At 68.8% G+C, this 57149-nt stretch carries 49 protein-coding genes (1 of these 49 running past the window's edge); 25 read left to right on the forward strand and 24 right to left on the reverse strand.

What is annotated here, in order from left to right:
• The first annotated feature begins 156 nt into the window (after positions 1-156).
• From FOZ70_RS27365 to FOZ70_RS27385, 5 genes are all read left to right on the forward strand, one after another.
• On the forward strand, positions 157-1314 hold the full coding sequence (locus FOZ70_RS27365) for an efflux RND transporter periplasmic adaptor subunit (protein ID WP_059676135.1): 1158 nt from the start codon (positions 157-159) through the stop codon (positions 1312-1314).
• A gap of 20 nt (positions 1315-1334) precedes the next feature.
• Positions 1335-4478 carry an efflux RND transporter permease subunit gene (locus tag FOZ70_RS27370; RefSeq protein WP_175895232.1) on the forward strand — a complete coding sequence of 1048 codons (3144 nt, stop codon included), beginning with the start codon at positions 1335-1337 and terminating at the stop codon, positions 4476-4478.
• A 4-nt stretch (positions 4479-4482) separates the two neighbouring features.
• Positions 4483-5925 (forward strand): efflux transporter outer membrane subunit, encoded by a 1443-nt coding sequence (locus FOZ70_RS27375; RefSeq protein WP_219707231.1) that lies wholly within the window; start codon positions 4483-4485, stop codon positions 5923-5925.
• 113 nt (positions 5926-6038) lie between these two features.
• Entirely contained in the window at positions 6039-6728 is a 690-nt protein-coding gene (locus tag FOZ70_RS27380; protein WP_059585629.1) for a response regulator, read from the forward strand.
• Positions 6725-6976 carry a hypothetical protein gene (locus FOZ70_RS27385; protein WP_219707232.1) on the forward strand — a complete coding sequence of 84 codons (252 nt, stop codon included), beginning with the start codon at positions 6725-6727 and terminating at the stop codon, positions 6974-6976. The genes FOZ70_RS27380 and FOZ70_RS27385 overlap by 4 nt, the downstream gene beginning before the upstream one ends.
• A 9-nt stretch (positions 6977-6985) precedes the next feature.
• Here FOZ70_RS27385 and FOZ70_RS27390 read toward each other — a convergent pair whose 3' ends face one another.
• Both FOZ70_RS27390 and FOZ70_RS27395 read right to left on the reverse strand, forming a co-directional pair.
• On the reverse strand, positions 6986-8140 hold the full coding sequence (locus FOZ70_RS27390) for an AraC family transcriptional regulator (RefSeq protein ID WP_219707233.1): 1155 nt from the start codon (positions 8138-8140) through the stop codon (positions 6986-6988).
• Complete coding sequence (locus tag FOZ70_RS27395; RefSeq protein WP_059554984.1) at positions 8140-9774, reverse strand: AMP-binding protein; 1635 nt, start codon at positions 9772-9774, stop codon at positions 8140-8142. Before FOZ70_RS27395 ends, FOZ70_RS27390 begins: the two co-directional genes overlap by 1 nt.
• Positions 9775-10075: 301 nt before the next feature.
• Here FOZ70_RS27395 and FOZ70_RS27400 point away from each other — a divergent pair, with 301 nt between their 5' ends.
• Together FOZ70_RS27400 and FOZ70_RS27405 are read left to right on the forward strand one after the other, a co-directional pair.
• Positions 10076-10864 carry an HAD-IIB family hydrolase gene (locus FOZ70_RS27400; protein ID WP_219707234.1) on the forward strand — a complete coding sequence of 263 codons (789 nt, stop codon included), beginning with the start codon at positions 10076-10078 and terminating at the stop codon, positions 10862-10864.
• Between the two features lie 124 nt (positions 10865-10988).
• Positions 10989-12092, forward strand: coding sequence for an AraC family transcriptional regulator (locus FOZ70_RS27405; protein ID WP_042977091.1), 1104 nt, complete (start codon positions 10989-10991; stop codon positions 12090-12092).
• Positions 12093-12111: 19 nt separating this feature from the next.
• Here FOZ70_RS27405 and FOZ70_RS27410 read toward each other — a convergent pair whose 3' ends face one another.
• From FOZ70_RS27410 to FOZ70_RS27430, 5 genes are all read right to left on the reverse strand, one after another.
• A complete protein-coding gene (locus FOZ70_RS27410) occupies positions 12112-13617 on the reverse strand; it encodes a HAMP domain-containing sensor histidine kinase (RefSeq protein WP_219707306.1) in 1506 nt (501 codons plus the stop codon).
• The gene (locus tag FOZ70_RS27415; protein WP_039353478.1) at positions 13617-14336 is read right to left on the reverse strand and encodes a response regulator transcription factor; all 720 of its coding nucleotides are present in this window, start codon (positions 14334-14336) and stop codon (positions 13617-13619) included. The genes FOZ70_RS27410 and FOZ70_RS27415 overlap by 1 nt, the downstream gene beginning before the upstream one ends.
• A 419-nt stretch (positions 14337-14755) precedes the next feature.
• Entirely contained in the window at positions 14756-15358 is a 603-nt protein-coding gene (locus FOZ70_RS27420) for a TetR/AcrR family transcriptional regulator (RefSeq protein ID WP_219707235.1), read from the reverse strand.
• 149 nt (positions 15359-15507) lie between these two features.
• Positions 15508-16455, reverse strand: coding sequence for a hypothetical protein (locus FOZ70_RS27425; RefSeq protein ID WP_258025740.1), 948 nt, complete (start codon positions 16453-16455; stop codon positions 15508-15510).
• A gap of 46 nt (positions 16456-16501) precedes the next feature.
• Positions 16502-16834: a hypothetical protein gene (locus tag FOZ70_RS27430; RefSeq protein WP_219707236.1), complete on the reverse strand. Its 333-nt coding sequence runs from the start codon at positions 16832-16834 to the stop codon at positions 16502-16504.
• A 334-nt stretch (positions 16835-17168) separates the two neighbouring features.
• Here FOZ70_RS27430 and FOZ70_RS27435 point away from each other — a divergent pair, with 334 nt between their 5' ends.
• Both FOZ70_RS27435 and FOZ70_RS27440 read left to right on the forward strand, forming a co-directional pair.
• Entirely contained in the window at positions 17169-18035 is an 867-nt protein-coding gene (locus FOZ70_RS27435) for a hypothetical protein (protein ID WP_219707237.1), read from the forward strand.
• Between the two features lie 56 nt (positions 18036-18091).
• Positions 18092-18859, forward strand: coding sequence for a hypothetical protein (locus FOZ70_RS27440; RefSeq protein ID WP_219707238.1), 768 nt, complete (start codon positions 18092-18094; stop codon positions 18857-18859).
• Positions 18860-19202: 343 nt separating this feature from the next.
• Here FOZ70_RS27440 and FOZ70_RS27445 read toward each other — a convergent pair whose 3' ends face one another.
• Positions 19203-20312, reverse strand: a complete 1110-nt coding sequence (locus FOZ70_RS27445; RefSeq protein ID WP_219707239.1) for a DNA alkylation repair protein — start codon at positions 20310-20312, stop codon at positions 19203-19205.
• A 163-nt stretch (positions 20313-20475) separates the two neighbouring features.
• Positions 20476-21450: a hypothetical protein gene (locus FOZ70_RS27450; protein ID WP_346656415.1), complete on the reverse strand. Its 975-nt coding sequence runs from the start codon at positions 21448-21450 to the stop codon at positions 20476-20478.
• A gap of 224 nt (positions 21451-21674) precedes the next feature.
• On the opposite strand from FOZ70_RS27450, the gene FOZ70_RS38230 reads away from it, so the two are divergent.
• Positions 21675-21803, forward strand: coding sequence for a hypothetical protein (locus FOZ70_RS38230; RefSeq protein WP_021162513.1), 129 nt, complete (start codon positions 21675-21677; stop codon positions 21801-21803).
• 783 nt (positions 21804-22586) lie between these two features.
• Here the strand turns inward: FOZ70_RS38230 and FOZ70_RS38235 are convergent.
• A complete protein-coding gene (locus FOZ70_RS38235) occupies positions 22587-23687 on the reverse strand; it encodes a hypothetical protein (protein WP_258025741.1) in 1101 nt (366 codons plus the stop codon).
• Between the two features lie 29 nt (positions 23688-23716).
• Between FOZ70_RS38235 and FOZ70_RS27460 the strand changes: the two genes are divergently transcribed.
• Positions 23717-24400 carry a hypothetical protein gene (locus tag FOZ70_RS27460; protein ID WP_224051807.1) on the forward strand — a complete coding sequence of 228 codons (684 nt, stop codon included), beginning with the start codon at positions 23717-23719 and terminating at the stop codon, positions 24398-24400.
• A gap of 29 nt (positions 24401-24429) precedes the next feature.
• A complete protein-coding gene (locus FOZ70_RS27465) occupies positions 24430-25638 on the forward strand; it encodes a zinc ribbon domain-containing protein (protein WP_219707241.1) in 1209 nt (402 codons plus the stop codon).
• Positions 25639-25725: 87 nt separating this feature from the next.
• Here FOZ70_RS27465 and FOZ70_RS27470 read toward each other — a convergent pair whose 3' ends face one another.
• From FOZ70_RS27470 to FOZ70_RS27485, 4 genes are all read right to left on the reverse strand, one after another.
• On the reverse strand, positions 25726-26859 hold the full coding sequence (locus FOZ70_RS27470; RefSeq protein WP_346656416.1) for a TIGR03364 family FAD-dependent oxidoreductase: 1134 nt from the start codon (positions 26857-26859) through the stop codon (positions 25726-25728).
• A 278-nt stretch (positions 26860-27137) separates the two neighbouring features.
• A complete protein-coding gene (locus FOZ70_RS27475) occupies positions 27138-29711 on the reverse strand; it encodes an exo-beta-N-acetylmuramidase NamZ domain-containing protein (protein ID WP_258025742.1) in 2574 nt (857 codons plus the stop codon).
• Positions 29657-30877, reverse strand: coding sequence for a putative glycoside hydrolase (locus FOZ70_RS27480; RefSeq protein ID WP_060322801.1), 1221 nt, complete (start codon positions 30875-30877; stop codon positions 29657-29659). Before FOZ70_RS27480 ends, FOZ70_RS27475 begins: the two co-directional genes overlap by 55 nt.
• Before the next feature lie 210 nt (positions 30878-31087).
• The gene (locus tag FOZ70_RS27485; protein ID WP_059491922.1) at positions 31088-31555 is read right to left on the reverse strand and encodes a hypothetical protein; all 468 of its coding nucleotides are present in this window, start codon (positions 31553-31555) and stop codon (positions 31088-31090) included.
• 458 nt (positions 31556-32013) lie between these two features.
• Between FOZ70_RS27485 and FOZ70_RS27490 the strand changes: the two genes are divergently transcribed.
• Entirely contained in the window at positions 32014-32514 is a 501-nt protein-coding gene (locus tag FOZ70_RS27490) for a lecithin retinol acyltransferase family protein (RefSeq protein ID WP_059709030.1), read from the forward strand.
• Positions 32515-32546: 32 nt separating this feature from the next.
• On the opposite strand, the gene FOZ70_RS27495 is transcribed toward FOZ70_RS27490, so the two are convergent.
• The 3 genes from FOZ70_RS27495 to FOZ70_RS27505 all read right to left on the reverse strand — a co-directional run bounded on the left by FOZ70_RS27495 (position 32547) and on the right by FOZ70_RS27505 (position 34664).
• Positions 32547-32735: a hypothetical protein gene (locus FOZ70_RS27495; protein WP_021163500.1), complete on the reverse strand. Its 189-nt coding sequence runs from the start codon at positions 32733-32735 to the stop codon at positions 32547-32549.
• Positions 32736-32913: 178 nt separating this feature from the next.
• The gene (locus tag FOZ70_RS27500; RefSeq protein ID WP_219707243.1) at positions 32914-33705 is read right to left on the reverse strand and encodes a polysaccharide deacetylase family protein; all 792 of its coding nucleotides are present in this window, start codon (positions 33703-33705) and stop codon (positions 32914-32916) included.
• The gene (locus FOZ70_RS27505; RefSeq protein ID WP_219707244.1) at positions 33702-34664 is read right to left on the reverse strand and encodes a 1-phosphofructokinase family hexose kinase; all 963 of its coding nucleotides are present in this window, start codon (positions 34662-34664) and stop codon (positions 33702-33704) included. The genes FOZ70_RS27500 and FOZ70_RS27505 overlap by 4 nt, the downstream gene beginning before the upstream one ends.
• 230 nt (positions 34665-34894) lie before the next feature.
• On the opposite strand from FOZ70_RS27505, the gene FOZ70_RS27510 reads away from it, so the two are divergent.
• Positions 34895-36688, forward strand: a complete 1794-nt coding sequence (locus FOZ70_RS27510; protein ID WP_219707245.1) for an adenosylcobalamin-dependent ribonucleoside-diphosphate reductase — start codon at positions 34895-34897, stop codon at positions 36686-36688.
• Between the two features lie 23 nt (positions 36689-36711).
• Here the strand turns inward: FOZ70_RS27510 and ftsH are convergent, their stop codons facing one another.
• Genes ftsH through FOZ70_RS27525 form a run of 3 tightly spaced genes read right to left on the reverse strand, consistent with a single transcriptional unit; the run spans position 36712 to position 39854 of the window.
• On the reverse strand, positions 36712-38625 hold the full coding sequence (gene ftsH / locus FOZ70_RS27515; RefSeq protein WP_219707246.1) for an ATP-dependent zinc metalloprotease FtsH: 1914 nt from the start codon (positions 38623-38625) through the stop codon (positions 36712-36714).
• Positions 38626-38658: 33 nt separating this feature from the next.
• Positions 38659-39168 (reverse strand): BCAM0308 family protein, encoded by a 510-nt coding sequence (locus tag FOZ70_RS27520; protein WP_059484443.1) that lies wholly within the window; start codon positions 39166-39168, stop codon positions 38659-38661.
• A 38-nt stretch (positions 39169-39206) separates the two neighbouring features.
• Positions 39207-39854: a BON domain-containing protein gene (locus tag FOZ70_RS27525; protein WP_219707247.1), complete on the reverse strand. Its 648-nt coding sequence runs from the start codon at positions 39852-39854 to the stop codon at positions 39207-39209.
• Positions 39855-40135: 281 nt separating this feature from the next.
• On the opposite strand from FOZ70_RS27525, the gene FOZ70_RS27530 reads away from it, so the two are divergent.
• The 10 genes from FOZ70_RS27530 to FOZ70_RS27575 all read left to right on the forward strand — a co-directional run bounded on the left by FOZ70_RS27530 (position 40136) and on the right by FOZ70_RS27575 (position 51816).
• On the forward strand, positions 40136-40324 hold the full coding sequence (locus FOZ70_RS27530) for a DUF2964 family protein (RefSeq protein ID WP_042977964.1): 189 nt from the start codon (positions 40136-40138) through the stop codon (positions 40322-40324).
• A 209-nt stretch (positions 40325-40533) separates the two neighbouring features.
• Positions 40534-42042: an efflux transporter outer membrane subunit gene (locus tag FOZ70_RS27535; protein WP_219707248.1), complete on the forward strand. Its 1509-nt coding sequence runs from the start codon at positions 40534-40536 to the stop codon at positions 42040-42042.
• On the forward strand, positions 42039-43112 hold the full coding sequence (locus FOZ70_RS27540; RefSeq protein WP_021163492.1) for an efflux RND transporter periplasmic adaptor subunit: 1074 nt from the start codon (positions 42039-42041) through the stop codon (positions 43110-43112). Before FOZ70_RS27535 ends, FOZ70_RS27540 begins: the two co-directional genes overlap by 4 nt.
• The gene (rbbA, locus tag FOZ70_RS27545; RefSeq protein WP_219707249.1) at positions 43109-45916 is read left to right on the forward strand and encodes a ribosome-associated ATPase/putative transporter RbbA; all 2808 of its coding nucleotides are present in this window, start codon (positions 43109-43111) and stop codon (positions 45914-45916) included. Before FOZ70_RS27540 ends, rbbA begins: the two co-directional genes overlap by 4 nt.
• A 2-nt stretch (positions 45917-45918) precedes the next feature.
• Positions 45919-47043 carry an ABC transporter permease gene (locus FOZ70_RS27550; protein WP_059621620.1) on the forward strand — a complete coding sequence of 375 codons (1125 nt, stop codon included), beginning with the start codon at positions 45919-45921 and terminating at the stop codon, positions 47041-47043.
• Between the two features lie 183 nt (positions 47044-47226).
• The gene (locus FOZ70_RS27555; RefSeq protein ID WP_021163489.1) at positions 47227-47415 is read left to right on the forward strand and encodes a DUF2964 family protein; all 189 of its coding nucleotides are present in this window, start codon (positions 47227-47229) and stop codon (positions 47413-47415) included.
• Between the two features lie 28 nt (positions 47416-47443).
• Positions 47444-48580 carry an ABC transporter permease gene (locus FOZ70_RS27560; RefSeq protein ID WP_021163488.1) on the forward strand — a complete coding sequence of 379 codons (1137 nt, stop codon included), beginning with the start codon at positions 47444-47446 and terminating at the stop codon, positions 48578-48580.
• On the forward strand, positions 48577-49281 hold the full coding sequence (locus FOZ70_RS27565; protein WP_175851021.1) for an ABC transporter ATP-binding protein: 705 nt from the start codon (positions 48577-48579) through the stop codon (positions 49279-49281). The genes FOZ70_RS27560 and FOZ70_RS27565 overlap by 4 nt, the downstream gene beginning before the upstream one ends.
• Positions 49278-50363: a biotin/lipoyl-binding protein gene (locus FOZ70_RS27570; protein ID WP_219707250.1), complete on the forward strand. Its 1086-nt coding sequence runs from the start codon at positions 49278-49280 to the stop codon at positions 50361-50363. The genes FOZ70_RS27565 and FOZ70_RS27570 overlap by 4 nt, the downstream gene beginning before the upstream one ends.
• Positions 50341-51816 carry an efflux transporter outer membrane subunit gene (locus FOZ70_RS27575; protein WP_219707251.1) on the forward strand — a complete coding sequence of 492 codons (1476 nt, stop codon included), beginning with the start codon at positions 50341-50343 and terminating at the stop codon, positions 51814-51816. Before FOZ70_RS27570 ends, FOZ70_RS27575 begins: the two co-directional genes overlap by 23 nt.
• Before the next feature lie 34 nt (positions 51817-51850).
• On the opposite strand, the gene FOZ70_RS27580 is transcribed toward FOZ70_RS27575, so the two are convergent.
• Positions 51851-52297: a hypothetical protein gene (locus FOZ70_RS27580; protein WP_060154497.1), complete on the reverse strand. Its 447-nt coding sequence runs from the start codon at positions 52295-52297 to the stop codon at positions 51851-51853.
• Positions 52298-52583: 286 nt separating this feature from the next.
• Here FOZ70_RS27580 and FOZ70_RS27585 point away from each other — a divergent pair, with 286 nt between their 5' ends.
• Positions 52584-53987, forward strand: coding sequence for an MBL fold metallo-hydrolase (locus FOZ70_RS27585; RefSeq protein ID WP_219707252.1), 1404 nt, complete (start codon positions 52584-52586; stop codon positions 53985-53987).
• Between the two features lie 147 nt (positions 53988-54134).
• Here FOZ70_RS27585 and FOZ70_RS27590 read toward each other — a convergent pair whose 3' ends face one another.
• The 3 genes in view from FOZ70_RS27590 to FOZ70_RS27600 are tightly spaced (at most 41 nt apart) and all read right to left on the reverse strand, a layout consistent with a single transcriptional unit that may run on beyond the window.
• Positions 54135-55175, reverse strand: coding sequence for a zinc-dependent alcohol dehydrogenase family protein (locus FOZ70_RS27590; protein WP_021159387.1), 1041 nt, complete (start codon positions 55173-55175; stop codon positions 54135-54137).
• A 41-nt stretch (positions 55176-55216) separates the two neighbouring features.
• A complete protein-coding gene (locus tag FOZ70_RS27595; protein WP_219707253.1) occupies positions 55217-56209 on the reverse strand; it encodes a bifunctional enoyl-CoA hydratase/phosphate acetyltransferase in 993 nt (330 codons plus the stop codon).
• Positions 56206-57149, reverse strand: partial view of an alpha/beta fold hydrolase gene (locus tag FOZ70_RS27600; RefSeq protein WP_219707254.1) — the 3' portion only. 877 nt of this gene lie beyond the right edge of the window; only the last 944 of its 1821 coding nucleotides appear in the window; its start codon lies off the right edge, out of view; it ends in the stop codon at positions 56206-56208. Before FOZ70_RS27600 ends, FOZ70_RS27595 begins: the two co-directional genes overlap by 4 nt.

Genomic DNA, 57149 nt, shown 5'->3' on the forward strand with positions numbered 1-57149 from the left:
CCTCCGAGCCCGCCACCGCCGCCGCATCGCCGTTACGCGATTCTTTCGCCTCCTCCATCAAACCTCCATCTTTCCGCACAAAAAACTCCATCGGGCATACGCACACTGCGAACCGAAAATGCGGGCCATCGGGTGCCTGCGTCCCATGGAGTCCACATGAAGAATCAGAAACGAGCCTGCTACGGCGCCGTGTGCGCGCTGGTGGCAGCGATGCTGGCGGGCTGCGGGCCCTCCGAACAGCAGGCCGCCGCGCCGGCCATTCCGGTTGCAGCGATGACGCTCGCGGCCGCGCCCCTCGACGTGAGCGAAGACCTGCCGGGCCGCGTCGCGGCCCACCGGATCGCCGAGATCCGGCCGCAGGTCAGCGGCATCGTGCAGCGACGGCTGTTCGAGCAAGGCTCGGAAGTGCGCGCGGGCGAGCCGCTGTTCCAGATCAACCCGGCACCGTTCAAGGCCGACATGGACACGGCCGCGGCGGCCCTGCAACGTGCGCAAGCCGCGCTCGAACGGGCCAAGGTGCAGACCACCCGCCTCAAGCCGCTGGTGGAAGCCGACGCGATCAGCCGGCAGGTCTACGACGACTCGGTGTCGCAACGCGACCAGGCCGCCGCCGACGTCGCGCAGGCCCGCGCGACGCTCGCACGACGCCAGCTCGACCTCAAGTTCGCAACCGTCGAAGCGCCGATCACGGGCCGCATCGACCAGGCCCTCGTGACCGAGGGTGCGCTCGTCGCGAGCAGCGACAGCCAGCCGATGGCACGCATCCAGCAGATCGACCAGGTCTATGTGGACGTCCGCCAGCCGGCCGCGTCGCTCGAATCGCTGCGCGGCGCGCTCGCCGGGCAGCCGGACACCACGGCAAACGGGCTGCCGGTCGACGTGCTGCGCGACGACGACTCGCGCTACGACGTGAAGGGCCGCATGCTGTTCTCGGGCGTCAACGTCGATCCGGGCACCGGCGACGTGCTGCTGCGCGTGCTGGTCGACAACCCGAAGCGCGAGCTGCTGCCGGGCATGTACGTGCGCGCCCGCATCCCGCGCGCGCACTACGCCGACGCGCTGACCGTGCCGCAACAGGCGATCGTCCGCGCCGGCGGCAAACCGCAGGTCTGGGTGATCGACGCGAAGAATCAGGCGCACCTGAAGGGTGTCGAAGTGGGCGAGCTGACGCATCGCAGCTACCGCATCAAGTCGGGTCTGCAGGCGGGGCAGAAGGTCGTCGTCGAAGGCATGGAGCGCCTGAGCGACGGCGCGGCCGTCACGGCGACCGCATGGAAGTCGCCTGAAGCGGTCAAGACCGCTGCCGCGCACTGAGTCACGGGGAGCCTCCAGTCATGTCCCAATTCTTCATCCGGCGCCCGGTATTCGCGTGGGTGATCGCCCTCTTCATCATCCTGCTGGGCCTGATCGCCATCCCCGAACTGCCGGTTGCGCGCTATCCGTCGGTCGCGCCGCCGACCGTCACCATTACCGCCACCTACCCGGGCGCCACGCCGCAAACGATGAGCGACAGCGTGCTGAGCCTCATCGAGCGCGAGCTGTCCGGCGTGCGTAACCTGCTGTACTTCGAATCGTCGGCAGATACCTCCGGCCAGGCGACCATCACCGCGACCTTCAAGCCCGGCACCGATTCGGCGATGGCGCAGGTCGAAGTCCAGAACAAGCTCAAGTCGGTCGAACCGCGCCTGCCCCCCGTCGTACGGCAAAACGGCGTGATCGTGCAGTCGGCCTCATCGGGCTTCCTGTTGTTTGTCGGCCTGAAGTCGGAAAGCGGCCGCTACGACGAAAACGCGCTTGCCGACTACATGGCGCGCAACGTCGTCGAGGACTTGCGACGTGTCGAAGGCGTCGGCAAGGTGCAGCTGTTCGGCTCCGAACAGGCGATGCGCATCTGGGTCGATCCGCAGAAGCTGATCACCTACGGCCTGTCGATGAACGACCTGACGACGGCCGTCAGCCAGCAGAACGTGCAGATCGCCCCGGGCAGCCTCGGCGCGGCGCCCGCACTGCCGGGCCAACGCGTGACCGTGCCGCTTACCGCGCAAGGCCAGCTTACGTCGCCGGAGCAGTTCGCGAAGATCGTGCTGCGCGCGAATGCGAACGGCTCGAAGGTCGTGCTCGGCGACGTCGCGCGGGTCGAACTCGGCCCTCAGGCGTTCACCTTCGTCAACAGCGAGAACGGCAAACCCGCCACCTTCGCCGGCGTGCAGCTGGCGCCGGGCGCCAACGCGGTGAAGACCGCGGAGGCCGTGCGCGAGCAACTCGACATGATCGCCAAGACCATGCCTTCCGGCATGACCTACTCGATCCCGTTCGATACCGCACCGTTCGTGAAGATCTCGATCGAGAAGGTGATTCACACGCTGCTCGAAGCGATGGTGCTCGTATTCCTGGTGATGTACCTGTTCCTGCAGAACGTGCGCTACACGCTGATCCCGGCGATCGTCGCGCCGGTGGCGATGCTCGGCACGTTCACGGTCATGCTGATGACAGGCTTCTCGATCAACGTGCTGACGATGTTCGGCATGGTGCTCGCGATCGGCATCATCGTCGACGATGCGATCGTCGTCGTGGAGAACGTCGAACGCCTGATGATGGAAGAAGGCCTGTCGCCGAAGGACGCGACGATCAAGGCCATGAAGGAAATCACCGGCGCCATCATCGGCATCACGCTGGTGCTGACGGCCGTGTTCCTCCCGATGGCGATGTCGAGCGGCTCGGTTGGCGTGATCTATCAGCAGTTCACGCTGTCGATGGCCGTGTCGATCATGTTCTCGGCCCTGCTTGCGCTCACGCTGACGCCGGCCCTGTGCGCGACGATGCTCAAGCCGGTCGACCACAGCCATCACCAGAAGCGCGGCTTCTTCGGCTGGTTCAACCGTCGCTTCGACCGCCTCACGGACTGGTACGAAACGCGCGTCGGCCGCCTGGTCGGCCGCACGGGCCGCGTGATGCTGCTGTTCGTCGCGATCGCTGTCGCGCTGGTGTTCGGCTTCCGCGTGCTGCCGTCGTCGTTCCTGCCCGAGGAAGACCAGGGCTACTTCATGACCGGCTTCCTGCTCCCGGCGGATTCGACCGTCGAGCGCACGGGCGACGTGGTCAAGACCCTCGAGAAGCATCTCGCGTCGCGTCCGGCGATCCAGTCGAGCATCTCCATCATCGGTTACGGCTTCTCCGGCCTCGGCTCGAACGCGGCACTGAATTACGCGGTGCTCAAGGACTGGGACAAGCGCGAAGGTTCGTCCACGATTGAAGAAGCGATGCGCGCGCAGGCCGCGACGGGCGGTGTAACCGAAGGTACGGTCATGAGCCTGTTGCCGCCGGCAATCGACGGGCTGGGCACGAGCTCGGGCTTCACGATGCGCCTGCAGGATCGCGCCAACCAGGGCTTCGCGGCGCTCAAGGCGGCTGAAACCAGGCTGCTCGAACTGGCTGCGCAAAGCAAGGTGGTGACCGGCGTCTATCCGGACAGCCTGCCGGCCGGCACGAGCGTGCGGCTGGACATCGACCGCGAGAAGGCCGAAGCGCTCGGCGTGTCGTTCACGACCATCAGCGACACGCTGTCGGCCGCGATGGGCTCGACCTACGTGAACGACTTCCCGAACGCAGGCCGCATGCAGCAGGTGATCATCCAGGCGGATGCCCCGGCACGCATGCAGATCGACAACGTGATGAAACTCTACGTGCGCAACGCGACCGGCGGCATGGTACCGCTGTCCGAAGTGGTGCATCCGGTCTGGTCGGAAGCCCCGCTCCAGATGGTGCGCTTCCAGGGTTATCCGGCCGCGCGTATCTCCGGCAGTCCGGCACCCGGCTACTCCAGCGGCGCGGCGATGGCCGAGATGGAGCGCCTGGCAACCCAGTTGCCGCCTGGCTTCACGGTGGCCTGGACCGGCCAGTCGCTGCAGGAGCGTGAATCGGCATCGCAGGCACCGATGCTGATGGCGCTGTCGATGATCGTCGTGTTCCTGGTGCTCGCGGCGCTCTACGAGAGCTGGGCGATTCCGTTGTCGGTGATGCTGGTGGTGCCGCTCGGCCTGATCGGCGCACTCGGCGCGGTGATGCTCCGCGGGCTGCCGAACGACGTTTTCTTCAAGGTCGGGATGATTACCGTGATCGGCCTGTCGGCGAAGAACGCGATCCTGATCGTGGAGTTCGCGAAGCAGTTGCGCGAGGAAGGCAAGGGGCTCATCGAAGCGGCCGTGCAGGCATCGAAGCTGCGCCTGCGTCCGATCCTGATGACGTCGCTCGCGTTCGGGCTCGGCGTGGTGCCGCTCGTCATCGCCTCCGGCGCCAGCTCCGAGACGCAGCACGCGATCGGTACCGGCGTGCTGGGCGGCATGATCACCGCCACCGTGCTGGCCATTTTCTTCGTTCCGGTTTTCTACGTGTTCGTGATGAGCATCCAGGAACGCATCTCGGCATGGCGCGCATCCGGCAAGAAGCCCGCCACCGTGACCCACGAACATGAAGGTTGATGCCATGCGATCGCTCATTCTTACCGCGGCCGTTTCCGCCGCCCTCGCGCTGTCGGCATGCTCGATGGCTCCGAAGCTGGTCAAGCCCGCGATGCCGGTGCCGACCGCCTACACGACCGCTGCCGCGGCCGACCAGCACGCGAACGCGGCCGATCTCGGCTGGCGCACGATGTTCGGCGACCGCCGCCTGCAGCGCCTGATCGAGCTCGCGCTCGACAACAACCGCGACCTGCGCCTGGCCGCGCTGAACGTGCAGGCCGCCGAAGCGCAGTACGGCATCCAGCGTTCCGCGCGCCTGCCGTCGATCGGCGCCGGCGCGAGCTTCACGCGCCAGCGCACGGCAGCCGACTCGCAATCGAACCCGCCGCTGCTCGAGAACACGCAGAACCAGTACGGCGTGAACGTCGGCATCAGCGCGTTCGAGATCGACCTGTTCGGCCGCGTGAAGTCGCTGTCCGATGCGGCGTTCGCGCGCTACCTCGCGACCGATCACGGCCGCCGCGCGGTGCAGATCGCGCTCGTCGGCTCCGTGGCCAACGCGTATTTCGCGGAACGTCTCGCGCAGGAACAGCGCGCGTTGTCCGAACGCACGCTGAACGACTGGCGCCAGTCGCTCGACCTCGCGCGCCGGCTCAAGCTCGCGGATCAGGCGAGCGGTGTCGACATCGCGCAGGCCGAAGGCCAGGTCGCGAGCGCCGGCGCCGATCTCGAAGCGCGCTCGCGCGCGGTCGAGCAGGCAGGCAACGCGCTGCGGCTGCTGGTCGGCACCGACCTGCCGAAAGACCTGCCCGACCCGCTGTCGCTGGAACGCCAGCCGGTGATGACGCAACTGCCGGCCGGCCTGCCGTCGGAATTGCTGTACCGCCGGCCGGACATCCAGCAGGCCGAGCAGAACCTCGTCGCCGCCAACGCCGACATCGGCGCGGCGCGCGCGGCGTTCTTCCCGCGCCTGTCGTTGACGTCGTCGATCGGTTTCCTGAGCCCGGGGCTGGGCAGCCTGTTCGCCGGCGGCCAGAACGTGTGGAGCTTCGCGCCGCAGGTCACGTTGCCGATCTTCCAGGGTGGCCGGCTGCGTTCCGAACTGAATCTCGCGGAAGTGCGCAAGTCCAGCGCGGTCGTCGAATACGAACGCGCGATCCAGACCGCGTTCCGCGAAGTGGCCGACGGCCTCGCTGGGCGCGAGACGTTCACCCGCCAGATCGATGCGCAAAACCGCGTCGTCAAGAGCGCCGAGCGCCGTACCGATCTCGTGAACCTGCGCTATCGGGCCGGCATCGAGGATCGGCTGGAACTGCTCGACTCGCAGCGCCAGCTGTATGCCGCGCGTCAGGCGCTGCTGGACCTGCGCAACGCCGAACTGGGCAACGCGGTCGCGCTCTACAAGGCGCTCGGTGGCGGCCTGGTCGACACCGATGTGCCTCCCGCCAACAACGTGGCGAACAACTGAGCAACGCGTCGTCGCCGATCCGTTCGCGACGACCGAACGCACGATGAAGTCCGGCAGCGCACGTGCCGCGCCGCCGGCCCGCCTGCCGGTCACGTTCACTTTCAGTGATACCGATGAACCCTCTGATACTCATTGCCGAAGACGATCCGGAGATCGCCGACATACTCGACGCCTACCTGGCTCACGACGGCTTTCGCACCTATCGCGTCGGTCACGGCCAGGCCGTGCTCGACGTGCAGCGCGTGCTGAAACCCGACCTGATCCTGCTCGACGTCAGGATGCCGAACAAGGACGGCTGGGAAGTCCTCGTCGAACTGCGTCGCCGCGGCAACACGCCGATCGTCATCATCACGGCGCTCGACCGCGAAATCGATCGCTTGCAGGGCCTGCGCTTCGGCGCGGACGACTACATCACGAAGCCGTTCAATCCGGCCGAGGTGGTCGCGCGCATCCGGGCGATCCTGCGCCGTCTGGAAACCGCCGGCGCGGGACGCTTCATCAAGGTCGGCAACCTCGAAATCGATACGCAAAGCTATCTGACCACGGTCCGCACGGACAGCGGGGAAACCAGCATCGCGCTGACGCTGACCGAATTCCGGCTGCTCGCCCACCTGGCCGGCTCGCCGAACCGCGTGTTCACGCGCAGCGAACTGATCGACGCCTGCCTCGCCGACGTCGATGCGCTGGAACGCACCGTCGACAGCCATATCAGCCGGTTGCGCAAGAAGCTCGAAGGCGCGGGCGCGTCCGGGATGCCGGAAGTGATGCGCGGCGTCGGCTACCGGCTGCGCAGCAGCCAGTGAGCACGCGTCACGGATCGCGGCTGCGTGCTGCGCGGATCGGCGGGCTCCTGATGGCCACGGTCGTGCTGACGATCGCGACCGGCTGGTTCGTCGTCTACGGGCTGATCGTGAGCATCCGCACGCAGATGCGCTGCTTCGATGCGTGGCCCGGGAGCTGGGCCCGGTTCGAAGCCAACGGGAGCCGTCCATGGGAGCGTGCGACGGGAGCCGGTTATGGGAACCGGCTCCCTTGGCCCTTGAACCTTTGAAGCGATGCGCTACGCGCGCCGCCGGTAAGTGCCCGGCGTGCTCCCCGTCCAGTGGCGGAACGCGCGATGGAACGCGCTCGGATCGTCGAAGCCGATGTCGGCGCCGATCGCCGCGATCGTGTCGGGCGTGTCGGTCAATCGCTGGATCGCGATGTCGCGCCGCAGTTCGTCCTTGAGCACCTGGAACGTCGTCCCTTCGGCGGCCAGGTGGCGGCTCAACGTGCGCACCGAGCAATGCAGGTGCTCGGCCGCCTGGTCGATCGCCGGCAGGTCGGGCAACGCGGCCGACAGGTACTGCCGCACGCGATGGCACACGAGCTGTTCGCTGAACGATTCGAAGATCCAGTCGCCGGGCGCGCGCGCGAGGAACTTGCGCAGGTTGCGCTTGCTCTGCCGGATCGGCGCATCGAGGTAGTCCGCGCTGAAGCGCATCAGCGTGCGCTCGCAGTCGAACTGCACGGAGCCGGTAAAGAAATACAGGTGGTCGACCGCATGGCGCGGCCGCGGGCACGCGAACTCGATCTGCAGCAGCGGGATCTTCTGCCCGATCAGCCAGGAGCACACGCCGTGCACGAGCTTGAGCATCAGTTCCTGGCCGAGCGCGCCGATCGGGCCGATCGCGTCGTTCGGGCGCAGCAGCACCTGCGCGACGAGGCCGTCGCGCTTCGATTCGACGAAGAAATCGTCGAGCAGGATATGGAAGAATTGCCCGAAACGATGCTGCGCCGTTTCGAGGTTGCGCGCGTCGAGCAGGCTCAGGCACAGGTACTTCAGCGTGCCGCCGCGCAGCGGGCGCGAGAAGATGCCGGGCATCTCGTCGTCGAGGTCGATCGCGAGCGTGCGGTACAGCGTCGAGAACTGCTCCTCCGTCACGCGCGCATGCGGTTCGCCGAGCAGCTCGATCGGGATGCCGGCCCCGCGCAGGTAGCGCTCGACCACGTCGCGCTGCACGCCCGCGCTCGCGAGGAAGCCGTTGACGAGCGAGATCGGCACCGTCGCGCTCGGCGAAGGCAGCGCCCGCCCGGGCCCGGGCTGGGCGGAAAGTGCATCTGAACCGGTCATCACGTCCCCGTCGGTCGAACCGCTCGCATTGTACTTGAGCGGCCCGCGCGGGGGCTTCCGGGCCCGGGGCGCGCCGGGCCTTGCGCGGCGCGCCGACGCCATCAGTCGGTGCGGCTGAGTTCCCGGCGCAGGATCTTGCCGACGGTCGACTTCGGCAGGCGGTCGACGAAGCGGATCAGCTTCGGCACCTTGTAGGCCGCGAGGCTCGCGCGGCAATGCGCGACGAGTTGTTCCTCCGAGACGTACGCATCCTGCGCCAGCACGACGAACAGCTTGACGGCCTCGCCCGTGCGCGCGTCGGGCACGCCGATGCACGCGCATTCGGCAACGCCCGGCATGGCGGTCGCGACGGCTTCCACCTCGTTCGGGTACACGTTGAAGCCCGACACGATGATCATGTCCTTCTTGCGGTCGACGATCCGCAGGAAACCGGCTTCATCGAACACGCCGACGTCACCCGTGCGGAAATAGCCGTCGGCCGTGAACGCGGCCGCGTTCGCGTCCGGTTTCTGCCAGTAGCCGCTCATCACCTGCGGCCCCTTCACGCAGATTTCGCCGGCTTCGCCGATCGCGACTTCGCGATCCTGGTCGTCGAGCAGCTTCACGTCGGTCGACGGCAGCGGCAGGCCCGTGGTGCCCGTGAAGGTATCGATCGACTGCGGGTTGAACGACACGACCGGCGACGTTTCCGACAGCCCGTAACCCTCGCGGATGAAGTTGCCCGTCACCGCCTTCCAGCGCGACGAGATCACGTCGATCACGGCCGCGCCGCCGCCGGCCGACAGCTTCAGCCGCGACCAGTCGACTTCAGTCAGGCGCGGATGGCCGGCGAGCCCCGCATACAGCGTGTTCACGCCGACGAATACCGTCGGCCGCGCGGCCTTCAGCACGTCGATGAAGCCGTCCATGTCGCGCGGGTTCGCGACCAGCCAGTTCTGCGCGCCGATCGCGAAGTAGGACAGGAAGTTCACCGTCAGCGCGAAGATGTGATACATCGGGATCGCCGTGACGACGACCTCCTCGCCCGGCTCGCGCGCGGCCGGCACGATCGCGCCGAACTGCGCGATGTTCGCGACGAGGTTGCGGTGCGACAGCGCGGCCCCCTTCGACAGGCCGGTCGTGCCGCCCGTGTACTGCAGCAGCAGCAGGTCCGCGCCGCCGAGCGGCACCGGCTCGAACGCGAGCGATTCGCCGGCGGCGATGGCGTCCGCGAGCGGGATCGAACCGGGCGGCAGCGCGTCGCATGCCCCGGCCGGCGCATCGACGACGCCGAGATCGCCGCGCCCGACGCTCAGCACGGTACGCACGCGCGTGCCGCCGACCACTTCGGCGAACGTGCCCATCGACCCGCCGCACACCAGGGCGACTTCGACGCCTGCGTCGTTGAGCTGATGCTCGAGCTCGCGCGCCGTGTAGAGCGGGTTCACGTTGACCTGGATCGCGCCGATCTTCGCGACCGCGACGAACGCGACCGGAAACGCGAGCACGTTGGGCAGCATCACGGCCACGCGATCGCCCTTGCGCACGCCCACGACCTGCTGCAGATAAGCGGCCAGTGCCGTCGACAGGCGGTCGACGTCGGCATAGGTGAGCGTGCGGCCGTACGAATGGAACGCCGGACGATCGGCGAAACGGTGCATCGCGTCGTCCAGCAGCGCGCTTACGGAAGGATGGCGATCGGGATCGATCTCGGCGGGGATCGAGCCATACGACCCGGTCCAGTGTCTGTTCGTCATGTCTCACTCCACGGGGGACGGCGCGCCGGCCGCGCGCCGTTCGCGCGACGGCCTGCACGCCAGAAGCGCGGGCCGTCGCCTGACCGGCGACTATCGCCCGCGCGGCGCGCTTTGAAAATGATCCGGGCGGCCGAAAAGATGATCGAAACGGACACACCGGCGGGCGCGCTTGTCCAGACAACTTCGCCGGCCGGCGCGGGAAACCGCTTATTCCCCGGCACGAATTGCAAAGCAGCAAGCGGCATGGCACGGCCGGGCGCCCTTCTTCATAATCGACGCCCGTCATTCCGCTGTCGAAACCATGCAGCCGCTTTCCCTGGCCCCCGCCGACACCTTCTCGTCCGTCCGCTTCCTGCTGACCGACATGGACGAGACCCTGACCCATCACGGACGCCTGTCCTCCCGCACCTACACGGCGCTCGAACGCCTGCAGGCGGGCGGCATCCGCGTGATCCCGGTGACGGCCGCGCCGGCGGGCTGGTGCGACCAGATGGCGCGCATGTGGCCGGTCGACGGCGTGATCGCGGAGAACGGCGGCCTTTTCATCCGGCGCGGCCCGGACGGGCACGGCGTCGAACGCCGTTACTGGCATGCGGACGATGCGCTCCCCGGCGCACGCGACGCACTCCGGCGCATCGCGCGGCAGGTCGAGGCGGCCGTCCCCGCCGCCCGCCACGCGGACGACCAGGATTTCAGGCTGACGTCGCTCGCGTACGCCCGCACCGGCGGCGACCAGGACGACCGGGTCCGCGACGCGCTGGTCGAGGCCGGCGCGGACGCGACCATCAACAACCTGTGGATCATCGGGTGGGTCGGCGGGTACGACAAGCTGTCGATGTCGCTGCGCGTGCTGTCGGACACGTTCGGCGTCGACGCGGGCGCCGGCGCGGCGCGCGATTGCGTCGCCTATTCCGGTGATTCCACCAACGATGCGCCGATGTTCGGCTACTTCACGCACACGGCCGGCATGAGCACCGTGGTCGACTATCTGCGGCAGTTGCCCGCGTTGCCGCGCTGGATCACGCAGGGCCCGGGCGGCAGCGGGTTCGTGGAGTTCGCCGACGCGATCCTGCGCACGCGCGCGGACTAGGGCCTGTTCACGCTCGCGCATCGACTGTCGCGTGATCGTCAGGGTGAACCCTGTGGCGCATGGGACCGATCCCGAGCAGAATTGCGTGCCGTAAACGATATCGATTCGGACGCAGGATGTTCCCATGCCGCGCAGTGTGCCCTTGAACCCGACGACCGCCCGCGCCGCCCGCCTGCCGGACCTCGAGCCGGCCCACACGTTGCGCCAGCAGCGCTTCACGCCGGCCAAGCTGGCCGTGCTGCTCGACGTGGCCGCGCAAGCCGGCATCGACCCGGCCGCGGTGCTCGACGGTACCGGCCTCACGCCGGCCGCCGTCGCGGACCCGTTCACGCTCACGTCGCCGCTGCAGTTCCTCACGGCCGCGCGCAATGCCATCGGCCGCCATGACGGCACCGATCTCGGCGTGCGCGTCGGCCACCGGCTGCACGTGACGAGCTACGGGATGTACGGCTACGCGATGCTGTGCTCGGAATCGCTCGCGCACGCGTTCGAATCGGCCGTCAAATATCACCGGCTCGCGAACGGCATGCTCGCGATCCGCTGGGTCGAACAGGGCGATACCGCGTCGTGGCTGTTTCCCGACCGGCACGAAGTCGCGCTGCCCGATCTCGACGAGCCGCTGTACCGTTTCCTGATCGACATGCAGTTCGCGCTGCACGTGACGATCATCAAGGACGTGATGGGTGCGTGGTGCGTGCCGGCGCGCGCGCAGTTCGCGCAGCCGCAGCCGGCGCACGCGGCGCTGCTGGGCGATGCGCTCGAATGCCCGATCGCGTTCGACCAGCCGCATCATGTGCTCAGCTACCCGGCCGCGTGGCTCGCGCGCGCGCCGCAGCTCGCGAATCCGATTACCGCCGCGCAGGTGTCGTCGCACTGCGCGAGCCTGCTCGACGAATTGCGCAGCCAGGCCGGCGTCACGCGGCGCGTGTACCAGGAACTCACCCGCACGCCGGGACAATTCCCCGATATCGACGCGATCGCGGCGATCCTGTGCATCACGTCGCGCACGCTGCGCCGCAAGCTCGAAGCCGAAGGCACCTCGTACAGCGAACTGCTGGCGAGCGTGCGCAAGGCGCTCGCGATCGACTATCTCGGCACGACCACGCTCAGCACCGAGGACATCGCATCGACGCTCGGCTTCAGCGATGCGGTGGGTTTCCGCCACGCGTTCAAGCGCTGGACCGGCATGACGCCGAGCGACGTGCGGCGCAACAAGCGCGGCGGCTGAGCGCGAGCAGTGACGGCGCTCAGCGCCCGTCGCCGGTCGCGGACGCGGCCACCGCCAGCGCGAACTCGAACACCGCCCCCCGCCCGGGCCGGTCGACCAGCCGGATACTGCTGCCGTTGAGCGCCAGCATCCGGTGCACGATCAGCAGCCCGAGCCCGCCGCTCGTCACCGCGCCGCCGCTCATCGGCCGCTGCGGCCGCTGGAACAACCCTTCGCGCCGCGCCGCCGGAATCCCTTCCCCGGTATCGGCCACGGTCACGAGCACGCGGTCGCCGCGCGGCTCCAGCGCGACCTCGACCTCGCCGTGCGCAGGCGTATGCCGCAGCGCGTTGTCGAGCAGGTTGGTCAGCACGCGCTCGATCATCCCGAGATCGGCCGACACGACCGGTACCCGCGCCGGAATCCGCGCATGCAGCGCGACGCCGCGCGCCTGCGCGGTCAGCTCGAACTTCTGGAACACGTCCTGCACGAGATCGACGAGCGAGAACGGCTCGCGCTCGGCCTGCACGCCGCCCGATTCGAGGCGTGCGAGCTCGAACAGCGCCTGCGCGAGCCGCCCGACCTTCGCGCTCTGCGCGAGCGCGATCGACAGGTAGCGACGCCGTTCGGTGTCGGCGAGCGTGTCGGCCTTCAGCGACAGCGTCTCCAGGTAGCCGTGCAGCGACGTGAGCGGCGTGCGCAGGTCGTGCGAGATGTTCGTGATCAGCTCGCGCCGCTGCTGGTCCTGACGCGTCAGCGCGCGCCACTGGTCGCCGATCCGGTCGGCCATCTGCGCGAACGCGGATTCGAGCACGACGATGTCGTCGCCGCGCCGGCCCGGCCGCGAGCGCGGCACCGGCGGCTGCGTGTCGGGCGTGCCGTTCGCGTCGAAGCGGCGCATCGCGTCCGTCAGCCGGCGCAGCGGGCGCGTGATGAAGCTGAACGCGGTGAGGCCCGCGAGCAGGCCGAGCAGCGCGACGAGCGCCATCGACCACAGCGTCGTGCGCAGCACGTTGCCGGCGTCCACGCGCGCGGCCAGCCGGTCGTGCGCCTCGCCGAGCAGCACCACGTAGATGTAGCCCGACGGCGGCTGCCCCGCGCGCTGCAGCGGCGCGGCGCTGAAAACCTTGCGTGCGTCGAGGCTGCGCGGATCGTCGCCGAGGATCGGCAGCGGCTCGCCCGCGATGAAGCGCTGCACGGGGGCGAGATCGACGCGGTCGCGCTTCACGTGGCCGGGCGGCGCATCGTCGCCCTTGATGCGCCCCGCGTTGTCGAGCAGATAGACCTCGACGCTCGGGTTCACGCCCATCAGCTGGCCGAACAGCGTGCGCACGGCGTCCGGGCGCAGCCCGTTCGCGTCCATCAGCGGCGCGCTGTGGGTCACGCTGTCGACGATATTGGCGGCGAGGTCACGCGACAGCCCCTGCACGACTTCCTGCTCGCGCATGTCATTCGCGCGGATCTGCAGCCACGCGGATGCGCCCGAGCACGCGAGCAGCAGCACCGAGAACACGAGCGACAGCCGCTGGGTCAGGGTGAGCTTCATCATGCGTCCCGCTGGCCCGGCGCGGCGAGCTTGTAGCCGCGGCCCCACACGGTGAGGATCCGCACGGGCTCCGCCGGATCGGCCTCGATCTTCGCGCGCAGCCGGTTGATGTGGGTGTTGACCGTGTGTTCGTAGCCTTCGTGCTGGTAACCCCACACGGCGTTGAGCAGGTCCATCCGCGAGAACACCTTGCCCGGGTGCCGCGCGAAGAAATACAGCAGGTCGAATTCGCGCGGCGTGAGGTCGATGCGCGCGCCGTCGACGCTCGCTTCGCGCGCGATCGGGTCGATCGCCAGCCCCGCGACGTCGAGCGTACCCGCATCGATCCGCGAATCGCGCGCGAGCGCATCGACGCGGCGCAGCAGCGCCTTCACACGCGCGACGAGTTCGAGCACCGAGAACGGCTTGGCCAGATAGTCGTCGGCGCCGAGCTCGAGGCCGAGGATCCGGTGCACCTCGCTCGAGCGCGCGCTCGTGATGATGATCGGCGTGTAGCGCGTCATCGCCCGCGCGCGCCGGCAGATTTCCAGGCCGTCGACGCCCGGCAGCATCAGGTCGAGGATCAGCGCATCCCAACCACCCTGCTCGAGCAGGCGCAGCCCTTCGGCGCCGTCCGCGCTGTGCACGACCTCGTAGCGCTCGTCGCGCAGGTGCAGGCTGAGCACGTCGGCGATGTCGGCGTCGTCTTCGACGATCAGGATGCGTTTCGGTTGGTCCATGGCGGCGGATGGCGGCACGTCGGTGCCGAGGTCGGGTATCGGTTCGGGCCGGCCCCGGGCCCGGGCCGGCTGGCCGGGTTCCCCGGGGAGCGAATCGCGGCAATGCGCCGCGCTGCCGCCATTGTGCAAAATTTTGCGGGAGGGAGGGATCACATTTCGTTTATCTTTGCATCGTGCCCGCCCCGTGAGCCAATGCCGGCATGGCTCTCCAATCCGGCCCCATGAAACGGAACCTGCGCCGTTCCGTCCGGACGCAAACTGGACACTCGGGCGCGGCTCTGTCGAGCGATGGCGGCGCGCTCCGGATTTCCGATCCGATTCCGCGCTGGATCCTATGTGAGTGGCGCCTCCGACACTCAGTGCCGCCGACCGGCACGCGCGGCGCACAGCGCACGCGGCGGGGAGCGGACAGCAAACGCCTAACCCGAACGACTACGCGTTTGACGCGTACTCCCGGTTGCGACCGCTGACTCGTTCAGCAACACCTTCGCCGCCTCCCACGCCCGTGCGGCGGCACGTGGATCTCCGATCGCACGCGCATCCGCTGTCGCCCCGCTCAGCAACATCACATACACGCCGGCCAGCCGCTGTGCCCGGCGACGCGGAATGATCTCGGACAGCAAGCGCTCCATGATGGCCAACAGGTCGTCCCGGTAGCGCACCGCGATGTCAGTCACCTTGGGACAGGTCGCGCCGAACTCGGCCAGCGCACGCTCGAACAGGCAGCCCGCAAACTCGGGGCTGCGAAACCAGACGCCGTACCAGTCGAAGATTCCCTTCAGGCGCGCAGTGGCATCCGCCATGGGTTCGAGCTTGGCGGCAATGCTGTCCATGATGAAGGTGTAGCGCTGCTCCAGCACCGCCTTGATCAGATCGTCCTTGCTCGCGAAGTGATGGTAAAGCGTCATGCGAGCCACGTCCGCCTCGGCGATGATCCAGTCGATACCGACCGGATGAAAGCCATGGCGGGAAAACAACTCACCGGCCTTGTCCACCACTTGCTGGCGTTTGCTCGCGCGCATGCATGCTTCTCCTGACTACGGGGCGGCATCTTAGCACCGCCGTCAGCACCGCTTCTTCAGGTTGCAGCGCAAGCGTTGCAGGCTGCCGGTACGACCACGCGTTGCGGGGCATCAAGCACGTGGCCGCCATGCCCCTGCGCGCGGCGGGTTCAGCAAGGCACCCGGCCGCCGTTCATCATGCACCATCGCTGCGTCTCCTGTTGCGGGGCCGCATACGGCAATCCGGTTCTCGGATCGATGTGATCGTACTGGCCCATCGGGTGTCGAGCCCGCCACGCGGCCTGCTCGGCATACTGCTGTTCGATCGCGGCATGCTCGCGTGCCAGATCCGCCTTCTGCGCATCGTCCAGTTTCTTCGTCATGGCCACGAGCCGTGCGAACTTCGGATCGCGAACATCCTGCAGGGGCGGAAACGGTGGCGTAGGCGGCATGATGAGCACCGGGCCGGTGTATTTCGGAATCGGGAACCGGGACGGCCGGCCGAAGTTCGCCGCCATATCCATCTCCCACATGGCAGCGCCCATTCCGAGCACATGTTCGTAGTCGCGATTGACGACCGCCAGCGTGACCGGCCCCGACGGCGCCGGCAATGGCTGCAGGACAGGCGGAAGCGTCTGTCGCGCGTCGGGATAGATGGTACGGACATACGTGATTGCAGCGACGGAATACTGCTGGAGGACCGCCTCGTACGCGTCCAGTATCTGCGCTCGACCATAGCCGCCAGGATTCTCGAACATCGGCTTGTAGGCCAACACCTTCTGGCTATACAACGCATTCGCATTCCGCTGCTCTGCGGCAAGCTGTTGCTGGGGATCCGCCGGCGCAGACGCCGACAGCGGCGCACACCCCGAAAACACGCTGGCGGCCAGCAATATCCCGACCGTCGCGCCAAGAGCCGTCCGGCATCGACGCGGGCTGCGGGCGATCGCCTGGTTGACCCGGGCGAACAAAACGGGGGTTTTCCTGAATGCGCTTGTCTGCATGGCACGGTATCCGAAAGGCTTGGTCATCTTTGGCCAGGTGCCGATCGCGACTGCTGACGCGATGCGTCGCAGTACAAATTGAATCGGCAAGAAGCCCTCATTGGGGTTGAACATCAATCCAGCGCACATCGCAAGACGATGCCCCGATCGACGAGCGACTTCAGCAACCCCGTGTATGTCGGACATGCCCGGGAAGCATTGAGTGCAAGCACGTCGGCGATTTCCGCACTGTCATTGCGCACGCATTCGTACTGTCGCGCAGTGGACGGTTGCAGCGAGGCAAACGCACCGCACACATCCACACATGCACGAATGCAACAATCTCCTCGAATAATCTCGTATTGATCTCGATGGCGACCATCATGTCGGCGCCATATCCGCATTCCGAATCCACCTTCGCCGCACAGGCCCGCAGGTCGTACGCGGGTAACCAGGCCGGACGCAATCCGTCGAGGCTCCGGGCGATTTCATCGATACCGGCCTTCAGCGTCATGGTGAAATCCTGCCTGTACCGGATTCGGCGTCGCATCCTGCCGGATAACAGGTGCCTGTCTTTACGGAGCGGGAAGCAAGATATGATGAATGTATACTAGTCGATCTACTTTGACTAGAATCCCGAATGTCGAAGCGGAAGCAGCCGATACATGCGCAACGGCCTCCGCTTTATTGCCTTTGAATATGTTTTCCGATCCTGATATTCGGGAAGCGAAAGCGTTTCATGAAAACGTTACCCGGCAACGCATTCCCTCTCGCGATGCCGGCAACAGGCAAACCAAATGCACCATACCTCGTAGCCCGCTTCCACGACCTCTACGAATCTCTCCGCCATGTCGCGTGCCTCCTTTCCGCCTCGTTTCGCCGCATCGTTCGCATCGGGCTGCCTGTATGGCGCCGGCCTGATGCTTGGCCTCGCGCTCACCGTGCCGGCCGCCGCACAAACGACCGCATCCGCGCCACGCGTCGTGTCCGAGTTGAAGGACATCCGCATGAAGCCGCTCGCGAATCTGCCCATGGCTGGTAACGCCATCGATCGCGGAGACTGCTCGCAACTGGTCATCCAGCCGAAATCGGCAGCGGCCAGGCTGGTGGCTGCGCAAGGCTGGGCCATCATGTCGGACATGCCGCTGGGGCCCTACCGCGCGATCAGCTTCGCGGGCCAGATGGAGGCAGCGACCAGCGGCACCTGCAGCATCACGCAAGGCAACGTGGCCGTGTTCGAGAACGGCAGGCTGATCGCGCTGGCCTATGGCAAATCGGCGGAAGATACCGCCATCGGCAGACTGGCCCCGCTCGAGAGCGGCGCCGTGCGCATCTGGGATGGCGACATTGCCCCCTCGCCCGTCGGTGACCTGCACGTCGACCGCGACGGCACGCTGCGCCTGTCCAGGGTGGCCGACGAAGATGCCGTATGCAAAGGCCGCGCGAAGGTGCCCAACGTCTACAACATGCCGATCGACAAGGCCCGCAAGGCACTGATCGCCAACGGGTGGAATCCGGTGCGAGGCGGCGCCAGCGGAGAGCCGCGGCAGTCCGCCCTGGTCAGGCGCGGGATTGTCGAGACCGAGTCCTGCGCGGGAACCGGGCTCGCCTTTTGTGACTTCGGCTACACCGGCCCTGCCGGCAAGCTGACCTTGACCACCGTAGGCGAAGGCGCCCTCCCATCCGTCACGGACTACGACGTCAAGTGTCGCTGATCCCCCATCGCCCGCCGCGCTGCCGGGCCGCGCCCTCCATGCATGCGGAGCGCCTCATGCAACGTCTGCACATGCGAACCTCGGCGAACGTCTTGCGTACGCTGTCCGCTTGCGCGCTGCTGATCGGCCTGAACGCGTGCGAGCGCGCCACGCCGTCCGCCCGCCCGATGACAGCACCTGCGTCCGCCGCATCCCGGCCTGCCCCCCATGAGCCAGCAATGGCCGCGGATTCGCCGCTGCAAGCGCTGTTGGGCGTGTTCGGCGGCGTGAAGCCGGCGGCCTGGCCAGCGTTCGACAGCGTAGCCGGCGTGCACTGGGACGACGCCGGGCCGCTCGTCAATCCGGACGCGAACGCCCGCGGGGCCACACGCTACCGTGGCGGCAGCCTGCTGCTCGCGGGTTTTGGCGAGGTGGACGTGCCGGACGGCAAGGTCGGCGAGAACGCCGGCGTCAAAAAAGACAACGAAGGCCACGTCGGCGTCGTACTCAACGGCAATGCGACCGCCGTCCTGTCGATCGTGCTGCGGAAGTTCTACCCGAACGACGACACGCAGGACATTCTGCTGCGCCAGTTCGGCAGAGGTGCCGCGGTCAAGCGCATCGCCGGCAGCTGCGCGCGGGACTACGGCACCACCGCGCCCAACACGCAAAAGAACGTGTTCTACCGGGTCAGTGTCGCCAACGCTGCCGTACCGGTGTTTGCCGAAACCTACGTCGATGAAGATGGCGGCAATCACGACCCCGGGGCCACCACCTTCGTGTTCTACCGCAACAGGCCGGACCAACGTATCGCGGGCATGCGGTGCAAGCGCGCCGACGCCTGAGCCGGCGCGCCTCGACATCGCGCCGCTCGCACACGCCGTGCATGACGACACGTGCCTGCGGGATGGAAGAACGTCACCCGGGAAAATATGGAGAACACGGCCGGTGGCGCTTCGACGCGTTCGAGCGTCGACGCACGCATGCTTCGGTCTACGCCATCGGCGCACGCTCCGACAATGGCGAGCCACTGGCGCCGGATCCGTCAAGGCGGTACTGGTGCAGTAGCACAAGCCGCCCGCCTTTGCGCAGGCGGCGAATTGATCGAGCACGCGCGGGACAGTGCGGCGGGCTGGGCCGGCAAGCGCGAAACGTCGGCCGCCTCATCTCCCGCCCGCCAACCGCCACTCACACGGCGAGCTCGAAAAACGATCGCGCAACGACCTGACCGTTGACGATCAGCTCCACCTCATGCCGGCCCGCATAGTGCCGGCGCGTCGTGAAATCGCGCATCGGACGACTATGCTGCAGCGTGACGCGCTGCCCGGGTTCGAGCGTCAGCCCCTTCAGCTTGAACACCTTCGGCGACGCGTCGCCATTCTGCTTCACATACGCGATACGGTAATCGACGACGAGCCGCTGCGCGGTCTCGGCCGTCGATTGCAGCTCGCACGCGAGCGTAATCGACTCGCCGAGCACCACCTGCGCGGGCGTCACGCCGAACGGGCCGATTTCCAGACGCGGCGCGCTGTCGGCACCCAGAATCGCGAGCGCCCGCGCATTGCCCTGCTTCACGAGCGTGCGGAGCGCATGACGGACGATCCATCGCGTATGCGGATGGTCGCCGCCCCATCGTTCGGCCCGATCGAGCACCCACGCCGGATGCGTCTTCGCCACGTCGTTCAGGTGATTCGCGACCGAGCGGCGCACATAGGCGCTCGGGTCCGAGCGAAGGTTGTCGAGAATCCGCGCGGCCAGCGACGGGTCGGCCTCGATGTCGCGGAGCCGGAACGACCAGGGCAGACGCGGGCGGCTTCCCTCGCTCGCCAGCCGGCGCACGGCATCGTCCGTATCGTGCGACCAGGCTTCCATCGTTGCGAGCGCACGTGCCGGGTCGATGCGCAGGAATTCGCGCACCGCGAATTCCGACGTGCCGAACGGCGTGAAGTATTTCAGCGCGTCCATCGAACGGTCGAACGCGTGACGACCGTACTGCCCGACGTAATCGGGCGCGATGAGCGATACGAAACCCCGGCCCAGTCGAGGCGCCGCCTCCTGCAACAACGCCAGCACGGCATCGTACCCGCCCTGCAGCGGCCGTGCGCCCGTGTCGATCGCAAGACTGGCGCGCCTGACGCGCTCCATCAACGTCAAGCCGCCGAGGCCTTCGAGCACCGTCGCCAGAAATGCCGGCCGGTCGAAGGCGGGCTCGATCGAATGCAGCGCGTCGGACAGCGCATGGAATTGCCGCTTCCCCAGCGACTCCTTCAACGGGACGGGAACTTGAGTGGTTGTCATGACGTGGAGATTCGACGCGCGTCGCGGATCATCGGGTGCGAAAACGCACAGTATCGCCGAAGCCCCTGCCAGATTCTGTCAGCAGACTTTACCTGTCCGGCTTGCGCCGCTGCGCGTGCAGCCGGCATGCGCGGATCGCGAATCGCGAGCGGGTGCGCGGTATTCATTCATGCGTCGGTTCTCGCCGCGGCTCGGCGGATGAATCGGGGGAATCGTCGCCGGAGAGTCGGTTTCGCAACTGACCGCCAACGAAGGCGATCGCAATCAGCGACAGATAACCGGCGACGAGGAAATGCCGCCAGCTGTCGAGCGCGGCGCGATGCGCGACCAGCGCCGCATCGGGCGCCGGGACGGCAAGACTTTCCGGCACGATCGCGCGCGTCATCTGCACGAAACCCGCTGCCGACAGCACGGGCAGCAGGACGAGCAAGGCCAGCAGCACGAACCTGGCGCGATGAAAAAACGCACGCCGCCGCAGATGAAACCACAACCCGAGACTGCCGTGCACCCACCCCGGTGCAAGCAGCGCGATCTGCAGCCCCTGCGTGCCGCTCGTGAGAAGCGACACGATGACCCGCTCGTAGTTGGGTTCGAAGCCGTAGAACGAGGTCGCTACGCGGGTCCCGACAACGTGGCGGATCAACAGCATGGGCAGGCTGAGTCCCGCCCAGAGACGCAGCCATTCGGCGGGCGGCAGCGACCAGTGCCGGCGGCCGTAAATGGTGCGAATCGCCAGCGCGAAATGCAGGCCGGCCGCGCCGTACAGCACGATCGTTCCGGGCAGGCTTTGCCAGAGCCCGATCGCCAGGTGCAGCCCGCGCTCGGCGATATCGATGGACCAGATGCCGAGCGCGTGATTGACCATGTGAATCGAAATATAAAGCCACAGCAGGATGCCGGACCCGAGCTGCAGCCTCCGCGCGGTCTTGCGCATCAGGTCATGCGCCGACACCGGTCGGCCGTCGTCGGGCTCATGCGTGCGCGGTGCGCGACGCAAGGCACGATTGCTCTTTGGTGGGCGCATGCCGCCCTCCCGCAACCACGACGACCGCTGCACCCCGCCCACGTTCGAGGTGCCCTCGCGATCGCGCTGCGCCCGGCCCGGCGTGTCGCGGGCCTGCTTCTCCCTGTCGTGCATTGGCGCCTCCTCTCGATGCCTCCAGTGCGTGATCGACATACCGGGAAACCAGCCCGTTTATTCCCGCGATGGGCGACATGCAGCGGAAATGCGTCGCGCGGCTTCGGGAATAGGTACCGTGCTCGCCGGGTATACCGTGTATGAGCGCACGACGGAACAACGACAGCTGCACGTCGGCACCCGCCACCCCGAAGAGAGAAACGAGCCGGGTCAAGGAGACCATCATGTCCAACGTTCTGTCCCACTGGATTCTGATCGGCTGCGACGCATACGACGAGTACGTGTTTGTGCCGTGGCTCGATAAATCCGTGTATCTGCGCACGGTCACGCTGCGTCGCGTCTGTCTGCTGTGACGGCCGATGCGCATTTTCGAGCGGAATTCTTCCTGCGCCATGACGTCCGTTCCGAAGCCGCCAGGCACTCGCTACCGTGCTTTGCAACTCTCCGTCGACATACTTCGTCACGCGATTGGCGAATGGCAAAACCTCGTAATTTCAGTGTAATATCCGCTGCAGAAGACCATTCGTATTAACAATCCAAATAATGAAAACAGTCCGCCGGATTCAACCTGGCGACTGAAACGGGGAAAGCTTGAACTCGCCATTCAATACCGGAACATCCGGATCCGTCGGGCCGTATGTGCCATACGTGCCGATCCACGTCGGCCGGATCTCTTCTTCTCCATGCCGCCACTTCCCGCGCGGCCGTCCCGAATTCGACTGATATCCCGCGCCGAGCGGCCCGTTCCGCGTCGCGTGCCTTCGTAGCACACGGGCGACACGCCGCCATCCCGCGATTCGGACATGCGTGCGCTTGCTCGCACGGCGTCTTCACGTCGATCGTTCAAAAGAAGAGGATTACTGAATCATGACTGCGTGTACCCACTGCGGGACCGATCTGCCCGTCGGGCTCAAATTCTGCAAGCAATGCGGAACACCGGTGGCGGCCACTCGGAACGAAGCGGCCGGCGCACCCTGCCGAAGCTGCCATGCCGTTCTGACGCCAGGCCAGCGTTTCTGCAACAAGTGCGGGACGCCCGTCGCATCCGCGAATGACAATGGCGCAATCGAAACCGACGCACCCGCTCCACCGGCCGAGTCCGCACCGCAACCCGCATACGCGGCCGCGGAATCGACTCACGCGCCTGTGCACGACATCGGCGCCGAATCGCCGGCGGCGAACACCGCCTCGAACGATATCCCGCACGTCGCGAACATCGCAGATGCGGAATCGGGTCGCGCAAGCGCACCGCTGCCATCGCACGGCGTCGCGGCAACCGTCACGCCCAACGCAGCGGCAGACCATCGCGGCGATACGGTCGCTGCGTCGCAGGTCTCGCCCGTCGTCACCGATGGGCAGCCCGGGCCTGCGGGCACATCGGCAAGCACCGAAGCGGCGCTCGCCGCCGACGACACGATCGCCGTCGAAACGGTTGCCGAATCTCGCGACGTACCGGACACCGATACCGCGGCGGTGCCGGATACAGAACCCATGCGTCCGGCATCCGGCGTGATGCCCCGGCCGATCGCACAGCCCGCGCCGGCGAACGACGATACGTCGGCAAGACTCAAGATCATTGCGGCGGGCGTCGCGGTCGCCGTCGCCTGCGCGGGCGGCGCATTCTGGTGGCACGGCCGCCAGGCGAGCGCCCCCGCAACGCCCGAGCCGGTCGCCGCATCCACGGTGCCGGCCGTTCCCGCCAACGCCGCGTCGGACATCACCGCAGCGGGTACCGTCATCGCCAGCGCGGTCGTTGCGACGACGCCGGCCGACACACCGGCGTCCGCGCCGATCGATACGGCCACCGCCGCCGCAGTCACGGCCTCGCCCGCGTCCGGCCCGGCCGTCGTCACGAATGTCGCGACGCCTTCGGTGCCCGCGACACCGCCCGCATCGAACCCGCCGACCGCATCGGCGAACGCCCAACAGACGTCGCCGTTCGCGAAACTGCAGGACGACGCACCCTCACCGGCCGCACCCGCCGCCGTTGCGGAAGCATCGCGCAACAAGCCGCGCCCTGCACCGCCCGTGCACCCGTCCACGGCGGCCAACCCCGCATCGCCCGCCGTCGACGGCCTGCTGAAACGCGCGCAGGGCGACCTGTCGCGCGGCCAGTACGACAAGGCCATCGCGACAGCGGAAAGCGTCCTTGCGATCGAGCCCGGCAACCGTCCGGCGAAGACGCTCATCGGCAAGGCAAAGGCACGGCAGATGGATGCACTGCGCAACAACAGCACACTTGAATGAAGCGCCGGAGAAGACCGACATGACAATCCAGAAAACCCTCGCCGCGGCCTGCGCGGTCACCTTGCTCGCCAGCGGCTGCGCCACCCAGAACGGCGCCGGCGGGATCTCGTCCGAATCCGTGCTGCGCTGTACCGCACTCGGCGCCGGCGGCGCGCTGGTCGGTGCGCTGATCGGCGGTACCAAGGGCGCGATCGGCGGCGCGGTGGCCGGGCTCGCCGCGTGCGCCGTGATCGAAGTGGCGACACGGCAGACGAAGACGGCAGCCGAAGTCGATCGCGATTACCGCGCAAGCAACCGCAACAACCTGCCGCCCTACGCGAAGATCGACGCCTACAACACGGTCGTGACGCCGCGCTCCGCCGTCAAGGCCGGCGAGCCGATCAGGCTGGCCTCGCAGATTCGCGCGGTGTCCGGCACGAACGAGCCCGTCCAGGAGGTCAAGGAAGTCGTGACCGTCTATGCACCGTCGGGCGAACAGTTCAAGCGCGGCGAGAAGGTCGTCAACGCGACACCGGGCAGCGGCGAATTCGACAACAGCTTCACGCTGAAACTGCCTTCGGGTGCACCGCAAGGCACGTATACGCTGAAAAGCCAGGTCTACCTGAACGGCAAGCCGGGCTCGGTCCGGCAGTCGAGCATCCAGCTCGCGCAGGTCGACGGCGTCACCGTCGTCGCGCTGCTCGACGCCCCCGCCGCACACTGACCCGCCCGCACCTGCAAGGAGATTCAACGATGTCAACGCTCGATCACGCCCCCGTGTCGGGGAAGTTCGGACTACTGCGCGCCGCCGAGGCCGTCACGAACTGGCGCGCACTCGCGATGTGCGCTGTCGCGCTCGTCGCCAGCATGCTGATGGGCATGCTCACGATCCAGGTACTCGGTCACAGCCCCGTGCTCGGCCTGCTGTTCGTCATCGCGACCTGCGCGATCTCGCTGATCGGTTATTCCGCGGTCGGCATCGTGCTGATGCGCGACGCCCAGGGCGAGCCGGTCGGATTCGTCGACGCGCTGCTGCAGGCGACGTTCACCGTCCACCGCCTGATCGGGGTCGGCGTGCTGCTCGCCGTCGGCTGGGTGCTGTTCCTGCTCGCGCTGCTGATCGTGTTCCTGGTCTGCAAGATCCCGGGCCTCGGCCCGCTGCTCTATGCGATCGCGTATCCGCTCGCGGCGATCGTCGCGGGCGCGATCTTCGCCGGCATGTGGTACGTCGGTTATCCGCTGGCCGCGCCCGCCATCTGGCAAGGCAACTCGACGCTGCAGACCGCCGCGCGCCTGCTGCAGATCGGCCGCCGCCAGCTGCTCGGCGTGATCGTCAGGATGTTCGGGCTGCTGCTGCTCGTCGGCGTCCTGTCCGCGGTCGTACTCGGCATTCTCGGCACGGGCGCCGCGATCGCCTCGTCGATCTCGGCGGCCACCGGCACCAGCCCGCTGGGCGGCCTGATGAGCACGCTCGGCGGCCTGGGCGGCTTCGGCCGCCATGCCGGCGCGTACGGCCTCGGCGCGGATGCGGCGGAAGGCGGGCTCGGCGGTCTGGGCGGATTCGACTACCGCAGCATGGCCTATCTGGGCGCGTACGGCTTCGGCAACGGCCTGCTGGTCGCGATCGGCCTCGTGATCCCGTTCCTGACGTTCGTCAACGGCACGTGCCTCATCTATCTGCAGACGGTCAGCGGTGTCGATTTCTCCGCGACCGAAGAGAAACTGAGCCAGCACGTCGCGGACGCGAAACGCCACGCCGAACAGGCACGCGAGCGCGCCGCCGATCACCTCGCGAAAGCACGCGCGTCACACGCCGCCGGTGCGGCCGGCACGGCTTCGCTGCCGGCGTCGGATACAGCCTCGCCCGCCACGGACGAAGCCACGGCGTGTGCGCAGTGTCACAAGCCGATGGCCGCCGACGACCTGTTCTGCGGCGAATGCGGCGCACGCCGTCACACGTGACGGCTGCATGATCGCGCCGGCGCCTGCTGTCGATCGGCAGGCGCCGGCCGGTTCGGCCGCGCGAGCCTCCCCGGCTCGTCCATGCCGTCACCACGCGGCAAACACGTCCTGCGCGATCCCGAAGCCCGTGCTCATCCCGGCGCCGCTCGTCACGACCACGACACGCGTGCCGTCGTCCGGCGCTTCGATCACGCAATCGGCATCGGGCGCCGACGGATAGCTGCCGGTCCAGCGCTCGACCACATCGAGTTCCGTCACATCGAGCGTCTCGTGCAGCAGGCGCAGGATCTGCGCATCGATCTCCTGCGTTGCGAACGGCAGCGGTGCGGCGCCGTATTCATGCGAATCGCCCACCACGAGACTGCCGTCGGCGCTCTGCACCACGATCAGGTGGATGCCGTACCCGACGCACACGGGCTCCTCCGCGTTCAGGCGCACACGCAACGCGCCGGCGGCGGGCAGCGCCGCGAAACCCGCGTAACGCAGCAGGCTCAGGTCGCTCATCACCGCGGCACGCAGCGCCAGCGGGCGGCGCGGCCGCACGCGCAGCATCTGCAACTGGCACAGGCGGACCTCGTGCCGCGCGAACCAGTCGCCGTACAGGTGACGACTGTCCGCGTTGCCGCAGACGATCACGCGCTCCGCATGCAGCACGCCGCGCGACGTGCGTACCGTCGGCGTGCGCACCTCGTGCACCATCTCGCCGTAGCGGAACCGCACGCCGAAGCGCTCGGCCAGCCATGACGCCAGCAACCCGATCGCGGTACGCGGCTCGATGCGCAGTTCATGCGGGCTGTGCAGGACGCCTTGCGCGCCGTCCAGCCGCAGTTCCGGCGCCACGGCCGCCGCTTCGCCGCGCGTCATGACCCGGCAGCCGTCGGCCATCCCGGTCTGCATGAACGCATCGATCAGGTGCATCGCCTCGGGGCGACGCGCAATCAGGTGCAGGCCCTGGTGAAGCACGTCGATGCCGGCTTGCGGCGCCACGTCCGCCCAGACCTCGCGGCTCGCCCGCGCACGCCGCCAGCTGTGCCCGGCGCGCTGCCCGGTGACCGTGACGAAACCGAAATTGCGGATCGACGCGCCCACGCATGCGGCGTCGCGTTCGACCACGCAGACGCGCAGCCCCTCGAGCGCCGCCGTATAGGCATGGGCGAGGCCGACGATGCCCGCGCCGACGACGATCACGTCGTAAGCATCCGCCGCTGCGATGGCGTTCACGATGGCACGCTCCTTCTGTCGAGATGTCACGCACCGCCCGTTCGGAGCGTGCGTATCGGTTGCAGTGCGCCGCGTTCCTCGGGTAGATCCCCGGGACTGGCGCGCGATTCCGCACTATCGCGACGCGAGATGACATCCGCGTGAAAAGCCACAAAACGGCATGTTTTGGCAAATTTTGCCATTGCACGACACCGTGGAGAATCGCATCGATCCGTTGGTGCGCGGCATCGCATATGCGGTAGCCGTGATCGCCGCGGCAGGACAGCGCGACGCCGAGGTCAGTACAGCAGAAACGCCGCACGTTCGCGCGCGAACGCTTCATTCCGTGCGTCGACCACCCGTTCGATCTCGCCGAGCGGCCGCCCCGCATCCAGCATGTCTGCCACTTCGCGCGAGCCGATCGACGCGCGGATCGCATCGATCCGGAATTGCACCGGATAGCGCCGACGCAACGCCAGCGCGAGCGCCAGCCCGATTTCACCCGGACGCGTCGCGCCGGGCAGCCGCTGGATGCGCACGCCTTCGCACAACCGGCCGCGATACGGCCCCTCCGCCGGTACGAACCGGACCGGCGTGAACGTCGCACCGAGCCCCGTCGCGCGAAGATCGCCGGCGAGCACGCGCCCGTCGATCCACGGCGCGCCGACCACGCCGAACGGCGTCGCGGTTCCGCGCCCCACGCTGAGTGCCGCCCCTTCGATGAGCCCCGTCTCCGGATAGAGCGACACGGCGGCGCCATCCCGCAAATTCGGCGACGGGGGCACCCAGCCGAGCCCGGTGTCGTCGAAACGCATCGCGCGCGCATAGTTCGCCATCGGCACCACGGTGAGCGCCGCGCCGATATGCAAACGCGCATTGAACAGCCGCGCGAGCTCGCCGAGCGTCATGCCGGGCTGCAGCGGCAACGGGTAATACCCGGTGAACGTCGCCGGCTCCGCATCGGCCACGGGGCCGCCGACCACGTCGGCGCCCAGCGGGTCGGGGCGGTCGAGCACGAGCACCGGGCGGTGCGCGGCGGCCGCTGCCTCCAGCGCGTAGCCGAGCGTGGCCAGATACGTGAAGAAGCGCACGCCTGCATCCTGCAGGTCGATCACCAGCACGTCGACGTCGGCGAGCCACTCGGGCGCGATCCTGCGCCGATCGCCGTAGAGGCTGTGAACGGTCACGCCGGTCGCGGCGTCGGTCGTGTCGCCGAACGTTTCGTCGACGTCCGTGCCGAGCCCGTGTTCGGGCGCGAACAGCGCGACGAGCCGCGCGCCCGGCACCCGCGCGAGCAGGTCGGCCGAACGCCGGCCGAACCGGTCGAAGCCGCTCCTGTTGGTCAGGAGTGCGATGCGCTTGCCGGCCACGGCGGCGAAACCGCTTGCCGCGAGCACGTCGATGCCGGCCAGCACCGGCCCGCGCGAAACCGGCAACCGGCCGGCCTGCGCGACGACCGCGGCCATCGTCGGCACGCGTGTCGCGATCTGCAGTGACGTCACCGGCGCGGCCGCGCTCGATACGAGGCCGACCACGAGCGCGCGCAGCGGCATCGCGGTGCCGGTTTCGTCGGGATACAGCCGGCTCGTCAGCACGATCGCGAAACGGCGCGTCACGGGATCGATCCACAGTGCCGTGCCCGTATAGCCGAGATGCTCCAGCGCACCGGCCGGCGGCAACCGGTAGCGGTTCGCCACGAGCGGCGGCCCGACCCGCCAGCCGGGCGTATGCCAGTCGCCTTCGACGTCGAGCGTGGCCGGCGTCTCGAGCACGGCGACACTGCCGTCGCCGAGCACGCGTGTCTCGCCGAGCGTCCCACCGTTCAGCAGCATGCGCGCGAAACGCGCCAGATCGTCGGCACTCGAGAACAACCCCGCATTGCCCGCGACACCGCCCATCGCCGCCGCGACGGGATCGTGCACGCGCCCCCTGAGCAACCGCCCGTCGCGAACGAGCGTCGGCGCGACGCGTGCCCGTTTCGCCGCGCCCGGCCTGAAGGTGGTATCGGCCATGCCGAGCGGCGCGAACACGTGACCCGCACACCATGTGTCGAGCGGCTGCCCCGACACCCGCGCGACGATCTCGCCGAGCGCCACGTAGTTGACGTCGCTGTAGCGCACACGGGTGCCGGGAGGCTCCGCGGGCGTCATCGCGACGATGTCGGCCAGCACGGCCGCACGGCTGCGCAATGCGCGCGACGACGACACGCCGGCCGGCAGGCCCGACACGTGCGCGAGCAACTGGCGGATCGTGATCGTGTCCTTGCCGTGCGCCGCGAATGCGGGCCAGTAGCGCGCGGCCGGTGCGTCGAGGCCCAGCAGGCCGCGCTCCGCGAGCTGGAATATTGCGACTGCCGTCGCCACGGGCTTGGTCAGCGACGCGAGATCGAAGACGGTATCGGCCGTCATCGCCTCCGCGTGCTCACCCGTCACCCGCAAGCCGCGCGCCACGCGTACCTGCACGCCGTCCGCGTCGCCGGTCACGACGACCGCTCCGGCAAGATGGCCGTCGGCGATTTCGGCCGCGATCGCCGCATCGATCGCGGCGGCCTGGCGTTGCGGCGCCGTGGCCGTGGCCGTGGCCGTGGCCGTGGCCGTGGCCGTGGCCGTCGCAGTCGCAGTCGCCGGTGCCGATACCGATGCCGTCGCCGATGCCGATGCCGATGCCGATACCGATGCCGTCGCCGATGCCAATGCCAATGCCAATGCCAATGCCGATGCCGATGCCGATGCCGATGCCGGTGCCGGTGCCGTCGCCGGTGCCGCGTCGCGCACCGCGCGCGCGCCGGCCGGCGCCAGCGCGAACAGCAGCGCACCGGTCAGCGCGGCAGCGCAGCGGGATCGTAACGATTGCGCGGATTCCACAGCATCCATCCATCCGTGCCGGCCGCGTCCGCGGCGTCGACCTGCGCGCGGATGTCTGCCGCGTCGAACGCGCGCCGGTCGAACGCATAGTCGCGAAATGCCTGCAGCCACGGCCGGAACCGCACGCCGTCGAGCCCTGTGCGGCGCATCGCTTCCGCGAGCGACCGCCCGACGATCTCGCCGGGATGGTCGGTCGGCTTGCGGCAGCCCGGCAGCCCCCACGTGAAGCCCGACGGATACAGCATCGGCGAAATGTAATCGACCAGCCCGCCCAGCGAGCCGAGCCGCTGCCCGATCTGCGTGTCGTCGGCATTCCAGCACACGTAGCCGAAGATATCGGCCGACAGGTAGCGGTTGTAAGGCCGCAGCCGGGCGCGCGCGCCCTCCAGGAATCCGGTGATCGCGGCCACGCGGTTCGCCTCGGTGTTGGGTTCGTGGAACCTCAGGCCGCCCGCATCCGGAAAGCGCAGATAGTCGAACTGGATCTCGTCGAAACCCATCCGCGCGGCCTCCTCGGCCACATCGTAGTTGTGTTCCCACGCGGCGCGCACGGTCGGATCGATCCAGCGCAGATGCTCGCGATCACGCCAGATTCCACCGGCCGCGTCGCGCACGGCCCAGTCGGGATGGGCGGCCGCGAGCGGATCGTCCTTGAATACGACGATGCGCGCGATCAGGTAGAGCCCGCGCAGGTGGAATGCGCGGATCAGCGCGGGCAGGTCCGCGACGCGCGGGCCCGGCTCGCCGCTCGCCGCGCCGATCGCTTCGCGTGCGTCGCTGCGATACGGCGTCATCCCGCGATCGCCCTTCACGTCGATCACGAACGCGTTGACGGCCGTGCGCCCCGGGAGCGCGAGCGCCGCGTCGCGCAGCGTGCGATCCGCGACACCGTAGACCGACAGGTAGACGGCCTTCGGACGGAACGGGACGAGCCGCACCGTGCGTGCCGTCTCGCCAGCGGCGAGCACGACCTCCGCGCGTGCATAGCCGGGCGCGGTCACGCTGAGCGTCACGTCGCCCGCCGGCGCGGCAAACATGCCGGCAGCCGATGCAACCAGGCTGCTGCCCGACGCATAACCGAGCGCACCCGACACCGGCCGGCCGCTGCCGGCATCGACGACCGTCACCGGGACGGTTCCGGCCCGGGCGGCGACACACGCGAGCGCCAGCAGCATGCCCGCCAGCACGCGGCCGAGCGTCGCCGCGCCCTGCCACCTGCGTCGAAACGGCTCGTGCCGGTGTTGCCCGGCACGCGGCCAATGAACGATTGCCCGATTCTTCAATGCACACCTCGCGACGCGAATTCCTGCGGACATTGTTGCGAATCCGCCGCAAAGCCGCGTGAGGCAGATCAACGACAAGCGCTGCGCCGCCGCCATGCGCGTCTAGGGCGTGCCTGCGCCCGGACAACCGCTGCAAAGCCGCATCACATCGCGCCGGTCCGGGTTCCGCCAGTAGAACCGCATATCGACGGCGCCGTGCGCCGGCACGACGACGTGACGGACTTCGTGGACGGCTCGATCGCGCGCCGATACCGTATATCGCCCCGGCGGCACGCGCGCGAACAGGAACGGGCCGGCCGTGTGCGCGTCGAGGATGGTGGACTTGCCGGACGCCAACGTGACGTCGATGTCGGACAGGTAATGACCGGCCTTCGTCGTGAACGTGATCCGCAGGTTGTAACGCGGCGCAGCGGCGCGAAACGCCGCGACTTCCTCCTCGCCGACGCCGCCCGTGATGTACACGGCACCGTTGCGCTCGACCGGCTCGGGCAGCGCTTGAGCCGGCACGCTCGCGGCGGCGGCCATCAAACAGGTCGACAGCAGTAGCGACCCGACGATTCCAGTCCGCATTTCGTTCTCCCGATTCAGGCACGCGGGTGGCGATGCGGCTCGTTCGTCCGGGCGCGTCACGGCCGGCGTGCCGCGACGTGACGCATTCGCATCGTTGACGACGCCAGCGTCGCGCGGAACGTCGATTTCCCGTTGATGCAGGTCAAGCGCCCCCGACCGGCCGGCGGCGCGGCGTGCCGGCTCGCGGCTCACGATGGGGCGACGCGGCGGGCCCGCACGGCGCACGACGCACCGCGCACGGCGGTGCGGCGCCATTGTCCGTTCCGGCTGTCAGCCGATATTGCGCGGCGTGTCGGAAAACGCCGACACGGCGGCCCGACGTCGGACAGCAAGCTCAGGCCGCGCTGATTGTCCGGCCATGTTCCGCCGCCAATACTGGAGACGTGACAGGACGCAACGCGTACCGCGGCTCGCAAGCAAGTATTCCGCACGGCCGCCACCGGATCCAGGAGCTGGCCATGACTCGCCCGAACACAGCCCACGCCGACGATGCCGCGCCGCACCGCGACCTTCCGGTCGGCGCCCACCTCGTGACCCGGCGCCCCGGTTACGTTCACCACGGGATCTACATCGGCGACGGCAACGTGATCCACTACGCGGGCCTGGCACGCAGTCCGGGCGGCGGCCCGGTCGAAGTCGTCTCCCTCGACGACTTCTGCGCCGGATTCGGTCTCGCGATGGTCCGGCACGCGCGGGCTCCGTACGACGGCACGGAAGCGGCGCGGCGCGCAACCTCGCGCCTCGGCGAATGCCGCTACCGGCTGCTCACCAACAACTGCGAGCACTTCTGCCTGTGGTGCCTGTTCGGCGTCGGCAGGAGCGAGCAGGTCGCGTCGTGCCTGCGCAACCCGCTTCACGGCATCGCGGTCGCCGCCGTGCTGCTTGCGTGCGTGCTGGCCGGGCGGCTGCATGCGGCATCCGTCGAACGCACGCCGGCCCCGCATGCCTGCACGGCCTAGCGCGACCTGAATCGACCTGACGCCCCCGCCCGTCACCCGCGTGGGCGAAAGGCAGCATGCACCCGCCCCCAGCGTTTCGCCTGCGCGATCGCGATACGGATCGCGCTGCCCTCGGCGCGCCCTTGCCGCAGCAGCGCGTTGGCGATCTCGATCGCCTTGCCGCGAACCGGCGGCGGCAGGTTCCGCATCGACGGCGGATAGCGTTCGTCATTCCACGGCATGGTCGATCCGGCTAGTAGAGGCTGGCAGAAGCCGGCCGATCCCGCCGTGCCGGCCGGCGGACATCGCGGCAGGAACGCAGCGACGATGCAGCGGGCTCCACGGGATCCGGTCCGGCGTGAACCCCGACGGAGACGACATCGGCGAACGACCGCGGTAACCCCGCGATCCGCTGACTGGTCACGGGTGCTCCCCGGCGGTTTGCAGCAATCCGTTCATGCATCGCGTGCCGCACGCATCCGTCATCAGATAGCGCGGCAATGCCATCGGGGAATCCGTCGGCCGAACGGGGCGGCCATCGATCGTGAACGCCGCGACATAGCCTTCGCGAGCGGCCTGCCGGTCGGTCTGCGCATCATGGACGCCGAACGGCCAGGCCAGCAGCCGGATCGGCCGACCGGTTTCGGACTCGAGCCGCTCGCGCGACCGGCCCAACTGGAACGAGACGAATCGTTGGTAATCCGCTTCAGTGCGCCGCGCGCGCTCGGTGGCGAAATTCGGATGCCAGTAGGTATGCGACTCGATATCGTATCCACCGGATCGGCCGAGCGCGCGCAACTGATCCCACGTCATCGCGTAGCGGGCGTTGGAAATCGCCGACGGATAGATGAACAGCGTGACCGGCACCGGATGCGCCGCCAGCAGCGGGCGCAGCACGTCGTAGACGGAACGGTGACCGTCGTCCACCGTGATCGCGACCGCGCGCGCCGGTAGCGCATCCGTCTGGCCGTCGTGCCAGCGCACGACGTCGGCGAGCGGCACGATACGGTAGCCGCTCGCCTCGATCGCGTGCAGTTGGTCGATGAATGTCCCGGTGCGCACCGTCATCGAATCCAAGCGTTGCGTCGCAAACCGGTGATAGACGAGTATCAGCACGCGTTGCGACGCGGGCGCGACCGTACCGGCGCCGGCGGACGCCATCCGCGGCAGGCACGACAGCAGCAGCAGGCAGACGATCGCGCGCAAGCTCATGCCGCGCCTCGCGCCATGGCCGTGCCGCGTGCCTGCGCAACCAGTTCCGCATGAATCCGTTCGACGTCCTCACGTGTACACAGTGCCGTACCGGGATGCTCGACCGACGCGGCCGATGCCGCCAGCGCATACCGGCACGCGTCGTCGAACGGCACGCCGCGAGCCAGCGCCCAGATCATCCCGCCGACGAAACTGTCGCCGGCGCCCACCGTGCTGCACACGGCCGCGGGCCTGCCCGGCAGGCGCAGCGCGCGCTCGCGCGTGACGACCCATGCGCCGCGCGCGCCGAGTGTCAACGCAACGATGTCGGCGCGCCCCTGCGCGACGAGCTCGCCCGCCTTCCGGCATGCCGACGCTTCGTCGAGCGGTTCACCGGCCAGCGCGCTCAGTTCGTCGAGGCTGGGCTTCACGAGATGGACACCGGCGTCGAGGGCGGCGCGCAGCGCCGGGCCAGCCGCGTCGACGACCACCTGGCTGCCGTTCGCGGCGGCCGTCCGCGCGAGCGTCGCATACAGGTCGTCCGGCGCGCCGGGCGGCAGGCTGCCGCTCAGCACGAGATAACGCGGCGCGGGTTGCAAGGCCGCGATGCGGGCCGCGCAGTCGCGCCACTCGGCGGCCGTGACCGACGGCCCCGGCATCAGGAAACGGTATTCACGCCCCGTCGCGGTCTCGGTCACGCACACGTTCTCGCGCGTCTCGCCGGCGATCCTCAGGCGGACGGACGGCACGTGTTCGGCTTCGAGCAGCAGCGTCAGCACGTCGCCCGTCGGGCCGCCCGCCAGGTACAACGCAACGCAGTCGCCGCCGAGCCGGTGAACGGTCCGGGCGACGTTGATCCCGCCGCCGCCCGGGTCCCGCCTGGGACGCGCGCAGCGCAGCTTGTGCGTGTCGACGATATGTTCGACCGACGTCGAGACATCGACGGCCGGATTCAATGTGACGGTAACGATCTCGGTCATGGCGCGTGGTCGGTGGAAGACACGATTCGCGGGCTTGCGCGACGCCCGCCCGCGGCCGTGCCGCGTTCCGGCCATCGGCGCAAGCCGGCCCTCACACCACCTTACGCATGCCCCTTCGCACCGCGTTGACGACCGTCAAACGATGCCGCAACCGCGCCGGATTGCGCTCGATCAACGACGCGGGCGGGCAGGCCCTTACAGTGAGTCATCCGTCGTCGCCGAGCCCCGCCATGGACGAGCAGCCGCTTTGCACCACCGTGCTCGCCGAGCGCTATGCGCAGCCCGGCGAAACGTCGCGCGCGGCCGTCTTCCAGCGTGTCGCCCATGCACTGTCACTCGCCGAGCCGCCCGCGCTGCGCGCCCGGGCCGAGCGCACGTTCTTCCTGAACCTGCAGCGCGGCGCGATCGGCGCCGGCCGCATCATGGCGAATGCCGGCTCGACGGCAGGCGGAACGATGATCAACTGCTTCGTCCACCCGCTCGCGGTTCCCGTGGAGATGCCGCTGCAAGGCACCGACGCGGCGCTCGCGCAGGCGCTCGACGACGCCCGGCTCACGCTGCTGATGGGCGGCGGAATCGGCTACGACTTCTCGCCGGTGCCGCCCGCCGGCGCGTACGAACGCCGCCTGTCGGCCGAACGTGGCGCCTGCGCGGCGATCGACCGCTTCGATGCGATGTGCCGCACGCTGCCGTTCACCGGCCCGCGCCGCGGCGCGCAGATGGGCGTCCTACGCTGCGATCATCCGGATCTGGCCGCGTTCGTCACGGCCAAGCGCGGGCGATCGCGCTGGCCGACCTTCAACCTGTCGGTCGGCATCACGGACGCGTTCATGGAAGCGGTCGCGCACGATCTGCCCTGGGCGCTCGTCCATCACGCGCCGCGCCACGCAGCCGACGCTGCGTCGCTCCGGCGGCAGGACGGGCGCTACCTTCATGCGACGGTTCCTGCTCGCAAGCTGTGGCAAACGATCGTCAACGCCGCACGCGACAGCGCCGAACCCGGGCTGCTGTTCCTCGACACGATCCGCGACGCGAACCCGCTGCGCGAGCACGAGCGGATCGACGCGACGAACCCGTGCGGAGAACAGCCGCTGCCGCCCTACGGCAGCTGCGTGCTCGGGCCGATCGACCTGTCGCGGTTCGTGCATCACCCGTTCGGCATCGGCGGCGAGCCGCACATCGATTTCACGGCGCTTGCCGACGCGGTGCACGTCCAGGTGCGGCTGCTCGACGATGTGCTCGACCTCACCGCATGGCCGCTCGCCGCGCATGCACGTGAAGCGCAGCGGACGCGGCGCATCGGTGTCGGCGTGACGGGCCTGGGCGACGCGCTGACGATGCTGCGGCTACGCTACGACAGCGTCGAGGCGCGCGCATGTGCGCGCAGCATCGCGCTGACGATGCGCGAGCACGCGTTTGCCGCATCGGCCGCGCTGGCCGCCGAGCGCGGCGCGTTTCCCGCCTACGATCCGGCCGCTTACCTGACCGGCCCCGCCTACCGGATGCGGCTGCCGCTGAAGGTGCATCACGCGATCGACCGGCACGGGCTGCGCAACAGCCATCTGCTGTCGTTCGCGCCGGCCGGCAGCGTGAGTCTCGCGTTCTGCGACAACTGCTCGAACGGCATCGAGCCGGCCGTCGGCTGGACGCAGCGCAGGATGGTCCGCACGGCAGACGGGCAGGTGCGCGCGTTCCGGGTACAGAACCATGCTTACCGGCTGTTTCGCGCGCTGCATGGCAACGGCGTCGGGCTGCCGGACTATTTCGCTACCGCGGCCGAGATCGCACCGCTCGATCACGTCGCGATGCTCGCGGCGCTCCAGCCCTGCGTCGACGCCGGCATCTCGAAGACCGTGACGCTGGACAGCCAGTGTTCGCTGGCGCAGGTCGACGCGCTGTTCTTCGCGGCGTGGCGCGACCGGCTCAAGGGCATCACGGTGTTCCGCCCCGATCCGCGGCTCGCGTCGGTCGTTACCGACGACACCGCGCAACCGCGCGACGGCGCGGTCTGCATCGGCTGTTGAGCGGCCCGCTCGCCAGTCGCGCGTCAGGCCGACGTGTCCGTGGCCGCTACCGGCTCCGCATCGGCTCGCGCCGGCCCGGGCGCCGCACCGCGATCGTCCGGCGGCGTAATGAGCGCCACCAGCGTGTCGTGATCGATCGACTCGTGCTGCAGCAGGCACCGCGCGATCCGTTCGAGCGCGTCGCGATGCTCGCCGAGCGTCGCCGCGACGCGGACGTGCGCGTCTTCGAGCAGCGCGCGCACCTCCTCGTCGATCAACTGCGCGGTGTGTTCGCTGCAGCGGCCGTCGCCCGGCGTCCACACGCCGGGTGAACCGCCTTGCGGCGTCGCGTCGTCCAGCGTCGCCAGGCCGAGCTTCGCGCTCATCCCGTACTGCATGACCATGTGCCGCGCCAGCGCGGTCGCTCGCTCGAGGTCGTTCTGCGCGCCGGTCGATACGTCGCCGAACGCGATCTCCTCGGCGACGCGGCCGCCGAGCAGGACGTCGAGCCGGTCGAGCAGCTCGCTCTTGCGCAGCACGTAGCGATCCTCGGTCGGCACCTGCTGCGTGTAGCCGAGCGCCGCGATGCCGCGCGGGATGATCGACACCTTCTTCACCGGATCGCAATGCACGCGGCTTTGCGCGACGAGCGCGTGCCCCGCCTCGTGGTACGCGATGGTCCGCTTTTCCTCGTCGTTCATCACGCGGCTCTTGCGCTCCATGCCCGTCATCGCGCGATCGATCGCCTCGTCGAAGTCGGCCATGCCGATCGCCGGCTTGCCGAGCTCGGCCGCATGCAGCGCGGCCTCGTTGACGACGTTCGCGAGATCCGCGCCGACGAAGCCCGGCGTGCGCTGCGCCAGCTCGGCAAGATCGACCTCCGGGGCCAGCTTCACGCGCTTCGTGTGCACGGCAAGGATCTGCTTGCGGCCGTTCAGGTCGGGCCGGTCGATCGCGATGTGGCGGTCGAAGCGCCCGGGCCGCAGCAACGCCGGATCCAGGATCTCCGGCCGGTTGGTCGCGGCCATGATGATCACGCCCGAATTGGCCTGGAAGCCGTCCATCTCGACGAGCAGCTGGTTGAGCGTCTGCTCGCGCTCGTCGTTGCCGGACATCAGGCCGACGCCGCGCGCCTTGCCGAGCGCATCGAGCTCGTCGATGAACACGATGCACGGCGCCTTCTGCTGCGCCTGCTCGAACAGGTCGCGCACGCGTGCCGCGCCGACCCCGACGAACATCTCGACGAACGCCGAACCGCTGATCGTGAAGAACGGCACGGCCGCCTCGCCGGCCACCGCGCGCGCGAGCAGCGTCTTGCCGGTGCCGGGCGCGCCGACGATCAGCACGCCCTTCGGGATCTTGCCGCCGAGCCGCTGGTAGCGTTCGGGGTTGCGCAGGAACGCGACGATCTGCTGCAGTTCGGCCTTCGCCTCGTCGATGCCGGCGATGTCGTCGAACGTGATGCCGGTTTCCTGCTGCACGTACACGCGCGCCTGGCTCTTGCCCATGCCGCTGAAGTCCCGGACGCCGCCCGGCCTGCGCATCATGAAGCTCCAGAACGTCACGAGGACGATCACCGGCAATATCCACCCGGCAAGCGTTTCCAGCCAGCCCGAATCCGGCACGCCGCGATAGCGGATGCCGGCGGCAGTGAGTTCGGTGACGAGACGATCGTCAGCGACCCGGTTGGTCGTGAAGCGCCACGGCGGCCCGGCCTTCTTCACGGCGGCCGCGTCGGAGGCCGGCAGGTTCGCGGCGGCCTCGGGCATGCGCAGCACGCCCGAAATCGACGACTGGCCGATGTCCAGATCGTCGACGAGCCGCGCGTCGACCAGGCGGTGAAAGTCGCTGTACGGGATCGACGTCGTTGCCGGCCGGGCCATCAGCAGCTGATACGCCACCAGCGCGGCAAACACGAACGGGATCAGCAGTCCGGAATAATCGAATGTTTTTTTCATCGTATCGGGCCCGCTCGCCGGCCACACCTCCGTTCATGCGTCGTTGCGCGTCCATTGCGCGCGCAGGATGTCCTCGCCATCGCGATAGTTGAGTGCGAGATCGCCGTGATGCGCATGCAGCAACGCTTCCGCCAGCCGTCGCACCATGTGCACGCCCGTCGTGCGGACGACGACCGTATCGGCGGATTTCTCGATTTCCATGATGCGTTCGAGCGCGTGCTCGCTCGTCTCCAGGATGGCCTGGCGCTCGAGCAGGTCGAGAATCGTCGCCCGGTGCGCGCACAGGTACGCGCCGTGCAGCACCAGTTCGCCCGCCGGCAGGTTTTCCCGCATGCGCCTGCAGGCCGGGCATTCGAGCTGGCGCCGGTCGAGCGGCGTCGCGTACCACGTCCAGCGGCCCGCGTCGCAGACGGCGCCGCAGCCTTCGCAGATCCTGTCGCCCTTCGGCCGCTTCGGATCGCGGTAGCTGTCCTTCGTATGCGGCTGCATGCGCCTGTCGTGGCGCAGAGGGTGTCGGCCGGGGCCGGAATTCGAACGGTTCATGACTGCTTCTCCTCGCAGTGGACAGCACTGGCGAGCCGTCAGCCGACGGTGAGCCGGTCGACGACCTCCCTGACGCCTCTCACCGATCCGGCCGCACCGCACGCGGCGCGCCTTTCGGCGAGCGACGCGACCTTGCCCGTCAACGTGACGATGCCGTCGGCCGCGTCGATCGCAATTCCCGCGGATTCGCGCCGCGCGCGACGCGCAAGCGCTTCGGCGATCCGCGTGCCGACGTCCGGCACCGTGTGGTCCGTTCGCACCCGGATCCGGTTCGCGACGCCGACGACGCCGATCATCCGGCTGACCATCTTTTCCGCCGCCCGGCTCTGGTATGCATGATCGACTTCACCGTCGAGCGTCACGCAACCGTGATCGACCTCGACGCGAATCTTGTGATCGCGCAGCGCCTCCTGCCAGCCGAGCGCGAACGTGATCGCGATCGCCAGTTCCTGGTCCGCGCACGCGTTCTCCGGCGGCGCGACGTTCAGTTCGAGCACGAGCGCGCGCGCATCCTCGACATGCAGCGCCGTTTTCTGCGCCTCGAGTTTCTGGGCCCAGCTGTCGACCGTGCCGCGCAACGTCACGATCCGGTCGTGTACGTCGACGTCGATCCGTCGCGCATCGATCGCCGGATTCCAGAACAGTGCCTGCTCGACATCCTGCTTGAGTGCCGCATCGGACTTCATTGCCGTCTCCTGTCGGGCCGTGCCGGTCGCGACATTCGCGATCGGCGATGGGGCCGCACCGGATTCAGCATCGCGCAAGGCGGCGCCGGCGGTTTGACGAGGATCAATCAACGCCGTGCTTGCGGCAGCCGCCGTAGCACACACTCGATCCCGATTTTTCCGTTGACGCAGATCAACTGCGCGACCGGGCGCGACGCGATCATGACCCCGGCGGCGCCGCGACATTCGTGGCGGCCCGCACGCTTCGCATCGTTGCGACCGCCGTTCCCCGGGAGACCGTCATGAACCGCAGGCAATACCGCATCTCGCTGGCGACGCTCAGCGTATTCATCGCGCTCGCATCGCTGGGCGGCATCATTCACGGCATGCTGTTCGACGAGCGGGTGTTCAGATACTCGATCGTCACGCTGATCCTGAGCATCCTCTCGTTCGCCGTCCTGCTGAACCTCGCACCCGGCGACCGGCCGTGACGCGCGCGACCGCGTCGGGCGCGGCGCAACCCGCCGGCCCGGGGCCATGTTCCGGCGCGCCTGTCAACCGAAGCACCGCTCGAAACGCATTCCCGCGGAAGTGATGCAGATCAAGGGTAGGAGCGTCAATCGTCGGATATAAGTGAACCCGAAGCGGCGACGCCACGAGGCGGCGCCACCCCGCGTTTCCGTATTCGCCGAGGCTTTCCATGCGCGCCACCGCGCTTCCCGTCGTGTTCCGCACTGCAGCTTCCCGGTACGGGCGTTTCGTTGCGCTCGCAACGAGTATCGGCCTGCTGTCCGGATGCCTGTCGCTCGCCCCGCCGGACCAGCGCCCCGCCGCGCCGATCCCGGCCGCCTTTCCGGATCCGTCGGCCGGCGCCACGCCCGCGGCCGCGCAGGTGCCCGCATGGCAGGACTACTTCGTCGATGCGCGCCTGCGGGCGCTGATCGCGCAGGCGCTGGCCAACAATCGCGACCTGCGCGCGGCCGTCGCGCGCGTCGAACAGGCCCGTGCCGTCTACGGCATCCGCAGCGCGGACCAGTGGCCGACGATCGGCGCCGGCGCGGCCTATGCGCGGTTTCGCGCGCCGGGCGGGCTCCTCACGCCCACCCCGTTCATCGGCCAGGCCTACGAGGTCCGGCTGGCCGAGACGCAATGGGAGCTCGATTTCTGGGGCCGCGTGCGCAACCTGAAGGAAGCGGCGCTGCAGCGCTATCTCGCGAGCGATGCGGCCCGGCGTGCCGCGACGCTGAGCGTGATCACGTCGGTCGCCAACGCGTACCTGACGCTGTGCGAGTACGACGAGCGCATCGCGCTGACCCGTGCGACGATCGACACGCGCCGCGAGTCGCTGCGGATTTTCCGGCTTCGCCATGCGGCCGGCGCGATCTCGCGCCTCGACCTGACGCAGGCCGAGATCCTGCTGCAGCAAGCGGAATCCCTCGGCGCCCAGTTGCAACAGGCGCGCGCATCGGCGGCCGATGCACTGGCCCTGCTGGTCGGTGCGCCGCTGGATCTGGCCGGCACGCCGCTCGCGCTCGACGACGCCGCCGTCGCGCCGTCGCTCGCCCCCGGCCTGCCCTCGTCGCTGCTCACGCAGCGGCCGGACGTGATCGCGGCCGAACACGAACTGCAGGCGTCCCGCGCGAACATCGGCGCGGCGCGCGCCGCGTTCTTTCCGCGCATCGCGCTGACGAGCTCGATCGGCTCGGGCAGCAGCGCGCTGCATGAGTTGCTGACGTCCAGCACCGGCGTCTGGTCGGTGATCCCGAACGTGACGCTGCCGCTGATCGACGGCGGCCGCAACCGCTCGAATCTCGCACTCGCGCACGCGCAGCGCGACGAAGCGCTCGCGCGGTACGAGCGGACGATCCAGAGCGCGTTTCGCGACGTGTCCGATGCGCTTGCGTCCCGCTACTGGCTGGCCGACGAGGTGCGTATCGAGCGCGCCACGCTGGATTCTCAGGCCGAGCGGGCCCGCCTCGCGAAGCTGCGCTACGACAGCGGCGCGACCCGCTTCCTCGAGGTGCTCGACGCGCAGCGGGACCTGATGAACGCGGAGCAGCAATGGGTGATGACGCGTCGCGCGCTGTTGTCGAGCCGCGTCGCGCTGTACGGCGCGCTCGGCGGCGCCACGCAAGACGGCGGCGCGGGCGCCGCGCGACCGACCAACGAATCGACCAACGAATCGACGAATCCGGATTCCACACGATGAAAACCCTCAAGCGCCCTCTTCTGATCGGGGCAGGCGTCGCCGTGCTCGCGATCGGCATCACGTATTTCGGATGGACGCGCTGGCGTGACGGGCAGGCCGATGCCGGCCTCGTGAGCGGCAACGGCCGCATCGAGGCGACCGAGATCGACGTCGCGACCAAACTGCCGGGACGCGTCACCGCGATGCTCGTCGACGAAGGCGACTTCGTGAAGGCCGGGCAGCCGCTCGCGCGCATGGACGTGGTCGTCCTGCAGGCCCAGCTCGACGAGGCGCGCGCCCGGGAGGAGCAGGCCGTGAACACGGCGGCGAGCATCGACGCGCAGGTCGCGCAGCGGCGCAGCGACAAGGCGGCGGCCGAGGCCGTCGTCGTCCAGCGGGAAAGCGAACTGGATGCGGCAACACGGCGGCTCGCGCGCTCCGAAACGCTGTCGCGCGACGGCGCGTCGTCGATGCAGGAACTCGACGACGATCGCGCACGCGCCGGCAGCCTGCGGGCGACCGTGAATGCGGCGCGCGCGCAGGTGCAGGCTGCCCAGGCCGCGATCGACGCGACCCGGGCCCAGCTGGTCGCCGCGCACTCCGCGGTGACGGCCGCGCAGGCGACCGTCGCGCGCGTGCAGGCCGACATCTCGGACAGCGACCTGACCTCGCCGCGCGACGGGCGCGTGCAGTATCGCGTGGCCGAATCGGGCGAGGTGCTGCCGGCCGGCGGCAAGGTGGTCAACGTGGTCGACCTGTCGGACGTCTACATGACGTTCTTCCTGCCCGAGACGGTCGTCGGCCGGGTGCCGCTCGGCGCCGACGTGCGGATCGTGCTCGATGCCGCGCCGGAATACGTGATTCCGGCCCGCGTGTCGTACGTGTCGAGCACCGCGCAGTTCACGCCGAAGACGGTCGAGACGGCCACCGAACGGCAGAAGCTGATGTTCCGGGTGAAGGCGCGCATCGACCGCGACCTGCTGCAGCGCCACCTGAAGCTCGTCAAGACCGGGCTGCCGGGTGTCGCGTGGCTGAAGGTCGATCCGAACGCCGCGTGGCCGGCGCGCCTCGCCGTCCGGGTGCCGCAATGAAATCGGCGCTCCCGGCCGATACCGGTGCCGGCGCGACCGAAACGCCGCCGGCACCCGCGCCGGTCGCGCGGCTGTCCGGCGTCTCGCTGCACTACGGCGACAAGGCCGCGCTCGACGACGTGACGCTCGACATCCCGGCCGGCCGCATGGTCGGGCTGATCGGCCCGGACGGTGTCGGCAAGTCGAGCCTGCTCGCGCTCGTGTCCGGCGCACGCGCGATCCAGCAGGGCCGCGTCTGGGTCCTCGGCGCCGACCTGTCGTCGCGCCGTCATCGCGCGCGCGTGTGCCGGCGCATCGCGTACATGCCGCAAGGCCTGGGCCGGAACCTCTACGCGACGCTGTCCGTCGAGGAAAACCTGCAGTTCTTCGCGCGACTGTTCGGCCACGATGCGGCGGAGCGGCGCCGCCGGATCGACGCGCTCACGCGCAGCACCGGCCTCCACCCGTTCCTGGATCGCCCCGCCGGCAAACTGTCCGGCGGCATGAAGCAGAAGCTCGGCCTGTGCTGCGCGCTGATCCATGATCCCGACCTGCTGATCCTCGACGAACCGACGACCGGCGTCGATCCGCTGTCGCGCGCCCAGTTCTGGGAACTGATCGCGCGCATCCGGGCCGCCCGCCCGGCGATGAGCGTGCTGGTGGCGACCGCGTACATGGACGAAGCCCGGCGCTTCGACCGGCTGATCGCGATGGACGCCGGGCGGGTGCTGGCGACCGGCAGCCCGGACGAGCTGCTGGCCCGCACCGGGTGCGACACGCTCGAAGGCGCATTCGTCGCGTTGCTCCCGGACGCGCAGCGGCGCGGGCACGAGCCGATCCGGATCGCGCCGTTTCAGCCCGAACCCGCCGCCGGCTACGCGATCGAGGCCGACGGGCTGACGATGCGGTTCGGCGATTTCGTCGCGGTCGATCACGTGAGCCTGCAAATCCGCCGCGGCGAGATCTTCGGCTTCCTCGGCTCCAACGGCTGCGGCAAGTCGACGACGATGAAGATGCTCACGGGCCTGTTGCCGGCCTCCGAAGGCACGGCGACGCTGTTCGGCCAGCCGGTCGCGGCCGACGACATCGACACGCGCCGGCGGGTCGGCTACATGTCGCAGGGGTTTTCGCTGTATGGCGAGCTGACCGTCCGGCAGAACCTCGTGCTGCATGCGCGCCTGTTCGGCGTGCCGGAGGCGGACGTGCCGGCGCGGGTCGACGAAATGGCGGGGCGCTTCGGGCTCACCGGCGTACTCGACGCGTTACCCGAAAGCCTGCCGCTCGGCATGCGGCAGCGGCTGTCGCTCGCGGTCGCGATGGTGCACAAGCCCGAACTGCTGATCCTCGACGAGCCGACGTCGGGCGTCGATCCCGTCGCGCGCGACGACTTCTGGCGGCTGATGATCGAGCTCGCCCGGCAGGATCGCGTGACGATCTTCATCTCGACGCACTTCATGAACGAAGCCGAGCGCTGCGATCGCATCTCGCTGATGCACGCGGGCCGGGTACTCGCCAGCGCGTCGCCGGGAGAACTCGTGCGCATGCGCGGCGCCGGCACGCTCGAGGAGGCGTTCATCGCATACCTGACCGACGCGCAGCGTGCGGACAGCGTCCCGATGGACGCCGCGTCCGACGCGGGCTGGCTGAGCGCGCCGCCCGAGGCCTCCGCCAGCGGGGCCGGCACCGCCCGCGCGGCCGCGTGGTTCAGCCCGGCGCGGGCCGGCAGCTACCTGTGGCGGGAAGTGCTGGAGCTGCGGCGCGACCCGCTGCGCGCGACGCTGGCCCTGTTCGGGTCGCTCGTCCTGATGTGCGTCATCAGCATCGGCATCAGCCTCGACGTCGACAACCTGACGTTCGCGGTACTCGACCGCGACCAGTCGATCCTGAGCCAGGACTATGCGCAGAACCTCGGCGGCTCGCGCTACTTCGTGCCGCGCGCGCCGCTCGCGGACGAGCGCGAGATCGACCGCCGCATGCGCAACGGCCAGCTGTCGCTCGCGATCGAGATTCCGCCCGGGTTCGCGCGGGACGTCGCGCACGGCCGACGGGTCGAGATCGGCGCGTGGATCGACGGCGCGATGCCGATGCGCGCCGAGACGATCCGCGGCTACGTCGCCGGCATGCACGAGAACTGGCTGCGCGACCAGGCGAAGCGCCGGCTCGGCGCGTCGCTCGCGCCGGCCGTCGAGATCGCCGTGCGCTATCGCTACAACCCGGACGTCAGGAGCCTGCCGGCGATGATTCCGGCCATCATGCCGATGCTGCTGCTGATGCTGCCCGCGATGCTGACGGCGCTCGCCGTCGTCCGGGAACGGGAGCTCGGGTCGATCGTCAACCTGTACGTCACGCCCGTCACACGCGCGGAATTCCTGCTCGGCAAGCAGGCGCCCTACGTGATGCTCGCGATGCTGAACTTCCTGCTGATGGTCGTGCTGGCCGACGTCGCGTTCGGCGTGCGGATCAAGGGCAGTTTCTTCACGCTCGCGGCCGCGGTGCTGGTCTTCAACGTGGTGGCCACGGGCATCGGCCTGTTCGCGTCGACGTTCACGCGCAGCCAGATCGCCGCGATCTTCATGACGATCGTCGGCACGCTGATTCCCGTCGTGCAGTTCTCGGGGCTGCTCACGCCGCTGTCGTCGCTGGAAGGCGCCGGCAAGTGGATCGGGGCGGTCTACCCGGCCACCTACATGCTCGCGATCAGCCGCGGCGTCTACAACAAGGCGCTCGGCCTGGGCGACCTGTCGTCGCAGTTCTGGCCGCTGCTCGCGGCGGCGCCGGCCATCCTGGCCATGACCGCCGTCCTGCTGCGCAAACAGGAGCGCTGACCATGTCGCGCCTGCTCGTCATCTTCCGGCTCGGGGTCAAGGAGCTCTGGAGCCTCGCCCGCGACCCGATCCTGCTGATGCTGATCGTCTACACGTTCAGCGCGTCGATCTACGTCGCGGCCACCGCGCGCCCGGAAACGCTGCACAAGGTGCCGATCGCGATCGTCGACGAAGACGCATCGCCGCTGTCGGCACGCATCGCGTCGGCGTTCTTCCCGCCGCAGTTCGCACCGCCGCCGATCGTCGACGCGGCCGCGGCCGATCGCGGCCTCGACAACGGCGACTACACGTTCTCGCTCGACATTCCGCCGGATTTCCAGCGCGACGTGCTCGCCGGCCGTCACGCGACGATCCAGCTCAACGTCGACGCGACCCGCATGACGCAGGCCTTTACCGGCGGCGGCTACGTGCAGCAGATCGTGTCGGGCGAGATCGACGCATTCGTGCGGCGCTATCGCGGCACGGCGTCGCCGCCCGTCGATCTCGCGATGCGGATGCGCTTCAACCCGAATCTCGACGAAGTGTGGTTCGGCGCGCTGATGGAGCTGATCAACAACGTGACGATGCTGTCGATGATCCTCACCGGGGCCGCGCTGATCCGCGAACGCGAGCACGGCACGATCGAGCATCTGCTCGTGATGCCGGTCACCGCCGCGGAAATCATGCTCGCGAAGGTCTGGTCGATGGGGCTCGTCGTCACGGTGGCGGCCGTCGCGTCGCTGACGCTGGTCGTGGGCGGAGCGCTGCACGTGCCGATTCCGGGCTCCATCCCGCTGTTCGTGGCCGGGATGGCGCTGCACCTGTTCGCGACGACGTCGATGGGGATCTTTCTCGCGACGCTCGTGCGCAGCATGCCGCAGTTCGGGATGTTGCTCGTGCTCGTGCTGCTGCCGCTGCAACTGCTGTCAGGCGGGCTGACACCGCGCGAGAGCATGCCGCTCGCCGTGCAGGACATCATGCTGGCCGCGCCGACCACGCACTTCGTCGAACTCGCGCAACGCATCCTGTACCGCGGCGCGGGCCTCGATGCGGTCTGGATCCAGTTCGCGGTGCTGTTCGCGATCGGCTGCGCGCTGTTCCTGCTGTCGCTGACCCGCTTTCGCAAGACGATCGCCCAAATGGCGTAACCGGCCCGGCAGGCGGCCAGGCGCCCGCGCGGCGCCCGGATTCGTCCGTTGATACAGATCAACCGTGCCGGCACCCTTCACGCGATCATGACGTCACGTCTTGTGATAGCCGCAGCGGCCGCGATGGCGGCATGTCGGCATCACGCTCACGGGCGGCCGGCGGCCGCCCCGCCGGAGAACGTCATGATGCGCCTGCCAAACCGGATCGTTCTTGCCACGCTCGGCGTGTTCATCGCACTCTCGTCGCTGCTGGGCGTCGTGCACGCGATGCTGGTCGGCGTGCATGTCCTTCCGTACGCGATCCTCGCACTGGTTTCGGGCGTCGCCGCTTTCGTCGCACAATTGGATTCGGCCGCTGGCGAGGATTCGTGATGCGCCCGCATCCCTCGCATTCACCGTCATGAACGGCATCCTCCGCCTCGCGTTCAAGCTGCTCGTGAACGACAGCGCGAAGTTCACCGCGCTGACCGTCGGCATTACGTTCTCCGTGCTGCTGATGATCGAGATGACATCGCTGTTCGCCGGGATCCTGAACAAGTCGTCGGCGTCCGTCATCAACATCGGCGCGAAAGTGTGGGTGATGGACCCGGCCGTGAAGACGATCGCGAACAGCATCGGCATGCCCGACTACGTGCTCGACGTGGTGCGCAGCACCGACGGCGTCAAGTATGCGGTGCCGCTCTACTCCGGCGCCGCGCTCGTGAAGCTGCGCTCCGGCACCTACCAGGCCGTGACGGTCGTCGGCCTCGACGACGCGAGCCTGCTCGGCCGTCCGACGATGCTGCAGGGCCACATCGAGGACATCTACGCGGAGAACGGCTTCATCGCGATCCAGGACCCCGAGTTTCCGAAACTCGAGAATCCGTCGGTCGGCACCGATTTCGAACTGAACGACCATCGCGGCGTGATCGTCGGCATCGCGAAGGTGGCGGCCAGCGGCCTGTTCGGCACGCCGACGCTCTACACCACATACGCCCGCGCGATCCGGTACATTCCGTCGCCGCGCTTCACGACGTCGTACATTCTCGTCGAGCCGAAATCGGCCGCGGACATCGCGCACATCAAGGCCGTCGTGCAATCGCTCGGCTATCGCGCGTACACGCGCGACGAATTCATCGCGCAGATCGCACGCTTCTACAAGTACGAGACCGGGCTGGGCACCAACATCATGCTGATGACGATCATCAGCTTCATCATCGGCCTGTCGATCTCGGGCCAGACGTTCTATGCGTTCATCCTCGAGAACCTCGACAAGTTCGGCGCGCTGAAGGCGATCGGCGCGAAAAGCCGCGAACTCGTCGTGATGATCCTGTTCCAGGCGACGTTCACCGCGCTGACCGGCTACGGCATCGGCGTCGGCCTGTGCGTGCTGATGATCAGCCTCGCGAAGCTGCAGATTCCGGATTACGCGGCGCTCGTCACGTTCGGCAACCTGGCGCTCGCGTTCGGGATGGTGGTCGTGATCGCGACGATCTCGAGCTATCTCGGCGTGCGGCGCGTGCTGCGCATCGAGCCGTTCGACATCTTCCGGGGCTGACGATGGCGAACGTCGCGATCGACGCACGAGGCGTCAGCAAGTGGTTCGGCGAAGGCGACGCGCGCACGCAGGCGTTGCGCGACGTGTCGATGCAGGCGAACTTCGGCGAGATGCTGCTGATCGTCGGGCCGTCCGGCAGCGGCAAGACGACGCTGCTCAGCGTGATCTCGGGCATCCTGCGGCCGGAATCCGGCTCGGTGTCGATCGACGGCGTCGACCTGTGGGCGCAGCCGAACGACGCGATCGCCGATTTCCGGCTGAACCGGATCGGCTTCGTATTCCAGGACTACCACCTGTTCCCGCGGCTCACGACCGTGGAGAACGTCGCGATTCCGCTGATCCTGAAACGCCGCCCGTGGGACGAGGCGATGCACGAAGCGCTCGGTTACCTCGACGTCGTCGGGCTCGGCAATCGCGCGCAACTGCCGCCCGTCAAGCTGTCTGGCGGCGAGCAGCAACGCGTCGCGATCGCGCGCGCGATCGTCAGCCAGCCCGACCTGCTGATCCTCGACGAGCCGACCGCGTCGCTCGACGGCGACACAGGCCGCATGATCATCGACTTCGTCAAGCACCAGGTGCTGAACGACACGCGCTGCATCGTGATCGTCACGCACGATGCGCGGATCTTCGAATACGCGGACCGCATCCTGCGGATGGAGGACGGCAAGCTGAACGGGATCGACCGCGGAGGTGCGCGATGAAGCACCGGCTCGTGTTCGTGGCGGCCCTGCTCGGCTTCCTGGCAAGCGTCGTTGCCGCGTGGGTGTACAGCCGTCAGGAACCGCCGCAGCCACCGGTATTCAAGCCGGCCGCCAATCCGTACCCGCGCGGCGTCTATGCGAACGGCATCGTCGAAAGCGAACAGCCGGCCGGCGCGAACGTGAACGTCTACCCGGACGTGCCGGGCGCGGTGACACGCATCCTCGTGCACGACGGCGATCCGGTGAAAGCCGGCGATGTGCTGCTGACGATCGACGACTCGGTGCAGCGCGCCACCGCCGCGCAGCTCGCGGCACAGGCCGACGCGGCCGACGCCCTGCTCGACGAACTGAAAGCGCAGCCGCGCCGCGAGGTGCTCGACGTGGCCACCGCGCAGACCACGGCTGCCCAGGCCAGCCTGAAGCTCGCGCAGGATCAGTACGACAAGCAGCGGCGCGCATACGACATCGACCCGAAGGCCGTCAGCCGCGATGCGCTCGACACGGCCGCGAACGCGGTACGCGTCGCTGCGGCCAACCTGGACGTCGTGACGCGGCAGTATCGCCTGACGAAAGCCGGCGCGTGGCGTTACGACGTGCGCAACCAGGAAGCGCAGGCCGTCGCGCTGCGGCGCGCGGCCGACGCGGCCGCCGCGCTGCTTGCCCGCTACACGCTGCGCGCGCCGGCGGACGGCACCGTGCTCGCGATGAACGCGGCCGTCGGCTCGTACCTGACCTCGCAGGGGCTCTACGATACCTACACGCAGGGCAACGGGCCCGTCGCGGTGCTCGGCACGCCGGTCGACCGCCTGCAGGTGCGCTGTTACATCGACGAAATCCTGATCCACCAGTTGCCCGACCTGCATGCGCTGAAGGCTCACATGTTCGTGCGCGGTACGTCGGGCGAGGCCGACCTCCAGTTCGTCCGCGTGCAGCCGTACGTCACGCCGAAGATCGAATTGTCCGACCAGCGCACCGAGCGCGTCGACGTGCGGGTGCTGCCGGTCATTTTCCGTATCGTCCCGAACAAGGCCGTCCGGTTGTTTCCCGGGCAGATCGTCGATGTGTACGTGGCCGGAAAATGATCGCCCCGTCCGCGGCCTGCTGCGCGCGGCGGCCCTGCTCGCGGCCGTCGCGCCGCTGGCCGGATGCATGGTCGGGCCCGACTTCACCCGTCCGCCCGCGCCGCATGTCTCGCGTTTCGTCGCCGCGGACGCCGCGACCGGCGCATGGACAGCCGGGGGGCAGACACAGGCGCTGTCGGCGAGCGAGCCGCTCACACGCGACTGGTGGACGCGCTTCGGCAGCCGTGCGATCGACTCGACCGTCGGCGACGCGCTGACCGGCAGCCCGACGCTCGATCTCGCCGAGGCGACGCTGCGGCGCAGCGAACATGCGCTGCGGGCCGGCGAAGGCGTGTTCTTTCCGCAGGCGGATGCCCAGGCCGGCGCGTCGCGCCAGCGCTATGCGCCGCTGCGCACCGGGCAGGGTCTGCCGGCCTCGATCTTCAACCTGTACACGCTGTCGGCGACGGTCAGCTACACGCTCGACCTGTGGGGCGGCGAGCGGCGGCAGGTCGAGGCGCTCACGGCCGGCGTCGACGCACAGCGCCAGGCGCTGGCGGGCGCGTACCTGATGCTGACCGCCAACGTCGTCAACACGATGGTCGCGCGCGCCGCCTATCGGGACGAAACCGCGGCCACGCGCGAGATGATCGGCCTGCTCGACGAGCAGATCCGCCTGACGCGCGCGCAGGTGACGGCCGGCGCGGCGGCCTACGTTGCGGTGCTGACGCTGGAATCGCAACGGGCGTCGCTCGAGGCGACGCTGCCCGCGCTCGACCAGAAACGCGCCCAGGCCGACGACCTGCTCGCGCTGCTCGCCGGCCGCTACCCCGCCGACTGGCAGACACCCGACCTGTCGCTGGAGCGCATCGCGCTGCCGGCCAGCCTGCCGGATACGGCGCCGTCGTCGCTGGTGCGCCGCCGGCCGGACATCCTGCAGGCGGAAGCGCAACTGCACGTGGCCAGTGCGCAGGTCGGCGTCGCGACGGCCGCGCTCTACCCGAATGTCACGCTGTCCGCGTCGGGCGGCTTCGACAGCACCGTCGCTGGCCGGCTGTTCGCGCCGGCCGGCCGCGCATGGAGCGTCGGCGCCGGGCTCACCGCACCGCTCTTTCACGGCGGCACGCTGCTGAACCAGCGGCGTGCGGCGCAGGATGCGTACGACGAAGCCGACGCGACCTACCGGCAAGTGGTGCTGTCGGCGTTCTCGCAGGTCGCCGACGCGCTGCGCGCACTCGCGAACGACGCAACCGCGCTCGATGCGCAGGCCCGCGCGATGGCCGCGGCCCGCGATGCGCTGACGCTCACGCAGGCCGGCTACGACGCGGGGATCTCGGGCTACGTCCAGTTGCTGGTCGCCGACGTGCAATACCACCAGGCACGTCTCGCGTGGCTGCAGGCAGTCGCGCAGCGGCTGCAGGACACGGTCGCGTTCTACGTCGCACTCGGCGGCGGCTGGGGTGACCCGGGCTGAAACGCGGCAGTGCGGTCGTCCGGAGTCCGCCCGTCTACGTGTGCGCCACGATGTCGGGCCGCTGCCAGGGCGGCAACTCGGCCCAGCCGAGCGGGCCGTAGACGGTACCGCCGGCAGCCTCGATCGTCTCGACGAATTCGGCGAGTGTCGCACCGGCCGGCACGGACAGCTTCATCGCGTCGACGAATTCCTCGCTGCGCAGCCACGGCACCGCGCCGCCGTTGATCTGCTCGACGCTCCAGTCCTGCCCGTGGCGCCCGGCTTCGGGCGGCAGCAGGCGCGGCGCGTCGAACGCCACGCGCAGCAGCTGGGTGCGCGAATCGCTGTAAGGCGGTTGCGCGACGTCCTGATAGGGCACGTCGGCCCAGCTTTGGCCGCATTGCAGGTCGAGCGGCAGGCACGTAAACCATGCCCAGGGCGCGCGGACGAAGCACAGCCGGTAGCCGGTCCGCGCGCCGTCCAGATTGGCGATCAGCGTCATGATGGATTCGTCCCTATCGCGTCGAAATCTCGCTGCTTATGGAGTACGGCATATACGCGGCCCGGGCGGAGAGCAGGATCACGACATCGCCTCCGCGCATGCGACCACTATCGCGCCACCGTCCGGCCCGGGCGTTGATTGACGTCAAGCCGCAGCCGCAACGGCCGGGGGACGAGCCTCGCCCGCCCCGGGCACGGATACGGCAATCCCTGATTTCCATCAATCGCTTCACGCGCATCCGCGCTGTAATCGGTTCACTGCTCCCTCGACTCCCGGTGAGGCATCCATGAAACTGACTTTTCTCGGCGCGACCGAAACCGTGACCGGCTCGAAGTACCTGCTCGAGCACGGCAACCGGCGCGTGCTGGTCGATTGCGGCCTGTTCCAGGGCACGAAGAACCTGCGGCTGCGCAACTGGAGGCCGTTGCCGCTCGCGCCCGACACGCTCGACGCGGTCGTGCTCACGCACGCGCATATCGACCATGCCGGCTACCTTCCGGTACTGGCGCGCGAAGGGTACCGCGGGCCCGTGTACTGCACGGCCGCGACGGCCGAACTCTGCGACATCATGCTGCGCGACAGCGCGCGGCTGCAGGAAGAAGAAGCCGACTTCGCGAACCGCCACGGCTACTCGAAGCATCACCCCGCACAGCCGCTCTACACGCTGGAAGATGCGCAGCGCGCGCTGCAACTGCTGAAGCCCGTCGCGTTCGACGAATGCACCGCACTGGGCGGCGGCCTGGCGTTCCGCCTGCTGCCGGCCGGGCACATCCTCGGTGCGGCGAGCGTCGTGATGCACTGGAATCACAAGGTGCTCGCGTTCTCCGGCGACCTCGGCCGCTATCACGACCCGATCATGCAGCCGCCGCTGGCGCCCGCGCATGCGGACTTCCTGGTCGTCGAATCGACGTACGGCGATCGCCTGCATCCGGAATCGGACCCCGAGAACGAACTGGCCGCGCTGTTCGACAAGACTTTCGCGCGCGGCGGCGTCGTGGTGATGCCCTGCTTCACCGTCGGGCGCGCGCAGGAAATCCTGCACTACATCGCGCGGCTGAAGGCGTCCGGCCGCATGGCGCGCGTCCCGGTATATCTCGACAGCCCGATGGCGACGGACGTGACCGAGATCTATCGTCACCATATTCTCGAGCACCGGCTGACGCCGTCCGAAGCGAATGCGCTCGGTCACGCGGCCACGATGATCCGGTCGGTCGAGCAGTCGAAAGCGATCGCCGACCATCATGGCCCGATGGTCATCATCGCCGGCAGCGGGATGGCGACGGGCGGCCGCGTGCTGCATCACCTGAGCCGCTATGCGCCCGATGCGCGCAACACGATCGCGCTGGTCGGCTACCAGGCGGCCGGCACACGCGGCGCGGCGCTGGCCGCACACGAGCCGACGCTGAAGATTCACGGCGAATACGTGCGCGTGCGCGCGCAGGTCGAGTCGATCACGACGCTCTCCGCGCATGCCGACTACGAGGAGATTCTCCGCTGGCTCGGCACGATGCAACGCGCGCCGGTGCGGACCTTCGTCACGCACGGCGAACCCGCGGCGGCCGATGCGCTGCGGCGGCGTATCGCGGAACGACTGCACTGGCCGTGCGAGGTGCCGACTTACGCGCAGTGCGTCGATCTCGATGCGGTCGAATCGGGCGACGCGCACGAGCCGGCCACGCTTTCATCCTGACGGCGACGCCGGCGACGCCCGGGCCGGCGCGGCGGGAACCGGACGTCGCGCACCGTGTCGCGTGCACGCACGGCACGGCACGGCACGGCACGGCACGGCACGGCACGGCGCGGTGCGGCGCCGCTATCGGCTATCGGCTATCGGCGATCAACCGACTTCGATGATGACCTTCAGCGCATGGGTTTGCGCCGCGCGGCCGAAGGTGTCGTATGCGCGCTCGACGTCGTCGAGCGAGAACCGGTGCGTGATCAGGCGCGTCGGATCGAGGCGCCCGGCGCGTACCGTCTTCAGCAGCATCGGCGTGCTGACCGTGTCGACGAGCCGCGTCGTGATCGAGATATTGCGATCCCACAGTTTCTCGAGGTGCAGATCGGCCTTGACCCCGTGCACGCCGACGTTCGCGACCACGCCGCCCGGCGCCACCAGCGAGGTGCACATCTCGAACGTCGCCGGAATGCCGACCGCCTCGATCGCGCAATCCACGCCGACGCCGTCGGTCAGCTTCATGACCTCCGCCACCGGGTCGACGGTGCGGCCGTCGATGCAATCGGTCGCGCCGAAACGCCGCGCGACCTCGAGCCGGTTGCTGTCCGGGTCGACCATGATGATCCGCGCGGGCGAGTAGAACTGCGCGGTCAGCAACGCCGCGAGCCCGATCGGGCCCGCGCCGACGATCGCGACCGAGCAGCCGGGCTGCACCTTGCCGTTCAGCACGCCGCATTCGAACCCGGTCGGCAGGATGTCGGACAGCATCACGAGCGCGTCCTCGTCCGCGCCCGGCGGAATCCGGTACAGGCTCGTCTGCGCATGCGGGATGCGCACGTACTCGGCCTGCGTGCCGTCGATCCGGTTGCCGAGGATCCAGCCGCCCGTCGTGCAGTGCGAATACAGGCCGCGCCGGCAGTACTCGCAGCGGCCGCACGACGAGATGCACGAAATGAGCACGGGATCGCCCGGCTTCAGCGAATCGACCGCGGCGCCGACCTGCTCGACGATGCCGACGCCCTCATGGCCGAGAATGCGGCCGGGTTCGCACGTCGGCACGTCGCCCTTGAGAATATGCAGATCGGTTCCGCAGATCGTCGTGCGCGTCACGCGGACGATCGCGTCGGTGGGCGACTGCAGTTCCGGCCTGGGCCGTTCCTCGAGCGCCTTGCGCCCGGGTCCGTGGTAGACGAGTGCTTTCATCGCGGTTCCTCCATCGAAAGAAAGGGTTGCGGGTTCATTCATCACGACTGCAGGTAATGCCGCCCCTGCGCCAGCACCGTCGCGAGTGCGCACGAAGCGATCCGGACGGCGATGCCGTCGGCACGGCTCGTCAGCACGATCGGGACACGTGCGCCGACGACGATGCCTGCGCTGACGGCACCCCCGAGGTATTCGAGCTGCTTCGCGAGCAGGTTGCCGGCTTCGATATCGGGAACGACCAGGATGTCGGCACGGCCGGCTACCGGCGAATCGATCCCCTTGTCGTGCGCCGCCCGCAGCGAAATCGCGTTGTCGAACGCGAGCGGGCCGTCGACGATCGCACCCGTGAGCTGGCCGCGCTCGGCCATCTTCGCGAGCGCGGCCGCATCGAGCGTCGAGCGCATCGCCGGATTGACGGTCTCGACCGCGCACAGCACCGCCACGCGCGGGCAGGCAACGCCCAGCGCATGTGCGACGTCGATCGCGTTCTGCGTGATGGCCGCCTTCTGCGCGAGATCCGGCGCGATGTTCACCGCCGCGTCGGTCAGGATGAACGGGCGCGGATACGCCGGCGTCTCGATCAGGAAACAGTGGGACATGCGCTTGTCGGTGCGCAGGCCCGAACCGGCCGCGACGACCGCGCCCATCAGCTCGTCCGTGTGCAGGCTGCCCTTCATCAGCGCGCCGGCACGGCCGGCCGCCGCGAGTTCGACCGCGCGGGCCGCCGCCGCATGGCTGTGCGGCACGTCCTCGATCGTCCACGTCGAAAGATCGACGCCCGCCTCGTTCGCCACGCGTTGCACCTTGGCGCGCGGCGCGACGATCAGCGGTTCGATCGCCGCCCCCAGGGGTGACGTGCGCAGCGCCGCAAGCGCAACCAGACTGGTCGCGTCACACGGATGCACGACGGCGACGACGAGCGGCGCCGCGTTGCGCGCCCGCGCGATCAGTTCGGGTAATGCGCCGTCCGTGCGTGGCAGCAAGCCGGGCAGGCAGGCGTCGTCGAGCCCCTCCGGCGGCGGTTTATCGCTCATGTTTCGAGTACGTAGGTGCCGGGCGCCGCCGCCAACCCCGCAGCCGGCGTACGGGCCGGCACGTCGCCCGACGAGCGCGCGTGCAGCCAGTCGCGCCAGCAGATCCACCACGATCCGTCGACCGCCGGCGTGTCGCGCACGAAATCGTGCCGGCTGCGGTAGGCCGCGCCGGGTTCGCGGGTCGCGCATCGATAGTGGCGCCCCGCGTGGCCGGGTTCGGACACGATGCCCGCGTTGTGCCCGCCCGATGTCAGCACGAAGGTCAGCGCGTGGTGCGTGAGCAGGTGGAGCTTGTAGACGGAACGCCACGGCGACACGTGGTCGCGCTCGGTGCCGACCACGAACGTCGGCACGTCGAGATCCGACAACGCGACCGGCCGCCCGTCGACGCAGTAGCGTCCGGCCGCGAGATCGTTGTCGAGAAAGAGCCGCGTCAGGTATTCCGAATGCATCCGATACGGCATGCGCGTGGTGTCCGCATTCCACGACATCAGGTCGTTGGGCTTCGTGCGCGTGCCGAGCAGGTATTCGCTCATCATCCGCGACCAGATCAGGTCGCGCGCGTTCAGCAGTTCGAACGCGGCGGACATCTGCGCGCCGTCCAGGTAACCCTGCCGCCACATCAGCGCGTCGAGTGCGGACAGTTCGCTCGCGTCGATGAACAGGCCGAGCTCGCCGGGTTCGCTGAAATCGGTCTGGGCCGCCAGCAACGTGACGGAACGCAGTGTGTCGTGTTGCCGCCCGTCGCGCGCGAGCGCCGCCGCGCCGATCGCCAGCAGCGTGCCGCCCAGGCAATAGCCGACCGCGTGGACCGCTTCGCCGCAGATCGACCGGGCGGCATCGAGCGTCGCCATGCACCCGTCGCGCAGATAATCGTCGAGCCCGACGTCGCGGGCCTCCGCGCCCGGGTTGCGCCACGACACGGCAAACACGGTGTAGC

The sequence above is a fragment of the Burkholderia sp. COPS genome (assembly GCF_019425585.1).
Classification (GTDB): Bacteria; Pseudomonadota; Gammaproteobacteria; order Burkholderiales; family Burkholderiaceae; genus Burkholderia; species Burkholderia cepacia.

Excerpts from the sequence above, each read along its gene's own strand:
- FOZ70_RS27365 (WP_059676135.1), top strand. The coding sequence starts at position 157 with ATGAAGAATCAGAAACGAGCCTGCTACGGCGCCGTGTGCGCGCTGGTG.
- FOZ70_RS27370 (WP_175895232.1), top strand. The coding sequence starts at position 1,335 with ATGTCCCAATTCTTCATCCGGCGCCCGGTATTCGCGTGGGTGATCGCC.
- FOZ70_RS27375 (WP_219707231.1), top strand. The coding sequence starts at position 4,483 with ATGCGATCGCTCATTCTTACCGCGGCCGTTTCCGCCGCCCTCGCGCTG.
- FOZ70_RS27380 (WP_059585629.1), top strand. The coding sequence starts at position 6,039 with ATGAACCCTCTGATACTCATTGCCGAAGACGATCCGGAGATCGCCGAC.
- FOZ70_RS27390 (WP_219707233.1), bottom strand. The coding sequence starts at position 8,140 with ATGGCGTCGGCGCGCCGCGCAAGGCCCGGCGCGCCCCGGGCCCGGAAG.
- FOZ70_RS27395 (WP_059554984.1), bottom strand. The coding sequence starts at position 9,774 with ATGACGAACAGACACTGGACCGGGTCGTATGGCTCGATCCCCGCCGAG.
- FOZ70_RS27400 (WP_219707234.1), top strand. The coding sequence starts at position 10,076 with ATGCAGCCGCTTTCCCTGGCCCCCGCCGACACCTTCTCGTCCGTCCGC.
- FOZ70_RS27405 (WP_042977091.1), top strand. The coding sequence starts at position 10,989 with ATGCCGCGCAGTGTGCCCTTGAACCCGACGACCGCCCGCGCCGCCCGC.
- FOZ70_RS27410 (WP_219707306.1), bottom strand. The coding sequence starts at position 13,617 with ATGAAGCTCACCCTGACCCAGCGGCTGTCGCTCGTGTTCTCGGTGCTG.
- FOZ70_RS27415 (WP_039353478.1), bottom strand. The coding sequence starts at position 14,336 with ATGGACCAACCGAAACGCATCCTGATCGTCGAAGACGACGCCGACATC.
- FOZ70_RS27420 (WP_219707235.1), bottom strand. The coding sequence starts at position 15,358 with ATGCGCGCGAGCAAACGCCAGCAAGTGGTGGACAAGGCCGGTGAGTTG.
- FOZ70_RS27425 (WP_258025740.1), bottom strand. The coding sequence starts at position 16,455 with ATGTTCAACCCCAATGAGGGCTTCTTGCCGATTCAATTTGTACTGCGA.
- FOZ70_RS27430 (WP_219707236.1), bottom strand. The coding sequence starts at position 16,834 with ATGACGCTGAAGGCCGGTATCGATGAAATCGCCCGGAGCCTCGACGGA.
- FOZ70_RS27435 (WP_219707237.1), top strand. The coding sequence starts at position 17,169 with ATGTCGCGTGCCTCCTTTCCGCCTCGTTTCGCCGCATCGTTCGCATCG.
- FOZ70_RS27440 (WP_219707238.1), top strand. The coding sequence starts at position 18,092 with ATGCAACGTCTGCACATGCGAACCTCGGCGAACGTCTTGCGTACGCTG.
- FOZ70_RS27445 (WP_219707239.1), bottom strand. The coding sequence starts at position 20,312 with ATGACAACCACTCAAGTTCCCGTCCCGTTGAAGGAGTCGCTGGGGAAG.
- FOZ70_RS27450 (WP_346656415.1), bottom strand. The coding sequence starts at position 21,450 with ATGCACGACAGGGAGAAGCAGGCCCGCGACACGCCGGGCCGGGCGCAG.
- FOZ70_RS38230 (WP_021162513.1), top strand. The coding sequence starts at position 21,675 with ATGTCCAACGTTCTGTCCCACTGGATTCTGATCGGCTGCGACGCATAC.
- FOZ70_RS27460 (WP_224051807.1), top strand. The coding sequence starts at position 23,717 with ATGACAATCCAGAAAACCCTCGCCGCGGCCTGCGCGGTCACCTTGCTC.
- FOZ70_RS27465 (WP_219707241.1), top strand. The coding sequence starts at position 24,430 with ATGTCAACGCTCGATCACGCCCCCGTGTCGGGGAAGTTCGGACTACTG.
- FOZ70_RS27475 (WP_258025742.1), bottom strand. The coding sequence starts at position 29,711 with ATGGATGCTGTGGAATCCGCGCAATCGTTACGATCCCGCTGCGCTGCC.
- FOZ70_RS27480 (WP_060322801.1), bottom strand. The coding sequence starts at position 30,877 with ATGCTGCTGGCGCTCGCGTGTGTCGCCGCCCGGGCCGGAACCGTCCCG.
- FOZ70_RS27485 (WP_059491922.1), bottom strand. The coding sequence starts at position 31,555 with ATGCGGACTGGAATCGTCGGGTCGCTACTGCTGTCGACCTGTTTGATG.
- FOZ70_RS27490 (WP_059709030.1), top strand. The coding sequence starts at position 32,014 with ATGACTCGCCCGAACACAGCCCACGCCGACGATGCCGCGCCGCACCGC.
- FOZ70_RS27495 (WP_021163500.1), bottom strand. The coding sequence starts at position 32,735 with ATGCCGTGGAATGACGAACGCTATCCGCCGTCGATGCGGAACCTGCCG.
- FOZ70_RS27500 (WP_219707243.1), bottom strand. The coding sequence starts at position 33,705 with ATGAGCTTGCGCGCGATCGTCTGCCTGCTGCTGCTGTCGTGCCTGCCG.
- FOZ70_RS27505 (WP_219707244.1), bottom strand. The coding sequence starts at position 34,664 with ATGACCGAGATCGTTACCGTCACATTGAATCCGGCCGTCGATGTCTCG.
- FOZ70_RS27510 (WP_219707245.1), top strand. The coding sequence starts at position 34,895 with ATGGACGAGCAGCCGCTTTGCACCACCGTGCTCGCCGAGCGCTATGCG.
- ftsH (WP_219707246.1), bottom strand. The coding sequence starts at position 38,625 with ATGAAAAAAACATTCGATTATTCCGGACTGCTGATCCCGTTCGTGTTT.
- FOZ70_RS27520 (WP_059484443.1), bottom strand. The coding sequence starts at position 39,168 with ATGAACCGTTCGAATTCCGGCCCCGGCCGACACCCTCTGCGCCACGAC.
- FOZ70_RS27525 (WP_219707247.1), bottom strand. The coding sequence starts at position 39,854 with ATGAAGTCCGATGCGGCACTCAAGCAGGATGTCGAGCAGGCACTGTTC.
- FOZ70_RS27530 (WP_042977964.1), top strand. The coding sequence starts at position 40,136 with ATGAACCGCAGGCAATACCGCATCTCGCTGGCGACGCTCAGCGTATTC.
- FOZ70_RS27535 (WP_219707248.1), top strand. The coding sequence starts at position 40,534 with ATGCGCGCCACCGCGCTTCCCGTCGTGTTCCGCACTGCAGCTTCCCGG.
- FOZ70_RS27540 (WP_021163492.1), top strand. The coding sequence starts at position 42,039 with ATGAAAACCCTCAAGCGCCCTCTTCTGATCGGGGCAGGCGTCGCCGTG.
- rbbA (WP_219707249.1), top strand. The coding sequence starts at position 43,109 with ATGAAATCGGCGCTCCCGGCCGATACCGGTGCCGGCGCGACCGAAACG.
- FOZ70_RS27550 (WP_059621620.1), top strand. The coding sequence starts at position 45,919 with ATGTCGCGCCTGCTCGTCATCTTCCGGCTCGGGGTCAAGGAGCTCTGG.
- FOZ70_RS27555 (WP_021163489.1), top strand. The coding sequence starts at position 47,227 with ATGATGCGCCTGCCAAACCGGATCGTTCTTGCCACGCTCGGCGTGTTC.
- FOZ70_RS27560 (WP_021163488.1), top strand. The coding sequence starts at position 47,444 with ATGAACGGCATCCTCCGCCTCGCGTTCAAGCTGCTCGTGAACGACAGC.
- FOZ70_RS27570 (WP_219707250.1), top strand. The coding sequence starts at position 49,278 with ATGAAGCACCGGCTCGTGTTCGTGGCGGCCCTGCTCGGCTTCCTGGCA.
- FOZ70_RS27575 (WP_219707251.1), top strand. The coding sequence starts at position 50,341 with ATGTGTACGTGGCCGGAAAATGATCGCCCCGTCCGCGGCCTGCTGCGC.
- FOZ70_RS27580 (WP_060154497.1), bottom strand. The coding sequence starts at position 52,297 with ATGACGCTGATCGCCAATCTGGACGGCGCGCGGACCGGCTACCGGCTG.
- FOZ70_RS27585 (WP_219707252.1), top strand. The coding sequence starts at position 52,584 with ATGAAACTGACTTTTCTCGGCGCGACCGAAACCGTGACCGGCTCGAAG.
- FOZ70_RS27590 (WP_021159387.1), bottom strand. The coding sequence starts at position 55,175 with ATGAAAGCACTCGTCTACCACGGACCCGGGCGCAAGGCGCTCGAGGAA.
- FOZ70_RS27595 (WP_219707253.1), bottom strand. The coding sequence starts at position 56,209 with ATGAGCGATAAACCGCCGCCGGAGGGGCTCGACGACGCCTGCCTGCCC.